46 protein-coding genes are annotated in these 52,543 nt (G+C 60.2%); 19 read left to right on the top strand and 27 right to left on the bottom strand.

What is annotated here, in order from left to right:
• Positions 1-367 precede the first annotated feature (367 nt).
• The gene (locus tag I2H19_RS06750; protein ID WP_195622121.1) at positions 368-1,306 is read right to left on the bottom strand and encodes a radical SAM protein; all 939 of its coding nucleotides are present in this window, start codon (positions 1,304-1,306) and stop codon (positions 368-370) included.
• Between the two features lie 528 nt (positions 1,307-1,834).
• On the opposite strand from I2H19_RS06750, the gene I2H19_RS06755 reads away from it, so the two are divergent.
• From I2H19_RS06755 to I2H19_RS09960, 3 genes are all read left to right on the top strand, one after another.
• Positions 1,835-3,034: a glycosyltransferase family 4 protein gene (locus tag I2H19_RS06755; RefSeq protein WP_195622123.1), complete on the top strand. Its 1,200-nt coding sequence runs from the start codon at positions 1,835-1,837 to the stop codon at positions 3,032-3,034.
• 156 nt (positions 3,035-3,190) lie between these two features.
• Positions 3,191-4,240 carry a tryptophan--tRNA ligase gene (trpS, locus tag I2H19_RS06760; protein WP_089572045.1) on the top strand — a complete coding sequence of 350 codons (1,050 nt, stop codon included), beginning with the start codon at positions 3,191-3,193 and terminating at the stop codon, positions 4,238-4,240.
• A gap of 223 nt (positions 4,241-4,463) precedes the next feature.
• Positions 4,464-4,757 carry a DUF6485 family protein gene (locus tag I2H19_RS09960; protein ID WP_229089825.1) on the top strand — a complete coding sequence of 98 codons (294 nt, stop codon included), beginning with the start codon at positions 4,464-4,466 and terminating at the stop codon, positions 4,755-4,757.
• A gap of 357 nt (positions 4,758-5,114) precedes the next feature.
• Here I2H19_RS09960 and I2H19_RS06765 read toward each other — a convergent pair whose 3' ends face one another.
• From I2H19_RS06765 to pckA, 5 genes are all read right to left on the bottom strand, one after another.
• On the bottom strand, positions 5,115-5,435 hold the full coding sequence (locus tag I2H19_RS06765; RefSeq protein WP_195622125.1) for an MGMT family protein: 321 nt from the start codon (positions 5,433-5,435) through the stop codon (positions 5,115-5,117).
• A 79-nt stretch (positions 5,436-5,514) separates the two neighbouring features.
• Positions 5,515-6,369: a DegV family protein gene (locus I2H19_RS06770; protein WP_117583755.1), complete on the bottom strand. Its 855-nt coding sequence runs from the start codon at positions 6,367-6,369 to the stop codon at positions 5,515-5,517.
• 119 nt (positions 6,370-6,488) lie between these two features.
• Positions 6,489-6,938 (bottom strand): MarR family winged helix-turn-helix transcriptional regulator, encoded by a 450-nt coding sequence (locus I2H19_RS06775; protein ID WP_022093866.1) that lies wholly within the window; start codon positions 6,936-6,938, stop codon positions 6,489-6,491.
• Positions 6,939-7,108: 170 nt separating this feature from the next.
• On the bottom strand, positions 7,109-7,828 hold the full coding sequence (locus tag I2H19_RS06780; RefSeq protein ID WP_195622128.1) for a B3/B4 domain-containing protein: 720 nt from the start codon (positions 7,826-7,828) through the stop codon (positions 7,109-7,111).
• Positions 7,829-8,054: 226 nt separating this feature from the next.
• Complete coding sequence (gene pckA / locus I2H19_RS06785) at positions 8,055-9,725, bottom strand: phosphoenolpyruvate carboxykinase (ATP) (RefSeq protein WP_195622130.1); 1,671 nt, start codon at positions 9,723-9,725, stop codon at positions 8,055-8,057.
• 352 nt (positions 9,726-10,077) lie between these two features.
• On the opposite strand from pckA, the gene I2H19_RS06790 reads away from it, so the two are divergent.
• Positions 10,078-11,652 carry a lipopolysaccharide biosynthesis protein gene (locus I2H19_RS06790; RefSeq protein WP_229089826.1) on the top strand — a complete coding sequence of 525 codons (1,575 nt, stop codon included), beginning with the start codon at positions 10,078-10,080 and terminating at the stop codon, positions 11,650-11,652.
• Between the two features lie 318 nt (positions 11,653-11,970).
• Here the strand turns inward: I2H19_RS06790 and I2H19_RS06795 are convergent, their stop codons facing one another.
• On the bottom strand, positions 11,971-12,810 hold the full coding sequence (locus I2H19_RS06795; RefSeq protein ID WP_195622131.1) for a metallophosphoesterase family protein: 840 nt from the start codon (positions 12,808-12,810) through the stop codon (positions 11,971-11,973).
• A 253-nt stretch (positions 12,811-13,063) separates the two neighbouring features.
• Between I2H19_RS06795 and I2H19_RS06800 the strand changes: the two genes are divergently transcribed.
• The 3 genes from I2H19_RS06800 (at position 13,064) to I2H19_RS06810 (ending at position 17,252) form a co-directional block, all read left to right on the top strand.
• On the top strand, positions 13,064-14,665 hold the full coding sequence (locus I2H19_RS06800; protein WP_195622132.1) for a potassium/proton antiporter: 1,602 nt from the start codon (positions 13,064-13,066) through the stop codon (positions 14,663-14,665).
• Between the two features lie 226 nt (positions 14,666-14,891).
• Positions 14,892-16,016, top strand: a complete 1,125-nt coding sequence (gene serC, locus I2H19_RS06805; RefSeq protein WP_195622133.1) for a 3-phosphoserine/phosphohydroxythreonine transaminase — start codon at positions 14,892-14,894, stop codon at positions 16,014-16,016.
• A gap of 72 nt (positions 16,017-16,088) precedes the next feature.
• Positions 16,089-17,252 carry a phosphoglycerate dehydrogenase gene (locus tag I2H19_RS06810; RefSeq protein WP_195622134.1) on the top strand — a complete coding sequence of 388 codons (1,164 nt, stop codon included), beginning with the start codon at positions 16,089-16,091 and terminating at the stop codon, positions 17,250-17,252.
• A 350-nt stretch (positions 17,253-17,602) separates the two neighbouring features.
• Here I2H19_RS06810 and I2H19_RS06815 read toward each other — a convergent pair whose 3' ends face one another.
• On the bottom strand, positions 17,603-18,409 hold the full coding sequence (locus tag I2H19_RS06815) for a hypothetical protein (protein ID WP_195622135.1): 807 nt from the start codon (positions 18,407-18,409) through the stop codon (positions 17,603-17,605).
• 385 nt (positions 18,410-18,794) lie between these two features.
• On the opposite strand from I2H19_RS06815, the gene I2H19_RS06820 reads away from it, so the two are divergent.
• On the top strand, positions 18,795-20,027 hold the full coding sequence (locus tag I2H19_RS06820) for a M20 family metallopeptidase (protein WP_271745743.1): 1,233 nt from the start codon (positions 18,795-18,797) through the stop codon (positions 20,025-20,027).
• A 39-nt stretch (positions 20,028-20,066) separates the two neighbouring features.
• Positions 20,067-20,756 (top strand): DUF1015 family protein, encoded by a 690-nt coding sequence (locus I2H19_RS06825; RefSeq protein WP_117797864.1) that lies wholly within the window; start codon positions 20,067-20,069, stop codon positions 20,754-20,756.
• Positions 20,757-20,886: 130 nt separating this feature from the next.
• On the opposite strand, the gene I2H19_RS06830 is transcribed toward I2H19_RS06825, so the two are convergent.
• The 3 genes from I2H19_RS06830 to I2H19_RS06840 all read right to left on the bottom strand — a co-directional run bounded on the left by I2H19_RS06830 (position 20,887) and on the right by I2H19_RS06840 (position 22,836).
• Positions 20,887-21,522, bottom strand: coding sequence for a histidine phosphatase family protein (locus I2H19_RS06830; protein WP_195622136.1), 636 nt, complete (start codon positions 21,520-21,522; stop codon positions 20,887-20,889).
• 17 nt (positions 21,523-21,539) lie between these two features.
• Entirely contained in the window at positions 21,540-22,082 is a 543-nt protein-coding gene (locus I2H19_RS06835) for a histidine phosphatase family protein (protein WP_195622138.1), read from the bottom strand.
• An 82-nt stretch (positions 22,083-22,164) separates the two neighbouring features.
• Positions 22,165-22,836 (bottom strand): nitroreductase family protein, encoded by a 672-nt coding sequence (locus I2H19_RS06840; protein ID WP_229089827.1) that lies wholly within the window; start codon positions 22,834-22,836, stop codon positions 22,165-22,167.
• Between the two features lie 235 nt (positions 22,837-23,071).
• Here I2H19_RS06840 and I2H19_RS06845 point away from each other — a divergent pair, with 235 nt between their 5' ends.
• On the top strand, positions 23,072-23,674 hold the full coding sequence (locus tag I2H19_RS06845; protein ID WP_117797862.1) for an HdeD family acid-resistance protein: 603 nt from the start codon (positions 23,072-23,074) through the stop codon (positions 23,672-23,674).
• A complete protein-coding gene (locus tag I2H19_RS06850; RefSeq protein ID WP_055310731.1) occupies positions 23,675-24,157 on the top strand; it encodes a YaiI/YqxD family protein in 483 nt (160 codons plus the stop codon).
• 165 nt (positions 24,158-24,322) lie between these two features.
• Here the strand turns inward: I2H19_RS06850 and I2H19_RS06855 are convergent, their stop codons facing one another.
• A complete protein-coding gene (locus I2H19_RS06855) occupies positions 24,323-25,423 on the bottom strand; it encodes a putative manganese transporter (RefSeq protein WP_117746719.1) in 1,101 nt (366 codons plus the stop codon).
• Positions 25,424-25,595: 172 nt separating this feature from the next.
• Between I2H19_RS06855 and I2H19_RS06860 the strand changes: the two genes are divergently transcribed.
• The 5 genes from I2H19_RS06860 to I2H19_RS06880 all read left to right on the top strand — a co-directional run bounded on the left by I2H19_RS06860 (position 25,596) and on the right by I2H19_RS06880 (position 31,412).
• On the top strand, positions 25,596-26,564 hold the full coding sequence (locus tag I2H19_RS06860) for a 3'-5' exonuclease (protein ID WP_195622140.1): 969 nt from the start codon (positions 25,596-25,598) through the stop codon (positions 26,562-26,564).
• Between the two features lie 651 nt (positions 26,565-27,215).
• Positions 27,216-28,322, top strand: a complete 1,107-nt coding sequence (locus tag I2H19_RS06865) for a hypothetical protein (RefSeq protein ID WP_117746720.1) — start codon at positions 27,216-27,218, stop codon at positions 28,320-28,322.
• Positions 28,323-28,711: 389 nt separating this feature from the next.
• Positions 28,712-29,077, top strand: a complete 366-nt coding sequence (locus tag I2H19_RS06870) for an ArsR/SmtB family transcription factor (RefSeq protein WP_055285819.1) — start codon at positions 28,712-28,714, stop codon at positions 29,075-29,077.
• Positions 29,078-29,140: 63 nt separating this feature from the next.
• Entirely contained in the window at positions 29,141-29,359 is a 219-nt protein-coding gene (locus I2H19_RS06875) for a cation transporter (RefSeq protein WP_117583778.1), read from the top strand.
• Positions 29,360-29,459: 100 nt separating this feature from the next.
• Positions 29,460-31,412, top strand: a complete 1,953-nt coding sequence (locus tag I2H19_RS06880; protein WP_195622142.1) for a heavy metal translocating P-type ATPase — start codon at positions 29,460-29,462, stop codon at positions 31,410-31,412.
• A gap of 279 nt (positions 31,413-31,691) precedes the next feature.
• Here I2H19_RS06880 and I2H19_RS06885 read toward each other — a convergent pair whose 3' ends face one another.
• From I2H19_RS06885 to I2H19_RS06925, 9 genes are all read right to left on the bottom strand, one after another.
• Complete coding sequence (locus I2H19_RS06885; RefSeq protein WP_006235431.1) at positions 31,692-32,081, bottom strand: metal-dependent transcriptional regulator; 390 nt, start codon at positions 32,079-32,081, stop codon at positions 31,692-31,694.
• A gap of 182 nt (positions 32,082-32,263) precedes the next feature.
• Entirely contained in the window at positions 32,264-33,034 is a 771-nt protein-coding gene (locus tag I2H19_RS06890; protein WP_138112850.1) for a Cof-type HAD-IIB family hydrolase, read from the bottom strand.
• Between the two features lie 6 nt (positions 33,035-33,040).
• Positions 33,041-34,897, bottom strand: coding sequence for an ABC-F family ATP-binding cassette domain-containing protein (locus I2H19_RS06895; RefSeq protein WP_195622144.1), 1,857 nt, complete (start codon positions 34,895-34,897; stop codon positions 33,041-33,043).
• Positions 34,898-35,060: 163 nt separating this feature from the next.
• The gene (gene pstB / locus I2H19_RS06900) at positions 35,061-35,933 is read right to left on the bottom strand and encodes a phosphate ABC transporter ATP-binding protein PstB (RefSeq protein ID WP_199409513.1); all 873 of its coding nucleotides are present in this window, start codon (positions 35,931-35,933) and stop codon (positions 35,061-35,063) included.
• Positions 35,930-36,856: a phosphate ABC transporter permease PstA gene (pstA, locus tag I2H19_RS06905; RefSeq protein ID WP_195622146.1), complete on the bottom strand. Its 927-nt coding sequence runs from the start codon at positions 36,854-36,856 to the stop codon at positions 35,930-35,932. The genes pstB and pstA overlap by 4 nt, the downstream gene beginning before the upstream one ends.
• Complete coding sequence (gene pstC, locus I2H19_RS06910; RefSeq protein ID WP_117735562.1) at positions 36,849-37,757, bottom strand: phosphate ABC transporter permease subunit PstC; 909 nt, start codon at positions 37,755-37,757, stop codon at positions 36,849-36,851. The genes pstA and pstC overlap by 8 nt, the downstream gene beginning before the upstream one ends.
• Positions 37,758-37,781: 24 nt before the next feature.
• On the bottom strand, positions 37,782-38,720 hold the full coding sequence (locus tag I2H19_RS06915) for a phosphate ABC transporter substrate-binding protein (RefSeq protein ID WP_195622148.1): 939 nt from the start codon (positions 38,718-38,720) through the stop codon (positions 37,782-37,784).
• Between the two features lie 389 nt (positions 38,721-39,109).
• Positions 39,110-40,546, bottom strand: a complete 1,437-nt coding sequence (locus I2H19_RS06920) for a M20 family metallopeptidase (RefSeq protein WP_195622150.1) — start codon at positions 40,544-40,546, stop codon at positions 39,110-39,112.
• A gap of 54 nt (positions 40,547-40,600) precedes the next feature.
• Positions 40,601-41,263: an HAD hydrolase-like protein gene (locus I2H19_RS06925; RefSeq protein ID WP_229089828.1), complete on the bottom strand. Its 663-nt coding sequence runs from the start codon at positions 41,261-41,263 to the stop codon at positions 40,601-40,603.
• Positions 41,264-41,419: 156 nt separating this feature from the next.
• On the opposite strand from I2H19_RS06925, the gene I2H19_RS06930 reads away from it, so the two are divergent.
• On the top strand, positions 41,420-42,280 hold the full coding sequence (locus tag I2H19_RS06930; protein ID WP_138112862.1) for a DegV family protein: 861 nt from the start codon (positions 41,420-41,422) through the stop codon (positions 42,278-42,280).
• Between the two features lie 167 nt (positions 42,281-42,447).
• On the opposite strand, the gene I2H19_RS09965 is transcribed toward I2H19_RS06930, so the two are convergent.
• Positions 42,448-42,687, bottom strand: coding sequence for a hypothetical protein (locus I2H19_RS09965; protein WP_199409509.1), 240 nt, complete (start codon positions 42,685-42,687; stop codon positions 42,448-42,450).
• A 335-nt stretch (positions 42,688-43,022) separates the two neighbouring features.
• On the opposite strand from I2H19_RS09965, the gene I2H19_RS06940 reads away from it, so the two are divergent.
• On the top strand, positions 43,023-46,007 hold the full coding sequence (locus I2H19_RS06940) for a TOTE conflict system archaeo-eukaryotic primase domain-containing protein (RefSeq protein ID WP_195622154.1): 2,985 nt from the start codon (positions 43,023-43,025) through the stop codon (positions 46,005-46,007).
• 64 nt (positions 46,008-46,071) lie between these two features.
• Here I2H19_RS06940 and I2H19_RS06945 read toward each other — a convergent pair whose 3' ends face one another.
• The 5 genes from I2H19_RS06945 to I2H19_RS06965 form a co-directional block, all read right to left on the bottom strand.
• Positions 46,072-46,380, bottom strand: a complete 309-nt coding sequence (locus tag I2H19_RS06945) for a type II toxin-antitoxin system RelE/ParE family toxin (RefSeq protein ID WP_195622155.1) — start codon at positions 46,378-46,380, stop codon at positions 46,072-46,074.
• Between the two features lie 2 nt (positions 46,381-46,382).
• The gene (locus I2H19_RS06950) at positions 46,383-46,682 is read right to left on the bottom strand and encodes a type II toxin-antitoxin system RelB/DinJ family antitoxin (RefSeq protein WP_022093815.1); all 300 of its coding nucleotides are present in this window, start codon (positions 46,680-46,682) and stop codon (positions 46,383-46,385) included.
• Between the two features lie 112 nt (positions 46,683-46,794).
• Positions 46,795-47,553, bottom strand: a complete 759-nt coding sequence (locus I2H19_RS06955; protein WP_195622156.1) for an LOG family protein — start codon at positions 47,551-47,553, stop codon at positions 46,795-46,797.
• 213 nt (positions 47,554-47,766) lie between these two features.
• A complete protein-coding gene (tgt, locus tag I2H19_RS06960; RefSeq protein ID WP_195622157.1) occupies positions 47,767-48,906 on the bottom strand; it encodes a tRNA guanosine(34) transglycosylase Tgt in 1,140 nt (379 codons plus the stop codon).
• A gap of 422 nt (positions 48,907-49,328) precedes the next feature.
• Entirely contained in the window at positions 49,329-50,129 is an 801-nt protein-coding gene (locus tag I2H19_RS06965; protein WP_006235414.1) for an SDR family NAD(P)-dependent oxidoreductase, read from the bottom strand.
• Between the two features lie 294 nt (positions 50,130-50,423).
• Between I2H19_RS06965 and I2H19_RS06970 the strand changes: the two genes are divergently transcribed.
• Complete coding sequence (locus tag I2H19_RS06970; RefSeq protein WP_195622158.1) at positions 50,424-52,187, top strand: coiled-coil domain-containing protein; 1,764 nt, start codon at positions 50,424-50,426, stop codon at positions 52,185-52,187.
• The last annotated feature ends 356 nt before the right edge of the window (positions 52,188-52,543 follow it).

Here is a 52,543-nt window from a genome sequence, read left to right on the forward strand (position 1 = left end):
GCCGGGGCTGATAGGGCGGGCGCGCGCAGAGAGGGGCGATGCCCCGCTGTCCTAGCCTGAAGGGAAAAAAGGAATAGGCGGACCGACCGTCCGGCTGAGTCTGGGAAGAGGTGCCGGACGGAGGGCGGAGCATGGCCACCGGACCCATCGAAACACATCTCCACCGTTCCTTCAACTGGGAAAATGCCGCCCCCGGGGCCCGCGAGGGGCCTCGGGGGCGTTCGGCTAGCTGCGGGAACGTCCTATCCGCTCAATGTGTTCGGCTGAGATCGGAAATCAACCCGCGGGTATTTTGACAACTTTTCGGACAGGCGATCCTCTCGATGATTTTTTAATCCCCGTCCCAGAAAAATCATCGACGAACGCCCTACTTTGCGCTGGTGAGGACGCCGGTGGTGTCGAAGACCGGGGTGAAGCTCTCGTCTACCGCGCCGCCCTCTTGCCAGAACATCGTTGTAAAGCCCAGGTCGTCGGCATGGTCGAGCACCTGCTCGTACTCATCGCGCGTCACGGCTCGTGCCAGGTCGCCGCCCTGCTCGCGCATGAGCGCATTGGGCGTGTACTGGTTCATGACCGAGACCGGCACATCGCCCACCGTCTGCCACACCAGGTCCAGCACGCGACACGAATCGTCCGCATGCCCCGGCAGCACCAAGTGGCGCACGATGATGCCGCGCTTCATGAGCCCGTCGTCGTCCACCAGCTCTCCCCCGCGGCGCTCGATCTCGCGCGCCATCTGCGCCAGGCCCGACACGGCCACGCGCGGGTAGTCCTTAATGTGGGAGAGCGACCGTGCAAGCCCCGCATCGGCATATTTAAAGTCGGTAAGCCACACGTCGACCAGATCGCCGAGCGCCGCCACGGCACTCGCGCGCTCATAACCGCTCGTGTTGTAGACGATCGGGATGACCAGTCCGTGTGCCCGTGCCGCGGAAATCGAAGCCGGCAGCAGGTGCGCATAGTGTGTCGCCGTCACCAGGTTAATGTTGTTCGCACCCTGGTCCTGCAGCTCCAACATAATCTCGACCAGGCGCTCGGGCGAAATCTCAAGCCCAAAATTGCCCGTCGAGATCTCGTGGTTCTGGCAATAGACGCATTTGAGCGAGCAGCCGCTAAAGAAGATCGTGCCCGAGCCGGCCTCGCCCGAGATAGGCGGCTCCTCCCACATATGAAGCGCCGCGCGGGCCACCTTGAGCGTGTCGTTAGCACCGCATACGCCGCGCGCACCCTCACCGCGCGCCGCACCGCAACGGCGCGGACACAAATGACAGGCGGGCGAAAAAAGTTCGGTCAACGACGTCGGCATAAAGACATGCTCCAAAAACAACGATTCAGCAGCTCAAGCCCAAAAGGACCAACCGCACAGACGGCTCGAGCCCAAGGCGCCGTAATCGTCCGACACGATTTTTGTAATGTCAAGACTGGAATCCACAAAGTGCCGCTTTATGATGTAGGTATTCCGCCCCCCGCGGAGCAACTGGGTGAACCGTCGCGTTTATTTAGGGAGCCCACACAGTCGTACCTAGTACAGGTATCCTTCGTTGTTAAGGACGCTGGAACAGTCGATGAGGGCACCCACCTGTTTTAGGTGGGTTCATTTTCGTAACGTGGGGGGTGGTTTTCTTTTGCCGAAACTCGCCATTGTAAATCCCGCCCAGATCCCCAAAAGGCACCAGGCAGAACCCCACCATCACTCGAATATCTGGTAAGCACGTGATTATCGCCCCGTGCAATTCCTCACACCCTCCTTGGTCGAGTATCATGGGTCAGCTATACCCTTTGCGGCGTGGCATCCTTTGACCTTTTCCTTCGACGCTTGGCGGTTTATCGATTCATGGTTTCCTCCACGAGCTTCATACCGTACCTGTGCGTGGCGGTCGCGGCTCTTATCACGACCTTCCTTGCGGTGCCCCTGGTCAAGCGCCTGGCAATCAAGCTCGACGCCGTCGACTATCCTTCCAAGCGCCGCATCAACACTAAACCCATCCCGCGCATGGGTGGCACGGCGGTCTTTTTGGGCCTCGTCGTCGCCTGCACCGTGCAGATCCTAGGCACCTGGTACCTGGGCTGGCCGCCCGTTTTGGTGCCCCACCCCCGTCTGCACATCAGCTACCCCATACTTGCGCTTTCTTTTACCGTTATCTTTGCGACCGGCGCGATCGACGACGTCTTTCAGCTCAAGCCCAAGCAAAAGCTGGCCGGCCAGGTCCTCGCCGCGCTCATCGCCTGCGTGGGCGGCCTAAAAATCGGCGTCATCGTCAACCCGTTTGCCCCCGGCGAGATCATGCTCGGCTGGCTCGCTTACCCCATCACCGTGGTCTACCTGGTGGCGTTCACCAACATCATCAACCTCATCGACGGCCTTGACGGCCTGGCAACGGGCATCTGTGGCATCGCATCGTTCACGATGTTCTCGATGGCCGTTCTCTCGGGCCGCATCGATGCCGCCGCGCTCTCCATCGCGTTGTTTGGCGCCTGCTTGGCCTTTTTGCGGTACAACTTCAACCCCGCGAGTATCTTCTTGGGCGACTCGGGTTCGCTGCTGCTGGGCTTTGCGCTCGGCTCCATATCGCTGCTCAACGTGAGCCGCACCGCCGCGCTCACATCGCTCATCATCCCGCTCATCGTGGCCGGCGTGCCCATCATCGACACGTTTAGCGCCATCGTGCGCCGCAAGCGCGCCCACATTAGCATTGGGCAGGCCGACAAGGGCCACATTCACCACCGCCTGATTCAAGAGGGTTACAACCAAAAGCAGGCCGTGCTGCTCATCTACGCCTGGTGCATCATGCTTTCGGCCGGCGCCGCCGCCATCAATCAGGTCGAGGTTCCCATGCGCGTGCTCATCTTTACCGTGCTCGCCATTGGCTCGGCGGCCTTCGCCAAGCACCTGCACCTGTTTGAGCCCGTGCTACGCCACCATTACAACAAGCGCACGCACGAAGACGAGCTGGTAACCCCCGACGACCCCGCCTTTAAGCAGGAGGAGCAGGCAGCCGAGGAACGTAAAGAAGAGCGCCACCACAAGCTCTAGGGTAAGCTGCCGAGGATGTGCCCAGGCACCGTTGGCCAAGCGCAGCCCGATACCCATCGCGTAAGCCGCCTCTCCCCCGCCCCTCGCCTACTTACGCCCCGACCCTCCAATAAACGCGTTATCATCTTGACCCATGAACATACGTTAGGAGCAATCATGCCAAACGAGAACAGCTACGAAGTCGCGCTGCAAAAGAGCAACGCCATTCGCGAGGGCCTGGCCAAGACGCCCGAGAAGTTCACCATGCTTACCGGTGACCGCCCCACTGGCCGTCTGCACCTGGGCCACTACTTTGGCACCCTCAAGGGCCGCGTTGAATTGCAGAACATGGGCGCCAAGACCAACGTGCTCATCGCCGACTACCAGGTCATCACCGACCGCGACACCACCGAGCACATCCAGGACAACGTGTACAACATGGTCATGGACTACCTTGCCTGCGGTATCGACCCCGACAAGACCATGATCTATGCGCACTCCGCCGTGCCCGCCGCCAACCAGCTCATGCTGCCGTTCCTGTCGCTGGTGTCCGAGGCCGAGCTGGCACGCAACCCCACCGTCAAGGCCGAGATGGAGGCCTCGGGCCATGAGCTTACCGGCCTTCTGCTCACCTACCCGGTGCACCAGGCCTGCGACATCCTGTTCTGCAAGGGCAACGTGGTGCCGGTCGGTCGCGACCAGCTGCCGCACATCGAGCTCACCCGCACCATCGCCCGCCGCTTTAACAACCGCTACGGCAAGGTGTTCCCCGAAGTCGACGCGCTGCTGTCCGAGACCCCGCTGCTGCCCGGCCTAGACGGTCGCAAGATGAGCAAGAGCTACGGCAACGCCATCAATATCTCGATGACCGCCGAGGAGACGGCCAAGCGCATCAAGAAGAGCCAGACCGACTCCGAGCGCATGATCACGTTCGACCCCGAGAACCGCCCCGGCGTGTCCGGCCTGCTTTCCACGGCAGCCATCTGCACCGGCCGATCCGAGGTCGAGATTGCCGAGGAGATTGGCATGGGCGGCTCCGGCCAGCTCAAGAAGTACGTGACCGAGGCCGTCAACGAGTACTTCGCGCCGATCCGCGAGCGTCGCCAGCGCTACGAGAACGATCTGGACTATGTGAAGGACGTCCTACACGAGGGCAACCGTCGTGCTAACGAGATCGCCGAGCAGACCCTGGCAGAGGTTCAGGATGCCATGGGTATGGTGTACTAGCCGAGAACAATAAACAGCAGTCAAACAAAACCGCCGCGATGAGTACAATCCTCATTGCGGCGGTTTTGTTTTCTTCAGAGGTCGGTCGCCGAGGTATTCAGCCGCTCGGCAGAACCCCTAAGTCGCAAGCACCCTAAGACTATATTCTGTTAAGCAATGACGCCCTATTGTTTTAACATGCGGCAGCGTTTTACAGCAGAGCCGACCGACTGGAAGGAGCTCCATGAGCTCAGTTGCGTTTTGCACATGCAACGACCGGAAATGCCCGTTTAACCCTGTCAACCACGACAAGGGCTGCACGCCTTGTATCGCCAAGAATCTGCACGAGCACGAGATTCCAACGTGCCTGTTCAACGCGATTTCTCCTGATCGGCTTGAGGCCGATAAAGACGAGTGGTCGTGGCAAGCGTTCGCGCGGCATGTAGAGGCGTATCTGGGAAGCAACAGCCCAAGGATCCCCGCGAGCGAAGAGGCGCCGCAGAGGTTTACAAAGATCGGTTGCTGCAAGCGGGACTAACAATCAAAGTTTGTGCCACCCTAAGGCCAAACGTCGGCACCTCATTTTGGGATAACGGACCTGATGTTTTGTCCCATGATTACAGGAAAGCGCCCGCCGGCCATGGCAGCCGACGGGCGCTTTCCCGAAGTACACCGTTGAATCGCACAGAGGGGAGGAATGCGAATCAAACTCAACAGGGCAGGCTTTTTCATCGCCTATGGCCTGCTCCGTTGCTGAATACAATATAGTTCGCCGTGGTTTACTTTCTAGTGTGAAACTACCTCACCATACCTTCTCCATAAGTTAGCTCAGGTAAACTAGAAGCACCGCAAAGGGGACAGGCACCTTTGTGGTGGTTTTGGCGCGAGCAAGCCGTTAAAGCCCGGCCGGCCAACGACAGGCGCCCAGGTCGACGTGCATGGGATCGGTAAACGTCACGCCCTCCCCCATTAAGAGCTCACGCTGAGCATCGGGGCCGCCAAACGCAAAGCCCTCGCAAATGCGGCCATCGGCAAACACCACGCGATGGCAGGGAATCTGACCAGGGCGCGGATTGCTGTGCAGCGCATAGCCCACAAAGCGCGCGCTCCGCGGACGACCGGCGAGCAGCGCCACCTGACCGTAGGTGGCGACCATCCCCTCGGGAATCTGCTCGACTACCTCGTACACCCGCTCAAAAAAGCCCTTAGATGCCATCGCACGCTCCTTTCAACCCGGTAAAGCATAAACCACCACAAAGGTGCCTGTCCCCTTTGTGGTGGTTTTGGCAGGTGGGCTAGTTAACGGGCTGGAAGAAGGCTACGGCTACGGCGCCGGGGCCTACATGGGTGCCGATGGTGGCGCCGATGGTGTGAACGGGCAGTTCGCCCTCGGTGTGGCCAGCCCACAGTGCCGCGCTGTCCTCGATATACTTCTTGAGCACCGCATCCGAAAGGCCCGTATAGCCGAGCGCCAGCGGCATGGAAAAGTCGATGCCGCCTGCCTTTTCGACCTTCTGGTTGAGCAGGTTACGTCCGTTCTTGGAACCGCGCGCCTTGCCCAGCTGCACGATCAGACCGTCCTCGGCAGCCACAACGGGCTTTACGTTGAGCAGCGTGCCCACGGCGCCGGCAGCAGCAGACAGGCGACCGCCGCGCACCAGGTACTCCAGCGTCTCGAGCAGACCAATAACCACCACGCGGTCACGGACGGCCTCGACAGCCGCCGCGATCTGGGCCGCGCCCTGGCCCTCGTCCACTAGGCGCAGGGCATACTCGACCAGCACGCGCTCACCCAGGGTAACGTTATTGCTATCAACCACATACACGTCGCCGCCCGGCGCCTCGGCAAGTGCGGTACGGGCGCTCTGATTGGTCCCCGAAAGTTTGGCACCCACGGTAATAATCACCGCCTCGTCGCCGGCCTCACGTGCTTCGGCAATCGCCTGCGAAAAGGCGTACGGGTTGACCTGACCGGTCTTGGGCAGCTCGTCGCGCTCCACGAGCATCTCGTAAAAGCGCTGGTGATCGATGTCGACGCCATCCATATACACATCGGTGCCAAAGGTAACGGACAGCGGCAAGACGGACAGCGCCGGGTGCTCCGCCGGCGACATATCGCTGGCGGAATCGGTAATAATGCGGACGGACATAGCGAATCCTTTCTTGCGCAGGTCTCGCGCAGGGAATTTTGACAGCAATGTCCCGGCACGGCGTACGCGCTCAAACGGGACGATGCAGTTCTTGGCTGAAAGCTAGCGCCAGCGCGGCTCTAGATCTCGCGCAGGGTGTTGAGAATCGTGCGCAGCGACGCATACATCTGCTCGCGCTGCTCCACGCCCATAGCCTTACCGGTGGTATCGAGCACCTCGCGAATGATGCGGTCCGCCTCGCTCATGCTCTCGCCGCCTAGAGCGGTCAGGCGCACCGGAGCACGATACTTAACGGCGGCATCGCCCGAATCATCGACCTCGACGTAGCCGCCCTCCTCCAGATGCGCGAGCGTGCGCGAGACGGCGGCACGGGTCACGCCTGCCATGCGAGCCAGGTCAGCACCAGTCAGGCCGTCCTTGCTGCGCTCAAGATAGTACAGGCACATAACATCGGAGCCCTTAAGGCCGAGCCTTGCGCCTTCGGACGTCTTAATGCGCTGGATCTCCTTGTAGAGCCCGCTGATCAGTCCGACAAAGTCCTCAAAACGTGTCTCGTCGTTCTGCTGCATGGGAGACGACCGCCTTTCGCTTGCATAATGCTTACGGGTAAACATCTTAGTCGCATAAGCCGACACCCGTACCCAAATATCCCATTTGTTAACCCATCAACATAAAAACCACCACAAAGGGAACAGACACCTTTGTGGTGGTTTGGGGCATCAATAGGTTCTAGGCGTCGCTACAGCTCCGCGCAAGGATTGTCACGGGTCACAAGCGTCTTAACGACAACCGTCGCTCCCAGATAGCGCTCGAGCAGCTCGGCTAAGCGATCGATCGCGGCCTGGCAATCCCCCATCCGCTCGGGCTCCACGCACTCAATCGCCAGGAACGCATCGGCCGAATCGTCGGACAGCGCCGTGCGAACGCCGTCGCGCCAGTTCCAGCAGCGGCACACGGCGCCCGCGTCATCAATGTAGGCGAGCTCGCCGGGAAGCGTCGGGTCATCTGTCTCTTCGCCAAGCAGCAGAAATGAATCGCCACCGTCGGTCACCGCCAACCGCAGATCGCCCTCGATAGCATGTAGGTCCTCGCCGCCAACGGGCAGCGCGTAGGTCAGCGACACCGTGTTGTAGATGTCCACCGCGGGCGTAATGTGGCCCACCGGTTTGCCCTTGAGCACACGCTTGAGCAGGTTCTCAATTGAGCAACGCGCGCCCTTCTTGGTCTTGAATAGGCGATATGCCTCGCGCCATGCCTTGACCGGTGCGTTCTCGCTGATAGTATCGCTGGTCAGATGACGCTCCGCGTCGATATTGGCGCGGTCGAGCAACGCCGCAATCGCATCCACGTCCTCCTGGGAAATCTGAGCCGCGGGCTTCATGCCCTTTACGACCACAACACCGACAGCCGCCTGCGGAAATAGCTCCCAAAACGAATCCTCGGCAACGAAACTCTTCATGTGCTCTCCCTTCATAGCATGCGCCCGAGCCCGGGTGCCTAAACAAAAAGCGCCCTTACGACGGCCACCTTCAAAGTCCTACGGTGCCGCCACAAGAGCGCTTACGCTGCCCCCATCCGGAGAAGGGAGCGATATGTCAGGCGTATTGTAACCCGAGTCATCCGCGCGAGTAAAACCACCACAAAGGCGCCCGCCCCTTTATGGTGGTTTTGGGTCTGAAGCAACGTTAGTGTCGGAGTCCCAGCAGGCCGCGGCCGCGATGACGGGCGTCGGCGTGCACCTGAGCGTGCGGACCGGCGGCCTTCACGGACTCGGGCAGGTGCGAGTACTTCTTCTCGAAGTTCTCCTCGAACATCACGGCCAGGTTGTGCGCCGCCTCGTCGTAGCGCGCGGTGCTCTGCCAGTACTGGCGCGGCACCAGGATGCCGTCGGGCACGCCGTGGCACGTAGTGGGAATGTCGACATTGAAAATATCGTCGTGCACGAACTCGCTGCCCTCGATGGTACCGTCGAGGGCGCGGGCCACCAGGGCGCGCGTGTAGGCAAGCTCGATGCGATGGCCCACGCCGTAGCCGCCGCCAATCCAGCCGGTGTTGACCAGGTACACACGCGTGCGGCCGTCGGCGATGCGCTCACCGAGCATCTTGGCATAGACCATGGGGTCGAGCGGCATAAACGGCTCGCCAAACAGCGAAGAGAACGTGGGCGTGGGCTCGGTGACGCCGACCTCGGTGCCGGGGATCTTGGCCGTAAAGCCCGTCACGAAGTGGTACATGGCGGCATCGGCCGTCAGGCGTGAGATGGGCGGCAACACGCCAAAGGCGTCGCAGGTCAGGAACAGCACGACGCTTGGAGTGGTGCCCATGCCCTTGGTCCACGCGTTGGGAATGTGCTCCACAGGGTATGCCACGCGTGTGTTGTGCGTGATCGAGATGTCGTCGTAGTTGGGCTTGCGGTTCTCGTCGAGCACCACGTTTTCGCAGATGGCACCAAAGCGGACGGCGTTGAAGATTTCGGGCTCGTGGAACGCGTCCAGGCCCTCGCATTTGGCGTAGCAGCCACCCTCGATGTTGAAGATACCCATGTCGGACCAGCCGTGCTCGTCGTCGCCGATCAGTAGGCGCGTGGGGTTGGCCGAAAGCGTGGTCTTGCCGGTGCCGGACAGGCCAAAGAACACGGCGGTCTCGTGCGTGACAGGATCCATGCTGGCCGAGCAGTGCATGGGCAGCACGTCGTCCTCGACGGGCAGCAGGTAGTTCATGACGCTGAAGATCGACTTTTTGATCTCACCGGAGTAGCCGGTGCCGGCGACCAGAATCACGCGTTCCTGGAAGTTGATGACCACGGCGGCGCTGGAGTTGAGGCCCTTAATGGCGGGATCGCACTGGTAGCCGGGAGCGGCGAGCACGCAAAAGTCCGGCTCACCGGTGCGCGCGATTTCGCGGGCGAGCGGGCGGGCGAGCATCTGCTTAATAAAGAGTGCCTGGCTGGCACGCTCGCAGGCAACGAGCAGTCGACGCGTGTGGTTGCGGTCGGCGCCGGCCATGCCGCGGGTGACGAACACATCGCGCTCGTTGAGGTAGTTGACGATACCGGCCTTGATGGTCTCATAGCTCTCGATCGAAAGCGGTCGGTTGACCGCGCCCCAGGCGATCTTGTCGTGCACGTCGGGCGTGTCGACGATAAAGCGGTCGTTGGGCGAACGGCCGGTGCGCTCCCCCGTCTCGATCACCAGCGCGCCGTTGGATGCCATACGACCTTCTTCGCGGCGGATGGCGTGCTCGACGAGCTCCGCGGCGGGTAGATCGACCAGCAGACGGGGCTGATTCTCGGCGGGATCTTCGACCAGCGTAATACCAAAGTTGGACAGAACTTCTGCAGGGGTAACACCAGGCATGGGGCCTCCTTTAAAAACGCGACACGTGGACGCGGCGCGCACTTTACTCACGTAAAGCCCGTTGTACCCGATATGCAAAAACGTTTTTGCGGCAACGGCGAAGCGCCCGCCCAACGGTCAAAAATCGCACGCAAGCGGCCTAGTCGTTAGGGACACTCTTGAACAGGCAACAACCAAGGAGCGACCCCGGATGCCGGCACTTAGGGACATTCCCAAAGTGCCGGCACATAAGGAACGTCCCCAAATGCCGTCTACTGAATGGCGCCGCCGAAATTATCGAACAACCTGTTCAAAAACACGAACGAACACCGTCGCGTCTATACTAGAGCGCAGCAATAGAAAGGACTCCGCTTTGAGCATCACGCCCATCGATAGCATTCGCCGCGCCATCGCCCGCCGCAATGGCGTCGCCGACCCCACCGTATCGGACGGGGCGCACGGGCAGGGCGGACGCATCGAGAACGGACTGTTCCCCGCATCGCACACCGCCGAGGAGCTCGCACGAATCCAAGAGCTAAGCCAGCGTAACGCCGGCGGTCCCGACAGCAGCCAGGTCACACGCCGTCGCCGCGAGCGCGATCGCCAGCCCGGCCCCATCCACCGCATGGTCAATGCCTGGTGGAACCGCCTGCTCGGAGCCGTCTACGGCGGCGGCTTCTCCACGCAAGAAGCCGAGTACGAAGATCACGCCACCCGTCGCGACTACCTTTGGAATACCCTGGGCACCGCCGTGTGGGGCATGGCGTTTCCGTTGCTCACCATCGTGTCCACACAGCTCGCGGGCGCCGAGGAGGCTGGCAAATTCTCCATCGCCTTTGTCACCGGCACGCTCATCATGATCGCGTGCAACTACGGCGTGCGCAATTTCCAGGTCTCGGACATCGACGAAAAGACGTCCTTTGCCTCTTACCAGCTCAACCGCTGGCTCTGCGGAGCGCTCGCGCTGGCATGCGGCCTGGTATACAGCAGCGCCCGCGGCTACGATGCGCAGATGGCCACGATCGGCCTGGGCGTCTACCTCTATAAGGTGATCGACGGCATCGCCGACGTGTGCGAGGGCCGCCTGCAGCAGGCCGACAAGCTCTATTTGGCCGGCATGAGCCAAACGCTGCGTTCCGCCGGCGTCATCGCGGTCTTTAGCGTGGCACTGTTCCTCACGCGCAGCATGCCCATCGCCGCCATGGCCATGGGCATCGCCGCGATCGCCTCGCTCGTGCTGGTCACCGCGCCGCTCGCCCTGCTCGAGACCGAAAAATCGCGCCACGTGAGCCTGCGCGAGGTCGGCCACCTGTTTGTCCAGTGCGCCCCGCTCTTTGGTGCACTGTTCCTGTTCAACCTTATTGAGAGCATGCCCAAGTTCGTGATGGAAGGCACGCTGGCCTACAAGTATCAGCTGTACTTTAATGCCCTGCTCTTTCCAGCGCAGGCCATTTTGTTGAGCATTGGATTTATCTATAAACCGCAGCTCCTGCGTTTGTCGAGCATTTGGGCTAATCCTCGCAAGCGTCGTCGCTTTGACCTGATTATTGTTGCCGTTATGGCACTGATCGTGGTCATCACCAGCGTGTGCGCCGCATTTATGGCAGGTCCCGGTATTCCCCTCATGAGCTTTATGTACGGCCTCAGCTTTGAACGCTACCGTACGCTGGCGCTGCTGATGGTCGTCGCCGGCGGCGTCACCGCGGCCATCGACTTTATCTACGCCATCATCACGGTGCTGCGCCACGCTGGAGACGTCACCAAGATCTACCTGATTTGCTTCGCCGTAAGCATGGTGCTGCCGGTGATCCTGATTAAGCTGCTGGATCTGATGGGCGCTGTGGTGAGCTACCTAGCCATCATGGCCCTACTCCTGGTGCTACTGATTATCGAGTACCGCCGCATCCGCCAACGCATCGAACGCGACCGCAACCCATACGGCGCCTAATTAGCTGCCCCCGGTCACCGGAATTTGCGATGGAATCGCCCCGGCTGGAGCCTCGTTGAAGACAATATGCATCACGTAAAACTAAGTGAGTAGATTTTTACCGAATCCCTGACCACACCGACAGAGCACAAGTCTGTGACCTGCGGTTTTATTGAGGCAAATATGTTGGGTGCTCGGCATTTCCAAAAAAGTCTACTCACTTAGCCAGCGGGCAACCAAATGATTATTTAATCCCCGTCCCAGAGAAATCAATTAGCGGGCAGAAGGGCAAGAGTAGTCAAAAAAGCTCCGTCCCAAATTAGCTACCCTTTGCACCGATTATTCGCCTGGGTTGATGTTCGCATAGAACTCGGCGCCGTCATCAAGGCGCAGGATACCGACGCGACCGAACTCGGAGCCGGTGGCGGCGGCGCAGTCGATATCGATGCGATCGGGCACGCCGGCGGTATCCTCGCCACCCAGACGCACAATCTGCCCGCGGCCCGACTCCTCATCGAGCCCCGCAAGACCACCGACCTCGCAATAACGCCCGAGCGACACCGTTGGCGTGTGACCGCTCACCACGACCGGACCCTTGCCCTCGGCAGAAAGCAGCCCGGTCGGCGCATCCCAATAGCCGTGACGAATCCACAGTAGGTCATCGGACGACTGCACCGCGAGCATCTGCTGCAGCAGCTCGCGATCGGCACCCACCGCTCCAACGCCATCGGCACAATCGACGCCATGCTCAAGCAAAAACGCGCGCGCCGCCTTCATCTCGATTCCAGCATGTACCAGCAGATACGGGCGCTCCTCGGTCTCGGCCACCGCGTAGAGCGGCAGCGCGGCCATCCATCGCACGAGCTCCTCGTATGCCTCAAATTCCATGTCGTTGAGCTGCTCGCGCGTCGTCCAGCCACCGTTGATATCCCAGGTCTCGGCATCGAGCGGATCCTGGCCAATGATGGCATCGAGCATGATCTGCTCGTGATTGCCCTTGAGCACGTGGGCGTTGGGCAGCGAGCGCACGAGCTTAATAACGCCGACCGGATCGGGCCCGCGATCGATCATGTCGCCCAGCACGTACAGCGTGTCGTCGGACGTCAGCGAGATCTTAGACAGGGCCTCGTCAAGCGCACGCACGTGCCCGTGAGCATCAGATGTCACATAGATTGCCATGGTACGCCTCTCCTTGCATTGCGGCCGAAGCCCGGTGCCGCAACTAAAACTTCAAGTTGAACTTAAACGTTACCCATTGTACTCCGTTGCAATAAAGCTGGAAAGGTTTTCCGAGCAGAGGCAAAGACGGCAGCCGTCTATGACGATATCGCGCACGCCCGCAATCCAACCCCATAAACCCACCATCTTTGGGTACAAACAACCGCAGACAACTGACCGTGCCACGCCAACCACCCAGGAGCGGACACCATCCATGAACCAGATCCTTCTCTTTATCGGCCTCGTTATTATTCTGTGCCTGACCATCAAGCCCGTCGGCAAAAAACTCCCCTTCCCCACCCTGCTCATCTTTATCGCGCTCGGCATGCTGTTGGGCGTCAACGGGCCGGCGCACATCGAATTTAGCGACTACGCGCTCACCGAAACCGTCTGCAGCACGGCGCTGCTGTTCATCATGTTCTACGGCGGCTTTAACACCAATATCGACCGTGCCAAACCCGTTGCCGTGCCCGCGGTATTGCTGAGCACGCTCGGCGTCGTCATCACTGCTGGCATCACCGGCGTGTTCGCCCACTTTGTGCTGGGCTTCGACTGGATCGGCGGCCTGCTGTTGGGATCGGTCGTGGCATCCACCGACGCGGTCAGCGTCTTTAGCGTGCTGCGCGAGCACAGTCTGTCGCTGAGGGGCGGGACCGACTCGCTGCTCGAGGTCGAATCGGGCTCCAACGACCCCGTCGCCTACATGCTCACCGCCGTGCTCGCGACCCTCGCGGCGGGCGGCAATATCGACATTCCCGTGCTACTGACCAAGCAGATCATCCTGGGCGTGGGGTTGGGCCTTGCCATCGGCTGGACATCCAGCCGTCTGATTGAGCGCGCACACGCAACGGCCGAAGGCGCGCAGACCATCTTCTTGTTCGCCGTGGCGATCATCGCCTACGCGCTGCCGAGCTACCTGGGTGGCAACGGCTTTTTGGCCGTGTACCTGGCCGGCATTGTGCTGGGCGCGAGCGACATCACCGGCAAGGTCGAGATGGCGCACTTCTTCGACACCCTCACCGAGATGGCCGAGATGACCATTTTCTTTTTGCTCGGCTTGCTCGTGACGCCCGCCCGCCTGCCGCAAATGCTGCTGCCGGGCCTGGCGCTCATGGCGTTTATGCTCTTTGCGAGCCGCCCCATCGCCGTCGGCATGCTGCTGGCGCCCTTTAAGACCAACCCCCGTCAGGTTGCGCTCGTAAGCTGGGCCGGTCTGCGCGGCGCGGCTTCGGTCGTGTTTAGCCTCTTTGCCGTGGTGGCCGGTGTTCCCGGCGGTCACGACCTGTTTGACCTGGTGTTTGTGATTGCCGTGTCGAGCATTGTGGCGCAGGGCTCGCTGCTGCCGGCGGTGGCGAAGAAACTCGATATGATCGATGCGGCCGGCGACGTGCGCCGCACCTTTAACGATTACCGCGACGAGGACGGCATGTCGTTTGTCAAGCTCAAAGTGGGTGCGGGGCATCCGTTTGCCGGACGCTCGCTCGCCGATATCGGCAGCGCCACGGACATGCTGGTAGTCTTGGTGCTGCGCGACGGTGCACACCCGGTGCTGCCCAACGGCGATACCGTAATTGAAGAAGGCGACCTTCTGGTTATGGCCGCGCCGACGTTTGAAGAGCGTGCCGAGGTTACGCTGCGCGAGGTCACCGTGACGCCCCACGGTCGCCTGGCCGGTCAGCGCCTGCGCGATGTGCCGCAAGGCAAGCATCCGTTTATCGTGGTGATGCTCAAGCGCGACGGCCAAACGATCATTCCCGATGGCAACACCCTAATATACGCCGGCGACGAAGCCGTCATCGCCACGCTGGCGTCGTAGTGACCAGGGGTTAGCTAATTTGCGACGAAGAAATCAAGCGCCTAGAGAACCTCATGCCTTCGCTCGCAGATTTGGATTTGCCCGAGGAGTAAAGCACCCCTCCCCCATGTAACCATCCTGTAAATCATAGCGGCGCACTCGGGTTTTGCTGTGATTCGGTCGCGCCTGACGCTCCACTGTGCTAAAGTATCCCGAACGTTCAAACGACTACGAGGGGAACTAGAAGATGGCACGTGTGCACAACTTCTCAGCTGGCCCGGCCGCGCTGCCTACAAGCGTGCTCGCCGAGATCGCCGACGAGATGATGGACTACCGCGGTTGCGGCATGTCCGTGCTCGAGATGAGCCATCGATCTAGCATGTACCAGCAGATTCTCAACGACGCCGAGGCAACCCTGCGCCGTCTGCTGAGCATCCCCGACAACTACCGCGTCCTGTTTTTGCAGGGCGGCGCCACGCTGCAGTTTGCGGGCATCCCCATGAACCTCATGCGCCGCGGCCGCGCCGGCTACGTCGTGACCGGCAACTTTGCCAACAAGGCGTACAAGGAGGCCGCCAAGTACGGCGAGGCCGTGCTGCTCGCGAGCTCCGAAGACACCAACTTCGACCGCATACCCACCATGGCCGACATCAACGCGCGCATTGCCGCCGAGACCGCGGGCGACGGGCTCGCCTACGTCTACATCTGCCAGAACAACACCATCTTTGGCACCATGTACCACGAGCTGCCCAACTGCGGTGATGTGCCGCTGGTCGCCGATGTCTCGAGCTGCTTCCTGTCGCAGCCGCTCGACATTGAGCACTACGGGCTTATTTTCGCCGGCGCGCAGAAAAACGCCGGCGCTGCGGGCGTGACCGTGGTCATCGTGCGCGACGACCTCATCGCCGACGGCCCCGCCTTTGCGCAGACGCCGCAGTACATGGACCTTAAGACCCAGGCCGCCAAGGGCTCCATGCTCAACACGCCCAACACCTTTGGCATCTACGTGTGCGGCAAGGTATTCCACTGGGTCGAGGAGACCGGCGGACTTGCTGCCATGGCCGAGCGCAACTGGGCCAAGGCCAACCTGCTCTACGACCTGCTCGAGAACAGCAAACTATTCCACGGCACCGCGCAGACAGACAGTCGCTCCATCGCCAACGTCACCTTCCGCACCGGCGATGCCGACCTCGACGCCGCCTTTGTTGCGAGCGCGGCAGAGCACCAGATTCAAAACGTCAAGGGCCATCGCCTCGTCGGCGGCATGCGCGCCAGCGTGTACAACGCCGTCACCATGGAGGACGTGCAGGCGCTGGCCACGTACATGAAGGACTTCGAAGCGCAGCATAGTTTGAGTCCGCGATCTAACTAGCCCGCAACACGCGGGCCGACCAGCCACATCAGACCACTCTGTTTAGATCAAAACCTGCTAAGGAGTTTTTCCATGCGCAAGATTAAGACCATCGACGACATCACCAAAGACGGCAAAGTCGAGTTTGGCGAGGGCTACGAGTTTGTGGACACCGCCGAGGAGGCCGACGCCATCCTGATGCGCTCGACCGACCTGCACGGCTACGAGCTGCCCGAGGGCATCCGCGCCATCGCCCGCTGCGGCGCCGGCGTCAACAACATTCCCGTCGAGGAATACGCCAAGAAGGGCGTCGTCGTCTTTAACTCCCCCGGCGCCAACAGCAACGCCGTCAAGGAGCTCGTCCTGGGCATGCTGGTGCTTTCGAGCCGTGGCGTGGTGCAGTCGATGAACTGGGTGCGCGACAACGCCGACGACCCCGAAATTCAGGTCGATGCCGAGAAGGCCAAGAAGGCCTTTGTGGGCCGCGAACTCAAGGGCAAGCGCATCGGCGTCATCGGTCTGGGCAACGTTGGTTCCAAGGTCGCCAACGCCTGCGTAGATCTGGGCATGGACGTCTACGGCTACGATCCGTTCATTTCCGTTGAGCACGCGTGGGTCCTGAGCCGCGAGGTGCAGCGCGTGGGCACGCTCGAGGACCTGTGCCGCGGCTGCGACTACCTCACCGTGCACGTGCCCAGCAAGGCAGACACCATCGGCATGATCAGCACCGAGCAGATTAACCTGCTGGCACCCGACGCTGTGCTCATCAACTACGCACGCGAGACCATCATTGACGAGGACGCCGTTGACGCCGCCCTGCGCGAGGGCAAGCTCAGCTGGTTTAGCTGCGACTTCGCCACGCCCAAAACCGTTAAGATGCCCAACACGTTTATCACCACGCACTCGGGCGCCGGCACCGGCGAGGCCGAGGCGAACTGCGCCGACATGGCCATTAGCGAGCTCAAGGATTACCTGGAGAACGGCAACATCGCGCACAGCGTCAACTACCCCGCTTGCAGCATGGGCAAGGCGCGCGCCGCAAGCCGCATCGCCTGCCTGCACGCCAACGTGCCTAACATGATCGGCCAGATCACAGCCATTCTCGCCAAGGACAACGCCAACGTGCAGCGCATGACCAACGAGTCCGCCGGCGAGAACGCCTACACCATGTTCGACACCGACGAGCACCTGGACACCAGCACCATCGAGGCGCTCAAGCAGATTCCGTCGATGTATCGCGTGCGCGTGATCAAATAGCGCCGGCGCCAAGCCCGCCAGGCGGGCCATAAAGCCCATTCGGCCCCCGTTTTCACGAAACGGGGGCCGATTATGTTGCTTCGGGGCGACTTTAAAATGTTACCCAAGGCAGGTTTTTTCGGATAATCGACAGTAGAACCCAAGTCGCTAAGCACACTCGCTTTGACAAACAGCTTTATCAGGGGTTTCAGTAGATAAAAATCGATCTCTACGTACCACATTCAAGTTGACTGTCGATTTTCCGAAACAACTTGTTCTGGATAACATTTTTCTAAGCCCTTCCAAGGCGAAACTGAAGCCTTTTCGCGACCAAAACTCTAGTTCGCGCGACCGTTTTTCAGACCGCGCGACTACATCCTCGCCCAATCGATGAAAATCTCCTCACGAAGCCGCCGTTCGAGTCCCTGCTGCCACGGCGTCTTGTCTTTCAACGACGCATCGAGATAGGACATGATGAGCTTCATCACCACGCGGAAGGCATCGGAGTCGACTAGCTGGCCATAGGTCAGCAGAACGACGGGATATCCCATCGCTTGCAAGGCCGTCGTTCGATCGGAGTCCGAAATCTTGGATTCTATGGATCCGTGAATGGCTTTACCTTGGCATTCAACCAGACACTCTCTGCTGCCGTCCTTATTTGCCAGCAGGATATCGGCATAGCGCCTATCAAGCCCCGAAATCAGGCGGGCACTGCGCGTCAAGCGAATCTCGACGTTATTGGTAAGGCGCAGCCCTTCGCCGCCGCGCAACCTCGTAAGGCCAAACAGCATCGAAGCCTGGACCTCGAGCGGCGATGCCGCCACCCCCGTAATGCATTTCGCGGCACGCGTGAACGATTTAGCGCCGCGGAGCCCCGGGATCTTATCGACGTACTCGGTAAGTTCAGAGAGCTCAATCAAGGGAGGTCGTTTCCACAAGTCTGTTGGATTCCCCGAGGTATCCTTTACGTTTTCCCAGCCCGACCGTGCGTCACCCCACCGGCCCCCGTATGCCTGCTCAAGTGCCGACTTTACCTGAGGCGCAATCTTGCACACGGCAAAGGTGCCGCACATCTCATACATGCACATGATCAGACGCTCGTTTGAGACCGAGGAAGCCAGGGTCAGCAGGGTAAAGAGCGGGGACGCGACATCGAGGCCAAACTCTGTCTGTCGCATGGAATCAAACGGCCTCTCCCCGTTCCAAACATGCCTGACAATGCGATCGCCCTTACGTCCGCAGCTGCCCTGCGCCAACACGTGTAACGGGGTGCCCAGGAAATGCGTGACGAGCGGATGCTCACATAGGTGCTCCCTGCGCGGATCGTCCGCAGAATCGGGCAGGTCCGGCATTATTGCCAAGACCTGTGGAGGTATCCGGTGATACCGAAAGGCAGATATGTCGCACAGCATGTCGTCCATGAAGGGTACGTACCCGCTGCGTCGCTTGTGAACCCGCTCGGACGGCAAACGCGCTGGCTCGGCCTGCGAACGGTAAATACTGCCACGCCCACGTCGCGGATCTCTCAGGAGGCTTACAATCGGTTTGGAAGGCAAACTGATTGTGAGGTTGCATATGGTTGATGAGGACTTTGCCTGGCGGCTTGCGCAGGAGCTTGTGCGGATCGAAAGCTCAGACCCGGGCGCGTATGAGGACGAGATCGAGCACTTCATTAAGAGGCTCATTGAGCAGCAGCTGGCGCAGCTTGATAGTCCTGCGCTCGATGCCGTGCAGATTGAGGAGCTCGAAGTACTCCCCGGGCGCCGCAACCTTAAAGTCACCGTGCCGGGCCAAAGCGACGAGCCGCGGCTGGTCTATATCTGCCACATGGATACCGTCACCTTGGGCGATGGCTGGGACGCAGACATCGCACCGCTTGGGGCGGTTGTGCGCGACGATAAACTCTATGGCCGCGGTGCCTGCGATATGAAGGGTGGCCTGGCCTGCGCCATTGCCGCACTGGTCCATACGCTCGAGCGCGTGGCGGCGGATGGCGCGCTGCCACGCCGCGGCTTTTCGCTCATCTGCTCGGTCGACGAGGAAGACTTCATGCGCGGCTCAGAGGCCGCGATCGATGCTGGCTGGGTCAGCTCGCGCGAATGGGTGCTGGACACCGAGCCCACCGACGGACAGATCCAGGTGGCGCACAAGGGGCGTACGTGGTTCGAGATTGAAATGGCTGGCGTGACGGCGCATGCGAGCCAGCCTTGGAAGGGCGCGGATGCCGTCGCCGCCATGGCCGAGGTCGTGTGTTCGCTTCGTCGCGCGTTTGCGGCGCTGCCCGCGTACGATGAGCTGGGGCCTTCGACCATCACGTTTGGCCAAATCGAGGGCGGATATCGCCCCTACGTCGTACCCGACCGCGCCAAAGTCTGGGTCGACATGCGCCTGACCCCGCCGACCGATACGGCCGCCGCAATCAATATGGTCGAGTATGCCATCGCCGTCGCCGAAGCCGCCGTTCCCGGTTGCCATGGCAGCTACACCGTGACGGGCGACCGCCCCGCCATCGAGCGCGACCCGAACTCTCCCCTTCTAGCAGCGCTCAAGCGTGCCGCCGATGACGTAACGGACGCGGACACGACCGTCGGCTTCTTTACCGGCTACACCGATACCGCCGTCATTGCCGGCAAGACAGGCAACCGCAATTGTATGAGCTACGGCCCCGGCTCGTTGGCGCTCGCGCACAAGCCCAACGAGTATGTGCCCCATGCCGATATCGTTCGCTGCCAAAACGTGCTCATCGCGCTTGCCGATAACACGCTCTGGGACGCAAGCGGCCAAGTTGGGGCATAATAAGCCGCGAACAAACCGACTCGCGCGTTAGGACCGCCCATGAAAGCACTTCCGTTTCCCTGCATCCGCCCAGCTCAGGACCGCGTGCTCGAGGCGCTGCCTGCGATGGACAGCATCCTGAGTGACAGCGGAGCCCTGCGCGGCGCGATTACCGATGGGCTTATGCTCAAAGATCCGGGCGCGGCGTATTACGTGTACGAATGCTCCGGAGAGCCGGGACGCGTGACGGGTGTCGTGGCGATTTGCCCGGTTAACGTGCTGACGGGCGGCGACGAGGCTGCCGCCGAGAGCATCGACGCACTCGCCACCGCGCGCGCGATCGCCGAGCTCAAGGTGCAGCCGCGCCCCGTGTCGCTCGCCTACGAGGCGTCGCCCGTCATGGATATCATTTTGAGCGCTGCCAAAGAGGGCGCATCGCTCTACGCCGTCACCGATCCCGCGGGCGTCACACATCGCGTGTGGGAGGTCAAGCGCGAGGACGCCGTTGCCGCCATCCGTGCCATGCTCGATCAGGCGCCCGACCCGGTGTTCGCCGGTGACTCCGCCTATGTCGCCGCACTGGCTGGGGCATCGCAGATTCTGGCCGACGAGGCCCGCGCTGCCGGCGCCTACTCTGGCAAAGAGCCGTTCAACTTTGCTGTAGCCGTGCTGTTCCCCGCCGCGCAGGTCAGCGGCAGCGCGCCGCAGGTTCCGACGGGTCTGCTCACTCACCAGGTCTCACGGTTCTAGCGAACTCAAACGCTAAGCTGGAAAACCCAGCATCCAAACAAATCAAGGAGCGGAGATGCAGCAAACGCATGCACCTCCGCCCTTTTCGCATCAAACAATTACGCCGGTAAACCGGGCCGCAACGTCAGCGTTATCCACGCTGCGGACCTGCCGCCGCCACGAGCGGCTCTAGCCCCAGCTCGCGCGCGTAGTCTTCCTGCGTAAAGACTTCGACCAGTTCAAACGTATCGGCCGCATCGTCAAACGCAAAATGCAGCACTGAGCAGTTGCCCGGCACGCGTTCGCGCTCGTCGGCCGCCGCGCCCCGCACGTGGTCCAAAAACTCCTTGATAGCTGAGCCATGACTTACCGCGAGCACGCACGTATGGTCCGGACGCTGCATAAGATCGGTCAGCGTCGCCACCATGCGCGTGCGCACCTGGATCTGGCCCTCGCCGCCAAATTGACGATAGAAATCGCGCCACGGGCGCTCGGGCATGAGCATCACGCGCTCGGCCTCAAAGTCGCCAAAGAACCACTCACGCAGGCCGTCCAGGCGCTCGTACGCCAAGCCCGGCCACAAGTTGGCGATAGTCTGCTCGGTGCGATGAAGCGTGGAGGTGTAGGCATGATCGGGCTCAATGCCGCGCGCACGTAAAAACATGCCGGCGCACGCCGCCTGGTCGCAACCCAACTGCGTAAGCGGCGAATCACTCCACCCCTGAATGATACGCTTAAGGTTGAATATCGTCTGTCCATGACGGACCAGATACAGATCTTTATTCATAGGGGTCCTTTCGTTCGTTACCAACCCAAGAGCGAAAACGCCCCGTCGCAATAGCCAAAATGAAGCACGGCACCGTTGTCGGGCAGCTCTCCCCCGCCAGTCACATACTCAAGAAACTCCTGGCAGGCTGAGCCGTGGGAAACCGCCAGCACGCAGTCGTGCTGCGGCCTGGCCATGATGCGGGACAGCGCCGCGACCATGCGCGCCTGTAGCTCGCCTTCCGACTCGCCACCAAAGGCCACCGGATAATCGCCCCAGGGCTGCGGCGGCATCTCGCGATTTGATGTGCCCTCCAGCGAGCCAAAATGCCACTCACGCAGGTCATCGACCAGCTCAATGGAACGGCCCTCGCCAACGATAAGCTCGGCCGTATGCCGCGCCCGGCCCAACGGCGAGGAATACACATGATCAAAGGCCACGCCACGCGCCGCAAATGCCGTACGCGCCGTCAGCGCCTGCTCGCGCCCGCGCGCCGTAAGCGGCGAATCGTGCCAGCCCTGCAAAATGCTCTGCACATTGAGCTCAGTCTGCCCATGCCGCACCAAATACAGATCTGCCACACACCCTCCCCTCGTACCACCACAAAGGGGACAGGAGCCTTTGTGGTGGTTTACCGTCTGATCACGCCGCGGTGACGCTCAGCTACACCAGCACGTCGGCGAGCGAACGCTTGGGTACGTGGTGCACCTGTGCCTCGTCGCGCCAATAATTGATGGAGCCATCGGGGTTGGAATCGATCGCATCGATCACCTGTATCTCGGCCGGAACGCCAAAGGCCATGATCAGCTTGAGCTCATACTTGTCGTTATCGAGCCCCATGGCATCGATCGCATGGGGCGTAAAGGCCTTGAACATGCAGGCTGCCACCTCGGGCGTAGCGCTGCGGGCGGCGAGCATCATCGTCTGCGCGGCAATGCCCGTGTCGACCTCGGTAATGGGAGCGGCAGGCTTGCCCGGAACGGCGCGCTCAGCTAGAATCGCGATGTAGCCGGTCGGGCGCTCGCCCTCGGCAGGACCCGGCCAATCCTTAAGTGCGCCGGCCCATGCGAGCTCGTCAAATACACGCGCGCAATCCTCGGCACCGCTCACCACGTGAAAACGCAGACGCTGAGCATTGGCGCCGCAGGGAGCCAGGTGCGCCAGTTCCGCCAGCTCGAGCAAAAACTCGCGCGGCACGCGCATGGACTCGTCAAAACGGCGGCACGTACGGGCGCGGCGGACCAGCGCGTCAAACGTGTCCAGGCCAAGCTTTTCGCAACCCTGCTTTGCCATCGACTCGGCGCTTACCGGCGCCGCGGGAACAGCTTCGTTCATAGGGACCCCCAATTCAAGCCAATTGTCTTTAGGAAAATCTAACCTAAAACGTAGGCAATAACGAACAGGGCTGCAATGTTCTACACCTGTTGAATAGAAAATCGCGACGTGGGGAACAACGGAAACAATTCGGGACCTTTGGGTTACGTTTCGCCCTCCCCGACCCATACGCCAGCGCCTTTAAGCGATACTGGTTGTAACGATCAAGGCTTACGCCGCACGGAAAGGAGACATTATGGGCATCTTTAAGAACGATGACCAAAAATCGAGCCAGTTTGGATTTGACGAGAAAAGCATGGCGGGCAAAGCCGTCAAGGCCGTACGCTGGATCTACGCCATCACGGGCGTCTTAGCACTCATTGCTGGTATCGCGCTGCTTTTTGCACCCGCCAAGTCCCTCGTCTTTTTGACGACCGTCCTGGGTTTTTACTTTGTAATCACTGCTGCCATCAGACTGTTCACTGCCATTTTTGAGCCGCTGCTGCCCACCGGCTGGCGCGTGACGAGCATCATCTCCAACCTACTCATTATCTTGGGCGGCGTCATAATCCTGCGCAACCAGGCCTTCTCGACCGCGACGCTCACCACGATGGTGGTTATCGTGGCCGGCTTTGGCTGGATCGTCGAAGGTGTCATGTCCATTCTGGAGTCCGAGCTTTCGTCCAACCGTGCCCTCGCCATCCTGAGCGGCGCGCTCTCCATCATCGCCGGCATGTTCGTGTTTATCTATCCGCTGTGGTCGGCCAAGATGCTCGTCATCTTTAGCGGCGCCGCACTGCTGGTGTTTGGCGTAACGCTGATTGTTCGCGCTATTCAATTTGGCAAACTGGTGCACTAGATGCCGCGAACGCTCTTTATTGATGCAGACGCCTGCCCGGTCACGCGCGAGTCGATTGACTGCGCGCGGCGGGCGGGCGTCGCCGTCGTTATCGCCGGCAACAGCACACAGAACCTGGAACGCCACATTCGCCGCGACGATCCGCGCGACGTCGAGCATGCGCGACGCGGATTTTGGGTCACGACGCTCGATGTGAGCGTGGGCGCCGACAGCGCCGACTTTGCCATTGTCGAACGCCTGCAGGCGGGCGACGTAGTCGTGACGCAGGACATTGGCTTGGCGAGCATGGTGCTCGGGCGCGATGCCGCCGCCATCGGCGTGCGCGGGCGCGTCTACGATAAGGCGACCATCGACATGCAACTGTTTATTCGCCACGAGGAAAAGAAGGTGCGCCGCGCCGGCGGTCGCACTCGCGGTCCGGCGGCATTTACCAGCGAAGACCGGGCCCGCTTTAAGCGCAACCTCACCGAGCTGCTGCGCTAACCAAGGTAGATTTTCGGGACATGCCCGGAAATCTACCTTTTTGTTTTGCGCGGTGTGAGCGCTCGGAATCCATGGCTCAACAAAAAACGGGCTTCAAAATGCCATGCGTCGCCGCATTGCGCAGGCGCCGAGCATGGCTATTTGAAGCCCATTTTTTAGGCCTACTTAGAGGCCGAAGGCGGATAGGATAAGGCCCCAGCCGGCGCCGATGACGTACATCATGACCAGGAACACGGCGTTTTCACGAGCGCTGCGGTTGGTGCGGAACAGGACAAGATAGCCCACGCCGGCGGAAATGAGCGTGCCGGCGAGCATCGGCGCCAGCTGTAGCGCGCCCTCCAGGTACAGCTGCGTAATGACCACGCTGGCCGAGCAGTTGGGGATCAGGCCGACGAGTGCCGAGCCCAAGACGGCGAGCGTCTCGTTGCCACGCAGGAACTGCTCGATCGCGGACTCTCCGAAGGTCTCGAGCACGGCAACTAGAATCAGCGTCACCAGGAAAATAAAAACCGAAACCTGCACGGTGTGCGAGATCGCGCTGCGGATAATCGACAGGACGGGCGCACCTTCGTGGGAGTGACCGTGGTCGTGCCCATGGCCGTGGTGGTGCTCATGCTCGCCTGCGTGACCGTGGTCATGGCTGTGTCCGTGGTCGCGCTCGTGTTCATCTTCATCATCATCGCAACCGCAATGGTCGCGCTCGCACAACTCGTGGATGTGGTCGGCGCTCACGCCCGCCTCGGCCACTTCATCAATGATGTCGCCCCCGGTATGGTCGTCGTGCGCGCAGTTCACATGAGCCGGATTGGCAGCGGTCCCCAGCACGGTACGGCGAATCGCCGCATGCGCGCGGGAATTACGACGAAGGCCGCGGATAGCCGCGTCCACGATAAAGCCCGTGACCAGCGCGATCAGTGCCTTCGAAGCCAAAAGCATCGCCATGGTCTGCACGGGCACCTGCTCGGCGAGCAACAGCGGCAGCATCTCATCGGAGGTCGAGAGAAACACGGCGACCAGCGTGCCCAGCGTCACGACACGGCCGGCGTACAGCGTTGCTGCCATGGCCGAAAATCCGCACTGCGGCACAATGCCCAGCAGCGAGCCAGCCACGGGACCCGCAGCGCCGGCGCGCTTGATAGCGCCGTTGACGCGGTCGCCCGCAACGTGCTCAAGTGTCTCGAGAGCAAGATACGTCACCAACAAAAACGGCGCCAGCGAGAGCGTGTCCTTGCCGGCGTCGAGCAGAATATCAATCAGCAAATCCATGACGGATGGAACCTTTCATGTCTTTCGGCAGCATTGTAAAAGTCCTAGCGGTCAACTAGGGTATTGTAGTTGTCCTAGGCGCGATGCCAATAGTTGCCCATGGTAAACTATCATCTCGCCATAACTCAATGCCACCGAGCCGCGCGACACGGCCCGTCCAAGGAGCAGTTATATGAACGTTTCACAAGCACTCGAATACGAGCGCCAGCCGTTTATTCCCATGTTTATCTATGGCGATCACGGCGCCATGGAGTCCGAGCGCCAGAAGGGCGAGGAGGCCCTTAAGGTGCTCGAAACCGAGTACTTTACCGCCGAGGGCGACCCCAGCTTCGACTTTGCCACCGTGCGCGACCTGGCTGACCGCAACCGCGACCTGTGCGACCAGATTGGCGAGGCGCGCCTGCGCAACGTGACGCCCGCGGCGCTTTCGCGCGGCCTGTCCGATGCCGACACCTGCGCCGCCATCGGCAAGATGCAAAAGCGCACCGCCGCGTCGGTCATGCGCGAGATCCGCGGCGACCGCGACGCGCTCGGCGTGGCCTACGCCCGCAAGCCCATCCAGGGCACCGTGCTCGGTATCGACATCGAGACCACCGGCCGTGCACCCGAGCGCGGTTATATCATCAATGTGGGTTGGGAAATCATGGAGCTCACCAGCGACGCCGTCCCGCACGACGCCGAGGCACACTACTGCGGCCTGCCCGATATCTACCGCGGCGAGGATGTGCCGTTGTCGAATATCCACCACATCACCTGGGACGACATCGACGGCAAAAAGCCGTTCCGCGAGAACAAGGAACTGCAGAAGCAGCTGCTCAAGCTTATGAAGAAGTACCCGTACATGGCGCACAACGCCGCCTTTGAGGACAGTTGGTTCAAGATCCACCTGGACGGTTACGCCGAGGCACGCCGCGCCGGCAAGATCATCGTCATCGACTCGCGCCAGATCTGCCGCAGCCTGGATGCCGACGTCCGCTCGCTCCCCCGCGAATCCGCGCCCGCCGCGCTCGAGAACTGGGCGCGCCGCCGTGGAACCCTCGCCGCCGACGCCAACGAGCAGCATCTGGGCCTCGACGACACCGACCTCATGCTCCGCACCGTCCAAGCCGAGTTCAACCTCAAGAACCTATTCGCGAAATAACCGATCCATCTGCGGGAGCGCCTGCCAGGCACAGCGCAATCCGTCTGGGCACACCGGCACGCAGTAAACTAGGGCGCAGCCTTATGGCTGCACCCTAGTTTTCATCAAAACGAGCAAATACGCGTGCTTCACATAGTCGGCAGGTTGGCCTACCTACATTTTTCGAGTTGTTCGGCCAGCTGAACCACTAGTCAAGGCCCCTTGAACCGCAATCGAAGCTATAGTCGCCTTAATTTCGCATCCAAGCCCCAGAAATCTACCTGAATCAATTCGAATAGGACGTTGCGATCGCACCATTTGTATAGGATAAGGCCGAATAACTCAAATTATGTTGGTGAGGCATCTGAGCGGTCGGTAAAAACGCTTAGAAGCTACGAATCCGCAACTAAAGTTCATCAAAAAGGGGCAGCCGGCAGAAACCTCCCCAGCCAAAGCTGCTCCCTCAATACGACAGCTCAAAACCCACCGTTCGCAGAAGATAAGCCGCGCCCCAATACCGTTGCCCGAAGTTTCGGGCGTATGCGGCGTCCGCTATGCCATCATACGCGTATGGGAATCATTCTGTCACATACCACGGCACGCGCTGTATACCAAACAGCCAACTCGCTCGCAAGCTACGCGACCGGTCCCATACCTATGGAAAAGATCAGGGTGTCTGCGCCGACCACGTCCGACCTGGAAGCGGCACGAGCATGGCTCAACAGAAAGAATGTCGATTCTGAACGTATCCATGTGCTGACGTTTTCCAATAATGCCAAAAGGCACCGCAAGGGCTGCATCTGCCACTGCACGCGCTATACGTTTGATGCAGAAAGCTACCTAGAACTCGAGCCGAACGTCTACATCGTCGATATCAAGCTGTGCGCGTTAGAAGCAACAGCCGACCTCAACCTTTCGGAGCTCGTTGAGTATTACTTTGAAATCTGCGGCTCCTACGCGCTTGGAACGTCCGACGAAACTCAATATCGCGAGCGCCCAGCCCTAACCAGCGTTGAAGAGCTCAGAGCCTTCTTTTCAGAGGCACCGGGGTATCGTGGATCTAATAAAGCACTTAAGGCACTTTCTTATGTACACGAAGGCTGTCGCTCCCCACTCGAAACGGCGTTTGTCATGATGCTGACAATGCCCAAGTCAATGGGTGGCTTAGCCATACGCGCTATCAAAACGGATTATCCGATCCCAGTCCCCAAAAGATACGCCGCCCTAACGCGACGGACGGTTTTCTACCTCGACGCGCTGCTCGAAAATTCGATGACCGATATCGAATACAACGGCTTTTACCACGACGAACCCGAGCAGCAATCAATTGACGAGGAGCGCCGAAACACGCTGCGAAACATGGGATATGCCGTTATCACGGTTAATCGTCATTCGTTTTTCAAGCAGTCCGCTTTTAAACGGGTCATGGAAGCGATTCGCATTCGCGAGAAGATATGGCCCGGTCGACTCCCGGATAACTTCGCCATCCTGCAAGAAACTCTTCGTCAATTTGTCTTGCGGCGCTACTTCGAATACGGTCGCCGCGTCCTGGAGACACTCAAAGAAGAAGAGGCCGCCAAGCGCGAAATTGCAAGCCAATATCCGCAAGCTGATGACCCGAGCATCAACGATGTGCCCGAACCCGACGACATGCAACACGTCGGGGCCCTTGCTGAGGAAATCAATGGGGCTTGGGAATGCGACATGTTCGCAAAAATCGATGAAAACCGCACGGAAGACGACACGATTATTGATCTAATTGAGAATTCGCTCTTCTAAAGGCGATCTCTGCGGATGTCCACCTACATTTTTCGACTTATTCGGCCACCGATGTGCCAGATTGGCTGCAGCAATGCTCAATATAACTTTAGATAAAACTGATTCTGCAGAAACTCCCGTAGAGGAAGAACTGATTCTCGCGGTATTTGACACGATAAAGTACAAATATGAACAGTTCTAATGCTTCTCAAGGTGGCTTTCTTAGCATGCTAGCCGAACATCTCGAAATATGTTGGCGAGCATTGCGTCGATGTCTCCCAACCCACAGAAAATCGCAGAAGCGGCAAGCAGTCATCGAAATTAACGCAAATTGTATTGACATATGAACATACACTCATATAATCGAAAGCAAGTTATATGAGCGCATGTTCATATGAAAGGATATTGCAATGAGCATCCGCGTTGATGAAACGAAACCCGACATCGAGGCCACCGAACCCGCGATCCCCACCACCTGCTCGCCCGAGGACCTTCCCGACGAGGAACTTCTCTACGACCTCGCCGACCTGTTCAAGGTCTTCAGCGACACCACGCGTATCAAGATCCTTTACGCCCTCATGGGCCGCGAGCTCTGCGTGGCAGACATCGCCGAAGCGACCGAAACCTCGCAGTCGGCAGTATCGCACCAGCTGCGCACACTCAAGCAGTCGCACCTGGTTAAATTCCGGCGCGACGGGCGCAATATCCTCTACTCGCTCGCCGACGACCACGTCTACACCATGCTCAACCAGGGCATGAGCCACATCTGCGAATAGCAGCCAACCACGGTACCAGCGCGGCCTGCACCCAAGCCGCAAATACAGGGAAAGGAACCCACCATGAAAAAGCAGTTTAAGCTCGATGAGATCGACTGCGCCAACTGTGCGCGCGAGCTTCAGGACGAGCTGGCCAAGCTCGAGGGCGTCAAATCCGTGTCCGTCAACTTTATGACCCAGAAGTTGACGCTCGAGGCCGATGACGCCGAGTTCGACGAGGTCCTCGACCGCGTTGTGGAGTTCACCGCCGACGCCGAGCCGGACTGCGAGATTATTCTCTAGCCCAGGTTTACGCCAACCTGCAAGGCCGCGCTTGCTGCGGCCTTTGCTCGCGAAATTATATGAGCGAATGTTCATACATTCAAATGGGAGGATACGAGTCATGGCCACCGCCGACCCCAAAAAGAAAAAGAAGAAGCGCAAGAAAAAAGAATCACTCGAGCATAAGCGCAACCGCATCCTGGTAGCGCTGGGCATTTTTGCCGTGGTGTACGCCCTCGATGAGTTCGGCACCCTTACCGCCGCATTCGGCACCCCGGGCGACATCTACGCCAGCTTTGTGCTGTTCCTCGTGCCGTTTTTGATTGCCGGCTACGACGTACTGCAAAAGGCATTCAATAACATCCGCCGCGGCAAGGCCTTCGACGAGAGCTTCCTCATGGCCGTCGCGACCATCGGCGCGTTTGCCATGGTGCTCTTCCCCGATACCGACCCGCACATGGCCGAAGGCGCCGCCGTCATGCTGTTCTACCAGGTCGGCGAGCTGTTTCAGGCGTACGCCGTGGGCAAGAGCCGCAAGTCGATCAGTGCCATGATGGACATCGCGCCCGACTACGCTAACGTCGAGCAGCCCGACGGCACACTCGAGCAGGTCTTCCCCGATGACATCGCCGTCGGCACCGTGATCGTGGTCAAGCCCGGTGAACGCGTGCCTATCGACGGCGTCATCGTCGAGGGCGAGACACAGCTCGATACCACCGCCCTTACCGGAGAGTCGGTCCCCCGCCCGGCCAAAACTGGAGACGATATCATCAGCGGCTGCATCAACATGACGGGTCTCCTCCACGTGCGCACCACCAAGCCCTTTGGCGAGTCCACCGTCGCGCGCGTCCTGGAGCTCGTAGAAAACGCTAGTGAGAAGAAGGCACGCACCGAGAACTTCATCACGCGCTTCGCCCGCGTCTACACGCCCGCTGTCACCGGCGCGGCCGCGGTACTCGCGCTCGGCGGTGGCTTGGTCACCGGCGCCTGGTCCGACTGGATCCTGCGCGGCCTGACCTTCCTCGTCGTCAGTTGCCCATGCGCGCTCGTGATCAGCGTGCCGCTCAGCTTTTTTGGCGGCATCGGTGGCGCATCCAAGCTGGGCGTCCTCATCAAGGGCTCTAACTACCTCGAGACGCTCGCGGATGTGGACACCGTCGTCTTTGACAAGACCGGCACGCTCACCAACGGCACGTTTTCGGTCGTGGCGGTACACCCCGAGGCAGGCTATACCGAGCAGTCGCTGCTCGAAGTCGCGGCCCTTGCCGAGTCATTCTCCGACCATCCCATCGCGCAGTCGGTACGCACCGCCTTCCAGGGCGAGCTCGATCCCAAACGCGTAAGCGACTCCACCAATGACGCGGGCCATGGCGTGACGGCGATTATCGACGGCAAGCGCGTCATCGTCGGCAATGCCAAGATGCTTGCTGTGGCCGGTATCGAAGCGCCCAATTGCGAGATCGTCGGCACCATCCTCCACGTGCTGGTCGATGATACGTACGCCGGCCACATCGTAATTGCCGACACCATAAAGACCGATGCCGAGCAAACGATTCGCGACCTGCACGCCGCCGGCGTCAAGCGCACCGTCATGCTCACGGGCGACCGTGAGGAGGTTGCGGCGTCTGTAGCCAAGCAACTCGGTCTCGACGAGTTCCACGCGCAGCTGTTACCGGGTGATAAGGTCGAGCGTGTCGAGGCGCTGCTTGCAGCAGAATCGGGCAGGGGCAAGCTCGCCTTTGTAGGCGACGGTATCAACGACGCACCCGTGCTTACCCGCGCAGACGTTGGCATCGCCATGGGCGCTATGGGCTCGGACGCCGCAATTGAGGCGGCGGACGTCGTGCTCATGGATGACAAGCCGTCCAACATCTCCCGCGCGATCCGCGTGGCGCGCAAGACCATGTCGATTGTTTGGCAGAACATCATCTTTGCGCTGGGCATTAAGTTGCTGATTCTGGTGCTTGCGGCACTGGGCATCGCCAACATGTGGCTTGCTGTGTTCGGCGACGTGGGCGTGGCGATTATCGCCATCCTGAATGCCATGCGCGCGATGGGTGTCAAGAACCTGTAGCGTTCGTGGGCTGTCCGGCCGGGACCGGGCTTGGTTTTGAAAACGTCCTCGCGCATGAGGCCCGTCTTTCCTGCTCCTGCGGAGCAACGGAAAGGCGGGCCTCGCGCTGTGGAGTGTTTTCAAAACCAAACCCGGCCCCGGCCTGCGGTGACGTAGGTGGCAGTTCTTGGGCATCGCTTGCTGGCGGGGTTCCTTTGCTGAAATGGACTTGGCCGAAAGGACCGCTGGTCCCGGTCGCTGGTTCGCGCTTTGCGCGAACTCCGCGCTACTGGGGGTTCGTTAGGATTCCGCCGCTTGGCCCGTCGCCTCGCCCCGGTTCAGCATCGCCCTCAGTTTCTCGAAGCTTTCCTCGCTCAGGCAGTGCTCCATGTGGCAGCCCTCTTGCGACGCGACCTCAGCCGAAACACCCGCATCCTCCAGCAGCCCCACGAAAAAGCAGTGACGCTCCCACATTTGGCGAGCGACCTCCAGACCACGCTCCGTCAGATGAACGTCGCGCTTGCCCATTTCGACATAGCCGTTGCTTTCCAGCGTCGCCATGGCCTTGGAAACGCTCGCCTTGGTTACGCCGAGGTACTCCGCAACGTCGATCGAGCGCACGATGCCCTGGCGTTCCGACAGAACGTAGATCGATTCGAGATAGTCTTCTCCGGATTCACGTAGGGCCATGGGCCGCCTTTCGCGATGATTGCTAGTTAGCCTTTGGATACTTTCCACGGCTTACTTTACCGCAAAAGTTGCCCATGTCTTACTACTTTGCCTAAAAGTTAGCCGTGTTTCACAAAACGAGCGGGACGAAAACAAAATGGGAACACGCCCCGCAAGGAGTGTCCCCAAGTGCCGAGCCGCAGCTATAGCAGTCCAAAGTACTTCGCGGCGTTGTAGATCCCATCGTCGTCCACGGCGGTCGTTACGTAGGTCGCTGCGGCCTTCACGGTCTCCTGCGCGTTGCCCATGGCCACACTTGTGCCCACGGCCGAGAACATCGACAGGTCGTTCTCGCCGTCGCCAAAGGCAATCGCCTCGCTCGCGTCGATGCCCAGGCGCTCCAGCGTCGCCGCCACGCCCAGGTCCTTGCCGCCGTTAGCCGGAATAATGTCACAGAACAGGTCGCACCAGCGCGTGGTGAGCGAATGCGACACGGCATCGGTCACGATATGCTCGTCGGCCGGGTCCACAAAGGCGCAAAACTGGTAGACCGGCGCGTCAAAGGCGTGCTCAAACGGCTCCTCGTGGTAGACGATTCCAGCGTTGCTGCCAGCCGTCACCACGCGCTCGGACAGGCGGTTCACAAACGAGTTCTCGCCCTGCATGCACAGCGAGTCATAGCGCCCCTGCGCCACCTGGTCCACAATCACCGCGACGTCGTCCGAATCGATCGGGCAGCTGCGGTAGACGCCCTTGGCATCAAAACAGTGCTGGCCCGAAAGCGTAATGTACGCATCCCAGCCCAGGTCGAACAGCCAGTCCGGCATCTGGTAGGTCGGACGGCCCGTGGCGATCACGCACGCAATCCCCTGCTCGCGAAAGCTGTCGAGCACCTGCTGCGCCGACGCCGGAATCCGGTGGGTCTTAAAGCTCAGCAGCGTACCGTCGATATCGAAAAACGCGGCTTTGATCATTCTCGCCTACTCCTCGCCCTCGAGCTTTTCGCTCGCCTCGAGCCACGCCATCCCCAGCTCGTCCATGGCGGCGTGAGCCTCGTCGATCTTTGCCTGCTGCTCGCCGAGCGCCGTGTAGTTGGTGGGATCGACCTGGGCCATGGCGGCCTCGGCCTCCTCCACGCGGGCGCGCTGCGTCTCCATCTTGCGCTCGAGCGAGCTCACCTCGCGGCGGAGCTTCTGACGCTCGGCGTTGGAAAGGCCGTTGGGCTGACCGCTCGACTTGGGCTTGTCGGCAGCAGCCGCCGCACCGGTGTCGAACGTGCCGGTCTTAGCGCTCGGCGCGCCCACGGGCTCGCCCTCGGCGGTAGCGTTGCACAGGCGCAGGTACTGGTCCACGCCGCCGGGCATATGCGTCAGATGGCCATCGAGCAGTGCCCACTGTTGGTCGGTCACGCGCTCCATCAAAAAGCGATCGTGTGTCACCAGGATCAGCGTGCCGGGCCAGCCGTCCAGCAGGTCCTCGACAATCGCGAGCATGTCGGTATCCAGGTCGTTGCCCGGCTCGTCCAGGATGAGCACGTTGGGCTCGTCCAGAATCGTCAGCAACAGCGACAGGCGACGGCGCTGGCCGCCCGAAAGATCGCCGATGCGGCTCCAGAGCTGCTGCGTCGTAAAGCCCAGACGCTCGCAGAGCTTCTCGGGCGAAGTCTCCTTGCCGTCGATGACGTAGTACTTCTTATAGTTGCCGAGCACCTCGCGGATCGTGTCGCCCATGTAGGGTTCGAGCTCCTCGAGCTGCTGCGACAGCACGCCAAAGCGCACTGTCTGGCCAATCTTCACGCGGCCGCGCGTGGGTTCAATCTTGCCCTGGATCACGTCGAGCAGCGTCGACTTGCCGGCACCGTTCTCGCCCAGCAGGCCATAGCGGTCGCCCGCACCAATGAGCCAGGTCACGTCAGAGAGCACCTGCTTGGGCGCGCCATCGGTATCCGCATAGCCGGCGTCCACGTCGACCACATCGATAACCTGCTTGCCCAGGCGGCTCACGGCGAGGCGCTTGAGCTCCAGCTCGTCACGCACGGGCGGCACGTCGGCGATCAGCTCGCGAGCGGCATCAACGCGAAACTTGGGCTTGGTGGAACGCGCCTGGGCGCCGCGGCTCAGCCACGCGAGCTCCTTGCGCGCCATGTTGCGACGGCGTTCCTCGGTAACCGCGGCCATGCGGTCGCGCTCCACGCGCTGCAGGATATATGCGGAGTAGCCGCCCTCGAAGGGATCGACCTGGCCGTCGTGGACCTCCCACATGCTGGTGCAGACCTCGTCCAAGAACCAGCGATCGTGCGTGACCACGAGCATGGCGCCCTGACCGCGCTGCCAGCGAGCCTTAAGATGGCGTGCAAGCCAGTTGATGGTGCGCATGTCCAGATGGTTAGTGGGCTCGTCGAGCATGAGCACGTCGTAGTCGCCGATCAACAGGCGCGCGAGGTCCACGCGGCGGCGCTGGCCACCCGAAAGCTCGCCCACCGTGCCCTCCCAGGGCACATCGCTAATGAGACCGGCGAGGATCTGGCGCGTGCGGGGGCTCGACGCCCACTCATACTCGGGCGTGTCGCCCACGACGGCATGGTGCACGGTGTCGGTGTCGACAAGCTGGTCCTTTTGGCCGAGCAGGCCGATCGTGGTGCCGCGACGATGCGTCACGCGGCCGTCGTCGGGCTCCAGCGTGCCGGCGAGCACGCTCAGCAGCGTCGACTTGCCGTCGCCGTTTTTACCGACAATACCAATACGGTCGCCCTCGCCCACGCCGAGCGTCACGCTATCGAAAATATGCTTGGTGGGAAACTCTAGGCTGACGGAATCGCATCCCAAAAGAATCGCCATATGCCCTGCTCCTTCGTAGAAATTCAACGTTGTCCATAATAGCAGCGAAAAGGCGGGCCGCACACGACACAAAAAGGCGGGCCATCTCCCAAAAGAGATGACCCGCCTCTCCAATCAGTCCCGTGGCAACCGTGGCCGCCGCGGGCCTCAAGCATGTCCCGGACTAGGAGAACATGCCGGTGAGGTAATCATTCAGCCGCTTATCCTTGGGCCGTTGGAAAATCTCGTCAGTCTCGTCGTACTCGACCATATCGCCCATGTAGAAGAACGCCGTGCGGTTGGACACGCGCGACGCCTGCTCCATGTTGTGCGTCACGATAACGATGGCGCGGTCGGCCACGATCGATGACATGAGGTCCTCGATCGCCAGCGTCGAGATGGGGTCGAGCGCCGAGCAGGGCTCGTCGAACAGAATCACGTCGGGGTTGAGCGCCAGCGTGCGCGCGATGCACAGACGCTGCTGCTGGCCGCCCGAAAGCGCGTAGGCGCTCTTGTCGAGCTTGTCTTTGACCTCGTCCCAAAGCGCCGCGCCGCGCAGGCTTTCCTCGACCATGCGGTCGAGCTCGTCGCGGTCGGTGATGCCGTGGCGCTTAGGCGCAAACGTGATGTTGTCGCGAATGGACTTGCGGAACGGGTTGGGCTGCTGGAACACCATGCCAATGGAACGGCGCAGCTCGTAGGTGTTTTCGGTCTTGGTGTTCACGTTGCGCCCGCGATAGTTGATCTCGCCCTCCACGCGGCAGCCGCGAATCTCGCGATTCATGAGGTTGAGGCTACGCAAGAAGGTCGACTTACCGCAGCCCGAAGGCCCGATGAGCGCCGTGATCTCGCCCTTGTGAAAGTCGAGCGACGTATTGTGCAGTGCATGGTGGTCGCCATAGTACACGTTGACGTCCTTGGTGGAGAGCACGACCTCGTCGCTCACGGCCTTGCCGCTCGCGCGCACGCGCTTCTCGCTCTCCCCCACGCTCGACAAAAAGTCCTGGGTCTCGGACGATGCCGCCTCAGTTGCGGGCGTTGCATTTATCTCGCTCATTCGGCCGTCATCTTCCTTGCCAGTTGTTTGCCCACGATACGGGCGACTACGTTAAACAGCAGCACGCAAATCATCAGCAGCGCCGCGGTGCCCCAAACGATCTGCTGGGCCTCGGGGCTGCCCTCGCCATAGATCTTGTAGATGTGCACGGCGAGCGACTCACCGGAGCGGAACACGTTCCAGGCGCAGGTGGGGCTCGACAGGTTAAAGCTCAAGAAGTTCAGACGCACCGGCGAGCTCATGCCCGAGGTAAAGAGCAGCGCCGCGGCCTCGCCAAAGACGCGGCCGGCCGAAAGCACGATGCCGGTCACGATGGCGGGCATGGCCTCGGGAATCAGGATGTGCAGCGTGGCCTCCCAGCGGGTAAGGCCCATGGCCAGGCATGCATCGCGCTGGGCCTGTGGCACGTCCTCGAGCGCCTGCTGAATCACGCGCACCAGAATGGGGATATTGAACATGGTGAGCGCGACGGCGCCGGAGATGATGGAGTACTTCCAGCCCAGCTGCACCGAGAACACCAGAAAGCCGAACATGCCGACGACGATCGAAGGCAGCGAGGACAGCGTCTCGATGGCGGTGGAAGCGATGTCGCGGATAGGGCCGTTCGGCGCGTACTCAACCAGGAAGACCGCTCCGCCCAGGCTGATGGGTACCGAGATGACCAGAGTGATCAGCAACAGATAGAACGAGTCGAACAGCTGGTAGAGCACGCCGCCCTGGGTTCCGTTGGCGCGCGCGGGCTGCGTGAGAAATCCCGGCTGGAACAGCGTCGAGATGCCCTCGAACAGGATATAGGCCACCATGGAGACGACGATGAGCATGACGATGGCGACGATCGCCGTCAGCACGCCCGTGGCAATGCGGTCCTGCTTTTGGACACGCCCGAGTCTCGCCTCGTCGATATGGATGCGCGTGCTAGCCACGAGCCTTCGCCCCCTTGCGGCCAATGAGATGGATGATCAGGATGAAGATGAGGCTCATGCCCATCAACAGCAGGCCGAGCGCCCACAGAACATCGTCCTGGGCCGAACCCTCGGCATAGACCGCCATGGACGTGGTGAGCGTGGTGGTGATGGTCGAGGCCGGCGACAGCAGCGACGTCGGCATGGCCTCGATGCCGCCGATAACCATGCGTACGGCGAGCGTTTCGCCAAAGGCGCGGGTCATGCCAAGGATGACCGCGGTCATGAGCGACGGCATTGCGGACTTGAGCACCACGTGCCAGATGGTCTGCCAGCGGGTGTAGCCCAGCGCGAGCGAGCCCTGACGGTAGCTATCGGGCACGGCACGCAGGCCATCGACCGAAAGCGTGGTCATGGTCGGCAGGATCATGACGGCCAGCACGATGGCGCCGGGCAAGATGCCCAGACCCGTGCTCACGTGGAAAACGCTCTTCATAAGGCCGACGACCACGTGAAAGCCAATCAGTCCAAAGACGACCGAGGGAATGCCGGTCAAAAGCTCGATAAGCGGCTGAAAGACCTTGGAACCAAATTTGGGTTGGATCTCGACCGCAAAGATGGCGGAGCCGATGGCGATGGGCAGCGCGATGAGCGTGGAGAGCACCATGACCGCAAACGAGGTGACAATCAGGGGCAGGGCGCCGGTGTAAGGCAGACCGTTTTCGGCTGTGTTGGCCAGGTCCCACTTGGTGCCGGTGAAAAACTCGACGACCGAGACGCCGTCCTTGACAAAAGCCGAGAGGCCCTTTTGGGCGACCATAAAGATGAGCGCGGCAACGACAAGCGTCACGAGCGCTACGCACGCGCCCGTGACGCCCAGGCCCACGTTCTCAAGGTCGCGCTTTGGCAGCTGTTTTGCCATTGCAAACCTTTCCGGGGCGATTACTTATTTAGCAGAGACCTTGCCGCTGGCGTCCTTGACGACCTTCATGGCAGAGACGGGGATGAAGCCCTGCTCCTCGACGAGCTTGCCCTGGACGTCGTCGGAAAGCATGAACTCCAGGAAGGCCTTGGTGGCCTCGTCGGCGTCCTTGGAGCAGTACATGTGCTCGGTAGCCCAGATCTTGAAGGAGTCATCAGTGACATTCTTGCTCTTGGGCTCGACGCCCTCGACCTTGATGGCGTTGAACTTGGAGTCATCGAAGTGCGAGAAGTCGAGGTAGGAGATGGCGTTATCGGTGCTGCCCATCTGAGTCTGGACGTCGCCGGACTTGTCGAGCTCGGCGTCGCCCTTAAAGTCGACGGCCTCGTCGCCAAAGACGGCGGCCTCGAAGGTGGCGCGGGTGCCGGAGCCGGCCTTGCGGTTGAGGACGACGATCTTGGCGTCGTCGCCGCCGACCTCCTTCCAGTTGGTGATCTGGCCAGAGAAGATGCCCTTGAGCTGCTCGAGGGACAGATCGTCGACCGTCACGTTCTTGGAAACGACGGGGCCCATGCCCACGACGGCGACCTCGTGGTCGACGAGGTTCTTGACCTGGTCGGCCTCGAGCTTGGTCTCGGCGAAGACGTCGGAGTTACCGATGGTGACGGTGCCGGCGGCGACAGCGGTCAGGCCCTTGCCCGAACCGTTACCCGAGCCGGAGACGGAGACATCGGGGTTGGCGTCCATGAACTTCTCGGCAGCGGCCTCGACGAGAGCCTGGAACGAAGAGGCACCGTCGTAGGTCACCTCGCCGGAGACGGACTCGGCAGCAGCGGCGCTACCCTTGTCGGCGGCATCGGATGCGCCGGAGCCGCCGCACCCAACGAGACCGAGACCGACGATGCTGGCAAGACCACCAGCGAGGCCGAGGAACTGACGACGAGAATAAGCCTGATCGAGCATGATCTTCCTTTCATACATGCGATTCGCGGGCACCCTGCCCGCTTTGCTGTTTGGAAAGATACGGCCTCGATCGGGCAGTGCCCGCGCCAACTGCGGTTTTTTACGGGCATCTGATAGACCCTTACCGCAAGCGCGACTCGGCTTTACAAACGAATAACAAACCCGCCGCCAAGCATGGCCCGCCTTTTACACCAGAGGAACGTCCCCAACGGCTATCCCACCACAACAGAAAAAGCCCGGGCCGAAGCACCGGGCTCGTTATGCAAGTTTGTATCCAAGCAGGATATAGGGGTTTTCCAGGTGCCCGAGATTGCCCCGAAAGAGGAGCGCCGCGTACTTTGGTACGCAAGCGACGGTTTGAGGGGCAAGGTCGGGTGCCTGGGGAAGCCCTACAGCTCTAGCTCATTCAAGCGCAGGATGGCCACGATGTAGATCTTGAGCGCCTGTTTAAGCTGTTCCTCATTGGCGCACTCGTTGGGGCCGTGCATCTGGCCGCCCCATGCGGGCAGCTCCAGGCCGGTCTCCTCGGGGCCAAACGATACGGCGCGGGCAAAGTTGCGCGCGTACGTGCCGCCGCCCATGGCAAAGGGCTCGGCATGCTTGCCCGTAAACTCGTTGTAGGTATCGATAAGCGCCTTCACGGCCGGATCGTCGGCAGAGACTGAGAACGGCACCTTGGCACGACCCACGCGACACGTCACACCAAAGCGGCCCACGAGCGGCTCGAGCTGCTCGCAGATGGTATCGGCACTGGTGCTATCGGGGAAACGCACGTCAATGACCTGCTCGATGTGGCCATCCGCCACACGGATGACGCCGGGGTTGCAGGTGAGCGGGCCAAACGCGGGGCTCGTCGCGTCGATGCCCAGGCCGCGGCCATAGGCGTCCGCATGCACAAAAGCCAAAAACTTGACACACTCGTGCTCGGCAGGCGTCAGCAGGCGCTCGCCACGGGCACCAAACGCGTCCTCGGCCTCGCGCAGATACGCCACGATAAGGCCGACGGCATTGATCGTTCCCTCGGGCATCGAGGCGTGACCGCCAATACCGTGGGCGAAAATCTGCGCATGCCCGTTATCGAGTGTCGTGATCTCAAGGCGGTCGGCGTTCTCGACCGGCGCCGGCAGCTCATCGGCGGCAATCGCGAGCTCGCAGATAGACTGCGACGGAATGGCGTTGCTCGCCTCGGCACCGCTCCAGGACACAATGCGCCCGCCGTCGATCTTGGGGCTCACGAACGTCGCCCCAAACTGGCCCTTCTCAGCATTGCAGACCGGGAACTCGGCATCGGGCGTAAACAAAAAGTCGGGGTCTGCGTTGTTCTCCAGATAATGGTGAACGTCGGACATGCCCACTTCCTCATCGCAGCCCAGCAGCGCGCGGAAGGTGTAGCGCGGAACAATGCCGTGCTTGAGCAAGTAGGCGCCGGCGTAGAGTGACAATACCGCCGGGCCCTTGTCGTCAATCACGCCGCGACCGAGCAGCCAGCCCTCGCGGCGCTCCATGGTGAACGGGTCGGTGTTCCAGCCAGGGCCGGCGGGAACCACGTCCACGTGGCAGATAGTCGCGAGCTGTTTGTCGCCGCGGCCCGGGATATCGGCGATTCCCACATAGCCCTCGTCGTCGCTCGTCTGATAGCCGAGCTTCTGCGCGATGCCGAGCGCGCAATCGAGCGCGTCACGGACCGGGCGGCCAAACGGCGCGCCGGGCTCCGCATCGGCAGAAACTGCCACGGACGGATAACTCACCAGCTGCTCGATATCGGCGACGACATCCTCCCAGACCTCGTCGACATACTCGGCAACGCTCTGCTCCACCTGATTCATGGACGACCTCCTTACCAATGAGCGGCGAGCGTGCCCGCCCCTCACATCAAATACCTATATAGCGAAAAGTTTAGCAAGCTCGGCCACCGAGTGCACCACTGCATCGGCACCCGCCGCCTCGTGCTCGCCCGGCGCCGCCGCGCCCGAATAGATACCAATGCACGGCACGCTCATCGCGTGCGCGCCCTCGACGTCGTTAAAGCGATCGCCGATCATCACGGCATCGCCCGCGGCCGCACCCAAGGCCGCCAACGCGTCGCGGACCGAATCGGCCTTGGTCTCGCGCCCCTGCGGCGGATTCATGCCAACCACCGCCTCAAACTGAGAAAGTCCCAGCTCTCCCACCATGTCAACGCACTTTGCCTCCATGCGCGACGTCGCCACGGCCAAGCGCTTGCCCTGGGCGACCAACCCATCCAGCAGCTCGGGGATCCCGTCAAACACGGGATACTCCTCCGGTCCCAGCTCGTCAAAAAAGGCGCGGTACTCGTCGGTCACCACAAGCGACTCCTCGCGGGAGAAGCCATAAAAGTCGTGAAAACTCTTCCACAGGGGCGGCCCGATCATGCGACGCAGGTCACCCATCTGCGCCTCCGAAAACCCGCGTGCAGCCAGCGTCTTGCGCGTCGAGGTCATCACCGCCCGACCCGTATCGGCCACCGTGCCATCAAAATCAAACAGCACGACCGGCCGTTTGCATATCTCCAGCGCCTCCATCGGCATCCCTCTTCCCCAGTTGACGATTTCCACACCGACACTTCAAACTGTTGACTATTCAACAATTGAACCTAGAAATGTGGAACGACTCCACTATACTTGTCGCACTTTGCTCTCAGAAGGCGGCGCCGTCGCGCCCCAACGAAAGGTGCAATTATGTCTTTTGCCATCATAACCGACTCCACGTCGGACATCTCCCCCGCCCGCGCCCAAGAGCTCGGCATTTACGTGATTCCGCTGCATGTGATTATCGAGGGCGAGGACCTGCTCGACCAGGTGCAGATTACCGCCCAAGAGTACGTCGCCCGCATGGCCGGCTCCGAGCAGCTGCCGCACACCTCGCAGCCGAGTGCCGGCGAGTTCAAGGAACTCTTTGACCGCGTGCGCGCCGACGGCCACGATAGCGCCATCTTTATCTCGCTGTGCAGCGAGTGGTCCGCCTGCTACGCCAACGCCAGCCTGACGGCCGAGACGCACGAGCTCGACGTGCGCTGCATCGACTCGCGCACCGGCTCGGGCGCCGAGGGCCTGCTGGTGGAGTACGCGCTGGCCATGCGCGAGGACGGCCGCAGCCTGGACGAGACCGAGGCGCAGATCCGCGCGACGCTGCCCGACGCCCACCTGCTGCTGATTCCCCGCACGCTCGAGAATCTCGTTAAGAACGGCCGCGCGCCCAAGCTCGCCGGCCAGCTCACGCAAATGCTCAACATTCGCCTGGCCGTTTCGCCGGAGTGGAAATCGGGCGAGATCAAGGCCATAAAAAAGGGCCGCGGTGCCAAGCGCATCGTTACCAACACCATGGCCGATTGCCTCGCATTTTTGGCCGAGTATCCGGGCTCCAGCGTGCGCGTGCTCACGACCGGCGCCGCCGAGGAGCAGGAGCTTGTCAACGAGGCACTCGCGGGTCAGGATTACGTAGACGCCGGCACCGGCCCCATCGGCTGCACCATCGCCACCCACGTAGGCGTCGACGCCATCGCCATCAGCTACTGCCCCCGCTACCAGCCAACTCACTAGGGACGCCCACATCAGTTGCGGTGGAATAGGGACTGTTTTTGGCTTATTAGCCGCCAATCAATCCCTATTCCACCGCAACTTAGAAGCAGTTCATTTGGGACGGGGCTAAAAAGACTGGTATCAAACGTTTCAGACCAGTCTTTTAGCCCCGTCCCATTTTACCTACCCTACATCAGCCCGCTCAGGGCGATGTCGACGGCTTCGTTGAGGTCGTCGGTGATGTGGACAAGGTCTGGATCGAGTGGGCTGATCATGCCGGCATCCATCACCGGGCCGTTGAGCCAGTCGAACAGGCCCCTCGCGGTACCCACTGGACAAAAAATGGCAAATATGAGTACCGCCACCAAATTAGTAGCAGCAAAATCTCGCCGGAATTGATCATTTCGATCAATTCCACGTCTTGCCAAGGCTCAAAATTCCGTGTTTAGTGGGTTAGATATATAGAATAATGTGGAATTGGTATTCTATTCTTACCAAATGTTATGAGACTACATTAACAACAGTACTCATATTTGACGTTATTTGACCACGGAGTCATTCGAGGACCCCTCCCCACGCCGCCAACACGCCCCATAGCCGCCAAAACACCTTTAACAACAGCCGCCGCACGTTTTGGCACCGGCTAATTGCCACTCACGGATCGGTACCCCACTATTACCGAACCAAAATCGAAGTCGCATATCTCATAAAGCTGAAATGACGTACCCTCATCCCAATGAACGCTGACAAGAATGGCATTCAAATGAGCAACGCCGTGCATCAATACGCCCTTTTCGGGAACGCCTTATTCAAACTCAATAAAACGGTTGTCCACGCTTCAGATCCGCGTAAGCAGATCGTAATCTGTAGCAACGGTCCAGACATCCGTTACGCAACACTCGAAGAATGGGACAAAGCCGGCAAATCTTTCGGCGAACGTGCACAGACCGAGGGCATCGTTACCAGCGCGAGCCCAGCGCGCGACAAACTCGAGCTCTTTCGCAATCTTTTTACCGGCCGCAAAGATGTGCACGCTCACGGGTATCGCAGAAAAGACGGGGGCATCGGCTATACACCCGCCTGCGCAAATGAGTGGAAGCCAGGCATTTGCCCCAAAGCAAACCATCACAGAATTAAATGCGCTGAATGTCGCAGCCGCACATTCCTTGAGCTGAACGATGCCGCCATTATCGCCCATTTCAAAGGCAGCGACGACAGGCTCCGGGACGTCATAGGTCAATATGTTCTCGACAAAGACTGCAACACAAATGTCCTTGTCATTGATTTTGACAAAGCCGATTGGAAAGAAGCGACAAACGCTATCAGGCTTGTCGTAAAAAACCATGGAATTAACGCTGCGGTCGAGCGATCAAGGTCAGGCAACGGCGCGCATATCTGGTTTTTCTTCCTAGAACCTATAAACGCAAAGACAGCACGAGATTTCGGTAGCTGCCTTATCGCCGAAGCAGCGGCACTCAACAAGACAATCACCTTCGAAGCCTTTGACCGAATGATACCCGCGCAGTCCACCATTCCTGAAGGCGGCTTTGGAAATCTCATTGCGCTGCCCTTTCAGGGAAAAGCGCAGCGGGAAGGAAACAGCGTATTTGTTGACGAACGATTCGAGCCCTTTCCCGACCAATGGCTTTACCTTTCGCAAATCCAGTTAATCCCGCGCGTGACGGTGCAAAATCTGATCGAGAGCATCGAAAATAGGTCACATGGAATAGCAGCTGTTGCGGCGGCAAACACCGGTGTGCCACATTCCCAGAGACTGCGAAAGCGGCTTCCGCTCACACCGCGGGACTTCCCGTCATCGCTGTCCGTCACGCAGACCGATATGCTCTATATCCCCGAAAAATCTCTGAGTCCCGCAGCTCAAATGGAAGTCCGCAGGCTTGCAACATTTGCCAACCCAGAATTCTTCCGCGCACAATCTATGCATCAATCGGTATTCGGCAAACCGCGGTTCATAGACCTCAGCGAACTTAGAGATGGCTACGTCGCGATTCCCAGAGGCTGCAAGGTTCAACTTGAGCGGCTGCTTCAAGAAGCCGGCGTTTCTGCCCACTATTCAGACAAACGCAAGTCGAGCCATCCAATTGCGATGGCATTTAAAGGGACTCTTCGCCCTGAACAGCAAATTGTCGCTGAACAGATGCTCAGCTATGAAGACGGGATCATGTCCGCACCGACGGGGTTCGGCAAAACCGTCATCGGAGCTTATCTTATTGCTGCCATTGGTCTTCCAACGCTCGTCATCGTTCCTAAAACTGCGCTCATTGCCCAATGGAAATCCCAACTCGAACGATTTCTCGACATCACGGACAACAGAGAGCCCGTCCGAACCCCAAAGGGACGAATCAGCAAAAGACAGCCTCCGCTCATTGGGCAAATCGGAGGAGGCAAGACCGCCATAAGCCGTCTCATCGACATTGCTTCATTCCAGTCGCTATCCGGCAAGGATCCCCAAACCGGCGAGTCATTAGCCAAGGAGTTCGTTCGCGATTACAGTCTCATCATCTGTGACGAATGCCACCATGCGGCCGCGCCACAGCTTGAGCTTGTCCTCAAGTCCGCTCCTGCCAAATATGTATATGGCCTTTCCGCAACGCCCGAGCGTTCGGACGGACTCACGCGGGCACTCTCGATGCTCTGCGGCCCGGTTCGCTATGTCGTCGATCCAAAAACGCAAGCAATCCAACAGGGGATTCAGCGCATTGTTAGACCGCGTTTCACCGGAATTCGATTACCCACCTACGGACCAGGAGCATCCTTTAACCAAATTCTCGATCTCCTGTGTGTACACGCCGCGAGAAACGAAGCAATTATCGAGGACGCCCTCGAGGCCGCATCAAACGGCCGGCATCCGCTTGTGCTATCTAAAAGAAAAAAGCATGCCGAAGAGCTATGCAGGCTACTTCAAAGCCGTGGACACGAACCCATACTCTTAACCGGAGAAATCGACGCCAAAGAAAGAAAAGCAATACTGAAGAGTCTTCCCAGCTTTGAGCATGATCATCGAATCATCGTCGCAACTGAAAGTCTTCTGGGCGAGGGCTTCGACCTGTCTTACCTTGACACTTTGCTCATTGCCACTCCAATATCTTGGGACGGCAGCATAACGCAGCAGGCAGGTAGGCTACACAGAAGCCACGAGGGCAAACAGCGGGTTGAGATATTCGACTATGTTGACCTGTCGATACCCATGTTCGCGCGCATGTACCAAAAGAGGCTCAAGACCTACGCCAAGCTGGGGTATGAAGTCTTTGCGGCAAACGACAACAGACAGGACGATCGAAACATCCTCGTTAGGTCGGCAAGAGCCGTGGAGGCTTTAGTGAATGACATCGAGAACGCATCGAAAAGCATTTTTATTGCCGCACCCTACGCGTCCGCCGCATGCCTTGAAAAGCTCGCCGCTGCACTCGCGGATGCCGCTACCCGTGGAATTGCCCTTGAGATTTCTATTGCTTCAACTCCACGCGATGACGTGAAAGCGATTTTTGCCGAGATGAACGTCAACTATCTCATCAAAGCCGAAGGACGCCTGTGCGCATCAGTGATTGACGAGGAAACTGTCTGGTACGGAGCTATTCCGTTGCTGGCTTTCCCAAAGAAAGAAGACTGCAGCATTCGTTTCAAAAGCAGCGAAGTCGCAGCCGAGCTTTTGAGCGAAATTCAGCGAAAAGTGGAACCGGAGGCCGCGGCGACGAACGGGGTACCCCCAGCAGTTGCGGTGAAATAGGGACTGTTTTTGACTTATTAGCCGTCAATCAATCCCTATTCCACCGCAACTTAGAAATCGGCAATCAGCCCTGCGGGCCCTGGAACAGCTCCTCATGCGAGCCCATTCTGACCAGCCGGATCACAGGATTAGTCTTATGCGGTAAGTAGAGAACGACCACGTCGACCAAGCCATCGGATAGGTGGAAATCGATGTGGCCGTTGTAGTTTCCGCCCGGGTTTGAAAGCTCATGGGCGCCATATTCCGCGGGAAGCGAGCCGTGAGCTGCAAGCTCTGCGACTGCCGCCTTAAACTCACTCTTTAGCTGCGGATGCATGCGCATCGTTCGTTTGTAGTCCGCCCTAAATTGAGCCTCGACTTTAATCTCGAGCATCGCTATTCCTCATCGAGGAATGACATAAGCTCATCAGCGTTGTTGAATGACGGGCTATCGTCCGGCAAAATCCCCAACTCATGAGCCTCGGCGATCACCATGGCACGCCTCGTCGCCTCGTTGGGCACCTCCGCCCTTCCTACAATCTCAAAAGGAATCTTTCGCTGATTTACAAGCTGCCGAACGGCAAGATTGAGATAGGAATTGAGGCTGAGGCCGACCGAATCCAAGAACTCAGTCGCCTGTTCCTTGAGCCCCTCTTCGATGCGAACCGTCGTAGGCTTAACCGTTGCAGTAGACATACGCGACCTCCTCGCCTCGTCTTTTGCATCAGTATACCCCGTTTTGATGGCATACTGATGTTAAATAGCATCAGTATGCCGTTCACATTACTATAACAACAGTCACAGCGCCCTACATCAGCCCGCTCAGGGCGATGTCGACGGCTTCGTTGAGGTCGTCGGTGATATGCACGAGCTCGGGATCGAGCGGGCTGATCATACCGGCGTCCAGCACCGGACCGTTAAGCCAGTCGAATAGGCCCTGCCAGTACTCGCTGCCTACCAGCACAAGCGGCATGCGCTTGACCTTGTGCGTTTGCACCAGCGTGAGCACCTCGAACATCTCGTCGAGCGTACCAAAACCACCGGGAAACACAATGGCACCCGAGCTGTATTTGACGAACATGGTCTTGCGCACAAAGAAGTAGCGGAAGTCCATACCGAGGTTCACATATTTGTTGAGCCCCTGCTCGTGCGGCAATTCAATGCCCAGGCCAACTGACTTGCCGTTGACACTCGCCGCTCCCCTGTTGGCCGCTTCCATGATGCCGGGGCCGCCACCGGTGATAACCGCCACGCCGCGCTGAGCAATCTTACGGCCGACGGTGCGCGCCGCCTTGTAGGCCGGGTCCGTCTTGGGCGTGCGGGCGCTGCCGAAGATGGTCACTGCGGGTCCGAGCTCGGCCAGCGCGCCAAAACCATCGACAAACTCGGCCTGGATGCGCAGTACGCGCCACGGATCGGCATGCAGCCAGTCGGTCGACTCCTCGGGCGCCAGCAGGTTGGCGTAGGTGTTGTCCTTAGGAATCATGGGGCCGCGCATGACCACGGGGCCGCGGCGGTACGTCTCGTCGTAGGCAGGCTCGCCCTCGACGTTCTCATTCTTAATCATGGGTACTCCTATCGAGAAAAAGAAAAGCGGGCGGGGTCGACGCCATGCGCCAAACACCCGCCCGAACATCAACTATTCGGTATGGTACCCACGATGCATCAAGTGCTTGCAAGCTATCGGTCAGCGGTCGCGCAGCCGGTGTCAGCAAATGTGACGAGCGGTTGCCGCTCAGCCTTTGCCATTGCCCACGCTCTGCAAGCGTGTCTGTCGCCCTTAGTAATCCACCGCCGCAGGGCTGTTCATCCAGTCGCTCACAAACGCGCCGTAGCGGCCCTCGATAATGGCCTGGCGGGCACGCTGCATAAGGTTGAGCAGGTAGTAGATGTTGTGCATCGAAAGCAGAATGCCGCCGAGCATCTCCTTCTGCGTGACCATGTGACGGATGAGCGCGCGGCTGTAGCCGCCCGTGCACACCGGGCAGGTGCAGGTAGGGTCGATGGGGCCGTCGTCGTGCGCAAAGCGCGCGTTGCGGAAGTTAAGGCGACCCTCGCTGGAGAACGCCGTGCCCATGCGGCCGGTGCGCGTCGGCAGCACGCAGTCGAACATGTCGATGCCCACGCCCACGCCGCGCACGAGGGTGGTGGGGTTGCCGACACCCATCAGGTAGCGCGGCTTGTGCTTGGGCATGTACTCGGAAGCCAGCGGCGCCAGCGTCTCGAACATGGTCTCGTGGTCCTCGCCCACCGAGTAGCCGCCGATGCCGTAGCCCGGGAAGTCGCCGCACTCCTCCAGATGGCGCAGCGAGCGCAGGCGCAGGTCCAGGTGCATGCCACCCTGGACGATGCCAAAGAGTGCCTGGTCGTCGCGGGTATGCGCCTTATAGCAGCGCTCGGCCCACATGCTCGACAGCTCCACGGCGCGCTCAACGTAGGCGCGCGTGGCGGGATAGCCCGGGCACTGGTCGAGCTGCATGCAGATGTCGGAGCCGAGTTTCATGGCGATTTCCATGTTGTCCTCGGGCGTCCAGAACACGTGGCGACCGTCGTAATCGTTGACGATAAAGCGCACACCCTCGTCGGTGAGCTTGACGGCGTCGTTGTGGCTGAACACTTGGAAGCCGCCCGAGTCGGTAAGAATGGGGCCATGCCAGTTCATAAACTTGTGCAGCCCGCCCAGCTCGGCGATGGTGTCCTCGCCGGGACGCATGGACAGGTGATAAGTATTGGCAAGCACGATCTGGGCGCCGAGCTGTTTAACGGTCTCGGTAGGAATGCCCTTGACGTTTGCCTTGGTGCCCACGGGCATGAAGATCGGCGTCTCGATGTCGCCGTGCGGGGTGTGCAGCACGCCGGCACGCGCATGCGTCGTCGGGTCCTCGGCGATCAGGTCGAATTTAAAAAGGCTCTGGTCCATAAACTGGAACTCCTTGGTTGCGGTTCATACGCAAACCATTATACGGGCAACCAGCAAACCGCACCGACTCGACAGAAACTGATGCATTAAACGACTAGTCGTCGAGGACAATCTTCAGCGCCATCTTGCAAAGGAGTGTCCCAATCTGCCGGCACTTAGGGACTGTCCCCAAGTGCCGGCAAGAGTGTCCCTTATGACTAGTCATTTAAGAACGTCCCCAACGACTACGAGATCATCTCCAACAGCCAAGGCAACGCCGATGCTCTGGCGACGTCAGCGAGCGGTCGCCAGGGCGAACAAATTGTCATGAAAAGAGGGCGGCATAGACCTTCTGGTCATGCCGCCCTCTTTGAATGACAAGTTGTCGCCCTGGTGACCGCGCAGCGTCGAGCCGTTACGCGGTTTGGAAAAACCGCGTAACCCTACGGCCGCTGGCCCATGCCACCCTCGAGGGTGACGGTCTCGCCGTTCATGTACTTAAAGTCGGGACCGCAGAGCTGAACGACCACGCGGCCGATTTCCTTCTCGACGTCGCCGTAGTGACCCGCTGGCGGCATGTGGACGTTGGCCTTAAACGCCTCGGGATAAGCATCCTGGAAGTTCTCGAGCGCAGCGGTCCAAGCAAGCGGGCACACGATGTTGACGTTGATGCCGTCCTTGCCCCACTCGTTGGCGGCAACGCGAGTCAGACCACGGATGCCCTCCTTGGCGGCGGCATAGCTGCACTGACCATAGTTGCCAAACAGGCCGGCGCCCGAGGCAAAGTTGACCACGGAGCCCTTGGTCTCCTTCAGGTGCGGATAGGCCTTCTGCATGTACAGATAGGTGGCATACAGACCGGAATAAATGGCTAGGTTAAACTGATCCATGGTATGGTCGGCGATGGTCACACCCGAGGCGCTGGCCTGAGCATTGTTGACGACGGCGTCGATGCGGCCGAACTCCTCAATGGCCTTGTCGATAACGTTCTGGACGACAGCCTCGTTGTCCTGACCAGCCGAAACATCGGCCTGAACAGGCAGAACCTTGACACCGTACTCGGCCTCGAGGGACTCCTTGGCGGCCTCGAGCTTGGCGACGTTGCGGCCGGTGATAACGAGGTTCGCGCCCTCCTTTGCAAAAGCGATATCGATGCCGTAACCGATGGAGCCAGCGGAGCCGTCCTTAAGCGTGGCCTTGCCGCCGCCGGTGACGATCACGGTCTTACCAGTGAAAAGTCCCATATAAAGTCCTTTCAAATCGCGACGGGCGCACCCGCCGACTGCGCGCATCCAAATAAACGCGCCAAAAGCTGAAATGCAACTTTAACGGGTTCAAGTGAAAAATAAAGCCCATGGCAGGCGAACGGCGCAACGTCTTTCGGCGAAGGGAATGTCAAGTAAAAATTGGATAGAGTGGCCGAGTTTTTGCTATCGACGCGAACCATCGAACACGTTTTGAAACTTTGCTGCGGCGCGCGGAAAGTCGGCGCGAGACTTTATCATAGGATGACAAACAACGATGAGGAGCACATACCTATGACAGACGAGCTGGACCCCCAGACTCAACAGCATATTGATGATTCCGCAGACGTCACCGCAGATGCTGATGCTGTGACCTGCGATGATATTGACCTCGACGACCCCATCTTGGACGAAAGCGCTACGGCGGAAACCCCTGGCGCCGAAGATGCAGGCGAGCAAAACGACGATGCGCCCGCTCAGGACGACGACCCCGTACAGGATGCCGCTCCGCAAGCTGCGGGCCCTATCGAGGTGTCTTCGGAAGAAGAGCTCGACGCCGTCATGGACTCCATGATGGATGCCGTCAAAGCGATGAAAGACGCCGTGGCCGACGCTGACGTTGACGCCGAGGAAGAGGAGGCTGCCGAGGCGGCCTCGACCTTTGTACCCGGCGAGACTCCGGTTGCCGACCAGGGCAGCACCATGCCCTCGTTTCTGCAGCTCGAGCACCCCACGATTGGCGCCGATGCGGTCGACCCGCACGCAGCAGGCTTTTCTGTGGTCGAGGGCGGTACCGGCAATATCGCCGCGCCGCAGGCTGCCGATGCGGACGCTGCCGACACCGCTCGCCCGACCGCCCTGCACTCCCCCGCCGCGAGCCGCGATCTGGGGACCGCTGTCTCGAACACTGCGAACGCCGTGGGCACCTTTATCGCCCAGGGCGCCTCGGCCATGCGCGAGATGAACGCCGCGAAAAAGGCACTTGCCGATGCCCGCGCCCATCTGACCGAACTTGAGCAGCGCATTGCCGATCAGGCCGAGGAACTCGAGACGCGCCAGGATATCGCAGGCCGCTACGACCAGATCGTCGCCGACCAGCGCCAGGCGATTGCCACGGCCCAAAAGACTGCAGCGGCCGCCGAGATTGACCGTGATGCCCACGCCGCCAAAGCGACAGAGCTCAAGAGTCAGTTCGAACAAATGAAGACAGAGGATGACGCGACTGAGCTCCGGCTGAAGGCCGCGCTCGATGCCGTGGAGGCCCGCGAGGCGAGCTCGCGCGAGACCGGCAACCGCCTCATTCGACGTCTTGAGGATTCCAAGCGCATCCGCGACAAGGTGAAGGCCGAGCGAGACGCCGGCATTGCCGCCGCACAACAAACCGTCGACGCCACGCGCGCCCAGCTCGAGACGCTGCGTCATGAGTATGCCGAGCTGCAACGCAATCCCTCGGCAAATCCCGCCAACTATACGGTGCGCACCAGCGAGCTCTCGATGCAGATCTCCGACACGGCAGATGCCCTGCGTAAAGCCGAAGAAGATGTCCCGCGCATCACCGCCGACCTTGAGCACTCGCTTGCCGCAGCCGAGCAGGCTGTCGAGCAGGCTCAAGCCCCCATTGCCGAAGCCAAACGCGCGCACCAAGCCGTGACGACTGAGGCTGATGCCGCGCGCGACGAGCTGCAGACGGCGAAGACTGCCGCCGCGACGCGCCAGCGCGAACTGCGCGAGAAGATCGCTGCCGAGGACAAGGCACGCCGCGACCAAGAGCAGAGCATCGCCAACGCCCAAGCAGATGCCGCGCATGCGCAGTCGATTATCGAACAGGCGACCGAGGTACACGACCACCCAGAGATCACTGAGTCGCTTGCAGGGTCCTTGGCCCGAGACAAAGCCGAACAGGCCGAGACCGAGCGAGAAGTCGCCCAGCTCGAGGCCACCGAGGACGCGGTGCGCGAGCGTACCCGCGACTCACGCATCAAATTCACCGGCGCCATCGTCTGCATTGTCGCCGTGATTCTGGTAATCATCCTGATCTGGCTCTTCGCGAGCAAGTAAACCAGCTGCCAAAAAGCTCAACGCAGTTGCGGTGAGATAGTTCCTGTTTAGCCCCAAAAAGGCCAATTCAAGAACTATCTCACCGCAACTTATTTAGATCGGCGAAAGGCAACCTATCCCTCCTGCACCAATCTCTTGACATAAGGACTGTCCCCAGGTGCCGGCAGAGACGATATGAGCAGGACATAAAAACATTGAGAGCCCCTGCTGCATGAAAGACCGCGGATTAGGCCGACAATGGTGAGTGTCTAATTCAGCCGCGGCGGCCACGCCGCATTCATGGAAGGGGCTCCCATGCTCGATACTACCACCTTCGTCGGCCTCGACGTCCACGCCCGCTCGATAAAGGCAGTCTC

Source organism: Collinsella aerofaciens (assembly GCF_015560135.1).
Lineage (GTDB): Bacteria > Actinomycetota > Coriobacteriia > Coriobacteriales > Coriobacteriaceae > Collinsella > Collinsella aerofaciens_AN.

Bases quoted from the DNA above. Each gene is read 5' to 3' on its own strand.
- I2H19_RS06750 (WP_195622121.1), bottom strand. From the start codon at position 1,306: ATGCCGACGTCGTTGACCGAACTTTTTTCGCCCGCCTGTCATTTGTGT.
- I2H19_RS06755 (WP_195622123.1), top strand. From the start codon at position 1,835: ATGGTTTCCTCCACGAGCTTCATACCGTACCTGTGCGTGGCGGTCGCG.
- trpS (WP_089572045.1), top strand. From the start codon at position 3,191: ATGCCAAACGAGAACAGCTACGAAGTCGCGCTGCAAAAGAGCAACGCC.
- I2H19_RS09960 (WP_229089825.1), top strand. From the start codon at position 4,464: ATGAGCTCAGTTGCGTTTTGCACATGCAACGACCGGAAATGCCCGTTT.
- I2H19_RS06765 (WP_195622125.1), bottom strand. From the start codon at position 5,435: ATGGCATCTAAGGGCTTTTTTGAGCGGGTGTACGAGGTAGTCGAGCAG.
- I2H19_RS06770 (WP_117583755.1), bottom strand. From the start codon at position 6,369: ATGTCCGTCCGCATTATTACCGATTCCGCCAGCGATATGTCGCCGGCG.
- I2H19_RS06775 (WP_022093866.1), bottom strand. From the start codon at position 6,938: ATGCAGCAGAACGACGAGACACGTTTTGAGGACTTTGTCGGACTGATC.
- I2H19_RS06780 (WP_195622128.1), bottom strand. From the start codon at position 7,828: ATGAAGAGTTTCGTTGCCGAGGATTCGTTTTGGGAGCTATTTCCGCAG.
- pckA (WP_195622130.1), bottom strand. From the start codon at position 9,725: ATGCCTGGTGTTACCCCTGCAGAAGTTCTGTCCAACTTTGGTATTACG.
- I2H19_RS06795 (WP_195622131.1), bottom strand. From the start codon at position 12,810: ATGGCAATCTATGTGACATCTGATGCTCACGGGCACGTGCGTGCGCTT.
- I2H19_RS06800 (WP_195622132.1), top strand. From the start codon at position 13,064: ATGAACCAGATCCTTCTCTTTATCGGCCTCGTTATTATTCTGTGCCTG.
- serC (WP_195622133.1), top strand. From the start codon at position 14,892: ATGGCACGTGTGCACAACTTCTCAGCTGGCCCGGCCGCGCTGCCTACA.
- I2H19_RS06810 (WP_195622134.1), top strand. From the start codon at position 16,089: ATGCGCAAGATTAAGACCATCGACGACATCACCAAAGACGGCAAAGTC.
- I2H19_RS06815 (WP_195622135.1), bottom strand. From the start codon at position 18,409: ATGCGACAGACAGAGTTTGGCCTCGATGTCGCGTCCCCGCTCTTTACC.
- I2H19_RS06825 (WP_117797864.1), top strand. From the start codon at position 20,067: ATGAAAGCACTTCCGTTTCCCTGCATCCGCCCAGCTCAGGACCGCGTG.
- I2H19_RS06830 (WP_195622136.1), bottom strand. From the start codon at position 21,522: ATGAATAAAGATCTGTATCTGGTCCGTCATGGACAGACGATATTCAAC.
- I2H19_RS06840 (WP_229089827.1), bottom strand. From the start codon at position 22,836: ATGAACGAAGCTGTTCCCGCGGCGCCGGTAAGCGCCGAGTCGATGGCA.
- I2H19_RS06845 (WP_117797862.1), top strand. From the start codon at position 23,072: ATGGGCATCTTTAAGAACGATGACCAAAAATCGAGCCAGTTTGGATTT.
- I2H19_RS06850 (WP_055310731.1), top strand. From the start codon at position 23,675: ATGCCGCGAACGCTCTTTATTGATGCAGACGCCTGCCCGGTCACGCGC.
- I2H19_RS06855 (WP_117746719.1), bottom strand. From the start codon at position 25,423: ATGGATTTGCTGATTGATATTCTGCTCGACGCCGGCAAGGACACGCTC.
- I2H19_RS06860 (WP_195622140.1), top strand. From the start codon at position 25,596: ATGAACGTTTCACAAGCACTCGAATACGAGCGCCAGCCGTTTATTCCC.
- I2H19_RS06870 (WP_055285819.1), top strand. From the start codon at position 28,712: ATGAGCATCCGCGTTGATGAAACGAAACCCGACATCGAGGCCACCGAA.
- I2H19_RS06875 (WP_117583778.1), top strand. From the start codon at position 29,141: ATGAAAAAGCAGTTTAAGCTCGATGAGATCGACTGCGCCAACTGTGCG.
- I2H19_RS06880 (WP_195622142.1), top strand. From the start codon at position 29,460: ATGGCCACCGCCGACCCCAAAAAGAAAAAGAAGAAGCGCAAGAAAAAA.
- I2H19_RS06885 (WP_006235431.1), bottom strand. From the start codon at position 32,081: ATGGCCCTACGTGAATCCGGAGAAGACTATCTCGAATCGATCTACGTT.
- I2H19_RS06890 (WP_138112850.1), bottom strand. From the start codon at position 33,034: ATGATCAAAGCCGCGTTTTTCGATATCGACGGTACGCTGCTGAGCTTT.
- I2H19_RS06895 (WP_195622144.1), bottom strand. From the start codon at position 34,897: ATGGCGATTCTTTTGGGATGCGATTCCGTCAGCCTAGAGTTTCCCACC.
- pstB (WP_199409513.1), bottom strand. From the start codon at position 35,933: ATGAGCGAGATAAATGCAACGCCCGCAACTGAGGCGGCATCGTCCGAG.
- pstC (WP_117735562.1), bottom strand. From the start codon at position 37,757: ATGGCAAAACAGCTGCCAAAGCGCGACCTTGAGAACGTGGGCCTGGGC.
- I2H19_RS06915 (WP_195622148.1), bottom strand. From the start codon at position 38,720: ATGCTCGATCAGGCTTATTCTCGTCGTCAGTTCCTCGGCCTCGCTGGT.
- I2H19_RS06920 (WP_195622150.1), bottom strand. From the start codon at position 40,546: ATGAATCAGGTGGAGCAGAGCGTTGCCGAGTATGTCGACGAGGTCTGG.
- I2H19_RS06925 (WP_229089828.1), bottom strand. From the start codon at position 41,263: ATGGAGGCGCTGGAGATATGCAAACGGCCGGTCGTGCTGTTTGATTTT.
- I2H19_RS06930 (WP_138112862.1), top strand. From the start codon at position 41,420: ATGTCTTTTGCCATCATAACCGACTCCACGTCGGACATCTCCCCCGCC.
- I2H19_RS06940 (WP_195622154.1), top strand. From the start codon at position 43,023: ATGAGCAACGCCGTGCATCAATACGCCCTTTTCGGGAACGCCTTATTC.
- I2H19_RS06945 (WP_195622155.1), bottom strand. From the start codon at position 46,380: ATGCTCGAGATTAAAGTCGAGGCTCAATTTAGGGCGGACTACAAACGA.
- I2H19_RS06950 (WP_022093815.1), bottom strand. From the start codon at position 46,682: ATGTCTACTGCAACGGTTAAGCCTACGACGGTTCGCATCGAAGAGGGG.
- I2H19_RS06955 (WP_195622156.1), bottom strand. From the start codon at position 47,553: ATGATTAAGAATGAGAACGTCGAGGGCGAGCCTGCCTACGACGAGACG.
- tgt (WP_195622157.1), bottom strand. From the start codon at position 48,906: ATGGACCAGAGCCTTTTTAAATTCGACCTGATCGCCGAGGACCCGACG.
- I2H19_RS06965 (WP_006235414.1), bottom strand. From the start codon at position 50,129: ATGGGACTTTTCACTGGTAAGACCGTGATCGTCACCGGCGGCGGCAAG.
- I2H19_RS06970 (WP_195622158.1), top strand. From the start codon at position 50,424: ATGACAGACGAGCTGGACCCCCAGACTCAACAGCATATTGATGATTCC.